38 protein-coding genes and 2 pseudogenes (1 of these 40 running past the window's edge) are annotated in these 57671 nt (G+C 75.6%); 27 read left to right on the top strand and 13 right to left on the bottom strand.

Annotated features, from left to right (window positions below; translation table 11 throughout):
* The 4 genes from ACFVHB_RS26300 to ACFVHB_RS26285 form a co-directional block, all read left to right on the top strand.
* Positions 1-207, top strand: the end of a protein-coding gene (locus tag ACFVHB_RS26300) for an alpha/beta hydrolase (protein ID WP_380327105.1). It extends 780 nt beyond the left edge of the window; 207 of the gene's 987 nt are visible here — the last part of the coding sequence; its start codon lies off the left edge, out of view; it ends in the stop codon at positions 205-207.
* A 99-nt stretch (positions 208-306) separates the two neighbouring features.
* Positions 307-1419, top strand: coding sequence for a helix-turn-helix domain-containing protein (locus tag ACFVHB_RS26295; protein ID WP_380327102.1), 1113 nt, complete (start codon positions 307-309; stop codon positions 1417-1419).
* On the top strand, positions 1416-2456 hold the full coding sequence (locus tag ACFVHB_RS26290; protein WP_380327099.1) for a helix-turn-helix domain-containing protein: 1041 nt from the start codon (positions 1416-1418) through the stop codon (positions 2454-2456). The genes ACFVHB_RS26295 and ACFVHB_RS26290 overlap by 4 nt, the downstream gene beginning before the upstream one ends.
* A gap of 164 nt (positions 2457-2620) precedes the next feature.
* Positions 2621-3592 carry an alpha/beta hydrolase gene (locus tag ACFVHB_RS26285; protein ID WP_380327096.1) on the top strand — a complete coding sequence of 324 codons (972 nt, stop codon included), beginning with the start codon at positions 2621-2623 and terminating at the stop codon, positions 3590-3592.
* 281 nt (positions 3593-3873) lie between these two features.
* Here ACFVHB_RS26285 and ACFVHB_RS26280 read toward each other — a convergent pair whose 3' ends face one another.
* On the bottom strand, positions 3874-7212 hold the full coding sequence (locus ACFVHB_RS26280; RefSeq protein WP_380327093.1) for a bifunctional cytochrome P450/NADPH--P450 reductase: 3339 nt from the start codon (positions 7210-7212) through the stop codon (positions 3874-3876).
* Positions 7213-7432: 220 nt separating this feature from the next.
* Between ACFVHB_RS26280 and ACFVHB_RS26275 the strand changes: the two genes are divergently transcribed.
* The gene (locus ACFVHB_RS26275) at positions 7433-8185 is read left to right on the top strand and encodes a LuxR C-terminal-related transcriptional regulator (protein WP_380327090.1); all 753 of its coding nucleotides are present in this window, start codon (positions 7433-7435) and stop codon (positions 8183-8185) included.
* An 8-nt stretch (positions 8186-8193) separates the two neighbouring features.
* Here ACFVHB_RS26275 and ACFVHB_RS26270 read toward each other — a convergent pair whose 3' ends face one another.
* From ACFVHB_RS26270 to ACFVHB_RS26260, 3 genes are all read right to left on the bottom strand, one after another.
* Positions 8194-8955 carry a maleylpyruvate isomerase family mycothiol-dependent enzyme gene (locus tag ACFVHB_RS26270; RefSeq protein WP_380327087.1) on the bottom strand — a complete coding sequence of 254 codons (762 nt, stop codon included), beginning with the start codon at positions 8953-8955 and terminating at the stop codon, positions 8194-8196.
* A gap of 117 nt (positions 8956-9072) precedes the next feature.
* Complete coding sequence (locus ACFVHB_RS26265) at positions 9073-10404, bottom strand: aldehyde dehydrogenase family protein (protein ID WP_380327084.1); 1332 nt, start codon at positions 10402-10404, stop codon at positions 9073-9075.
* A 258-nt stretch (positions 10405-10662) separates the two neighbouring features.
* Complete coding sequence (locus ACFVHB_RS26260) at positions 10663-11805, bottom strand: DUF1152 domain-containing protein (RefSeq protein ID WP_380327081.1); 1143 nt, start codon at positions 11803-11805, stop codon at positions 10663-10665.
* Positions 11806-12401: 596 nt separating this feature from the next.
* On the opposite strand from ACFVHB_RS26260, the gene ACFVHB_RS26255 reads away from it, so the two are divergent.
* From ACFVHB_RS26255 to ACFVHB_RS26230, 6 genes are all read left to right on the top strand, one after another.
* Positions 12402-16091, top strand: coding sequence for a DUF4132 domain-containing protein (locus ACFVHB_RS26255; RefSeq protein ID WP_380327078.1), 3690 nt, complete (start codon positions 12402-12404; stop codon positions 16089-16091).
* The gene (locus tag ACFVHB_RS26250; protein WP_380327075.1) at positions 16088-17203 is read left to right on the top strand and encodes an AAA family ATPase; all 1116 of its coding nucleotides are present in this window, start codon (positions 16088-16090) and stop codon (positions 17201-17203) included. The genes ACFVHB_RS26255 and ACFVHB_RS26250 overlap by 4 nt, the downstream gene beginning before the upstream one ends.
* Entirely contained in the window at positions 17203-19776 is a 2574-nt protein-coding gene (locus ACFVHB_RS26245; protein WP_380327072.1) for a DUF5682 family protein, read from the top strand. The genes ACFVHB_RS26250 and ACFVHB_RS26245 overlap by 1 nt, the downstream gene beginning before the upstream one ends.
* Positions 19773-20987: a VWA domain-containing protein gene (locus tag ACFVHB_RS26240; protein WP_380327069.1), complete on the top strand. Its 1215-nt coding sequence runs from the start codon at positions 19773-19775 to the stop codon at positions 20985-20987. The genes ACFVHB_RS26245 and ACFVHB_RS26240 overlap by 4 nt, the downstream gene beginning before the upstream one ends.
* Positions 20984-23059: a hypothetical protein gene (locus ACFVHB_RS26235; RefSeq protein WP_380327066.1), complete on the top strand. Its 2076-nt coding sequence runs from the start codon at positions 20984-20986 to the stop codon at positions 23057-23059. Before ACFVHB_RS26240 ends, ACFVHB_RS26235 begins: the two co-directional genes overlap by 4 nt.
* Positions 23060-23216: 157 nt before the next feature.
* Complete coding sequence (locus ACFVHB_RS26230; RefSeq protein ID WP_380327063.1) at positions 23217-25178, top strand: glycoside hydrolase family 5 protein; 1962 nt, start codon at positions 23217-23219, stop codon at positions 25176-25178.
* Positions 25179-25263: 85 nt separating this feature from the next.
* Here ACFVHB_RS26230 and ACFVHB_RS26225 read toward each other — a convergent pair whose 3' ends face one another.
* Positions 25264-26256, bottom strand: coding sequence for a GlxA family transcriptional regulator (locus tag ACFVHB_RS26225; RefSeq protein ID WP_380327060.1), 993 nt, complete (start codon positions 26254-26256; stop codon positions 25264-25266).
* 210 nt (positions 26257-26466) lie between these two features.
* Between ACFVHB_RS26225 and ACFVHB_RS26220 the strand changes: the two genes are divergently transcribed.
* The 4 genes and pseudogenes from ACFVHB_RS26220 (at position 26467) to ACFVHB_RS26205 (ending at position 30302) form a co-directional block, all read left to right on the top strand.
* Positions 26467-27057, top strand: a complete 591-nt coding sequence (locus tag ACFVHB_RS26220) for an isochorismatase family protein (RefSeq protein ID WP_380327057.1) — start codon at positions 26467-26469, stop codon at positions 27055-27057.
* A gap of 381 nt (positions 27058-27438) precedes the next feature.
* A pseudogene (locus tag ACFVHB_RS26215) lies at positions 27439-28491 on the top strand (family 2 encapsulin nanocompartment cargo protein terpene cyclase); the annotation flags it as partial.
* A gap of 18 nt (positions 28492-28509) precedes the next feature.
* The gene (locus tag ACFVHB_RS26210; RefSeq protein ID WP_380327054.1) at positions 28510-29388 is read left to right on the top strand and encodes a geranyl diphosphate 2-C-methyltransferase; all 879 of its coding nucleotides are present in this window, start codon (positions 28510-28512) and stop codon (positions 29386-29388) included.
* A 203-nt stretch (positions 29389-29591) separates the two neighbouring features.
* A complete protein-coding gene (locus tag ACFVHB_RS26205) occupies positions 29592-30302 on the top strand; it encodes a DUF4232 domain-containing protein (RefSeq protein ID WP_380327052.1) in 711 nt (236 codons plus the stop codon).
* 71 nt (positions 30303-30373) lie between these two features.
* On the opposite strand, the gene ACFVHB_RS26200 is transcribed toward ACFVHB_RS26205, so the two are convergent.
* On the bottom strand, positions 30374-32074 hold the full coding sequence (locus ACFVHB_RS26200; protein ID WP_380327049.1) for a histidine decarboxylase: 1701 nt from the start codon (positions 32072-32074) through the stop codon (positions 30374-30376).
* 181 nt (positions 32075-32255) lie between these two features.
* On the opposite strand from ACFVHB_RS26200, the gene ACFVHB_RS26195 reads away from it, so the two are divergent.
* The 8 genes and pseudogenes from ACFVHB_RS26195 (at position 32256) to ACFVHB_RS26160 (ending at position 39750) form a co-directional block, all read left to right on the top strand.
* Positions 32256-32747, top strand: a complete 492-nt coding sequence (locus ACFVHB_RS26195) for an Lrp/AsnC family transcriptional regulator (protein ID WP_380327046.1) — start codon at positions 32256-32258, stop codon at positions 32745-32747.
* 113 nt (positions 32748-32860) lie between these two features.
* A complete protein-coding gene (locus ACFVHB_RS26190; RefSeq protein ID WP_380327043.1) occupies positions 32861-33310 on the top strand; it encodes a YbhB/YbcL family Raf kinase inhibitor-like protein in 450 nt (149 codons plus the stop codon).
* Positions 33294-33428, top strand: a pseudogene (locus ACFVHB_RS26185) (hypothetical protein); the annotation flags it as partial. The gene ACFVHB_RS26190 and the pseudogene ACFVHB_RS26185, both read left to right, overlap by 17 nt.
* A gap of 1104 nt (positions 33429-34532) precedes the next feature.
* Entirely contained in the window at positions 34533-35297 is a 765-nt protein-coding gene (locus ACFVHB_RS26180) for an amino acid ABC transporter ATP-binding protein (RefSeq protein WP_380327040.1), read from the top strand.
* A 31-nt stretch (positions 35298-35328) separates the two neighbouring features.
* Positions 35329-36219 (top strand): glutamate ABC transporter substrate-binding protein, encoded by an 891-nt coding sequence (locus tag ACFVHB_RS26175; protein ID WP_380327037.1) that lies wholly within the window; start codon positions 35329-35331, stop codon positions 36217-36219.
* Between the two features lie 23 nt (positions 36220-36242).
* A complete protein-coding gene (locus ACFVHB_RS26170) occupies positions 36243-36908 on the top strand; it encodes an amino acid ABC transporter permease (protein ID WP_380327034.1) in 666 nt (221 codons plus the stop codon).
* Positions 36905-37831: an amino acid ABC transporter permease gene (locus ACFVHB_RS26165; RefSeq protein WP_380327031.1), complete on the top strand. Its 927-nt coding sequence runs from the start codon at positions 36905-36907 to the stop codon at positions 37829-37831. The genes ACFVHB_RS26170 and ACFVHB_RS26165 overlap by 4 nt, the downstream gene beginning before the upstream one ends.
* Before the next feature lie 341 nt (positions 37832-38172).
* Positions 38173-39750: a phytoene desaturase family protein gene (locus tag ACFVHB_RS26160; RefSeq protein ID WP_380327028.1), complete on the top strand. Its 1578-nt coding sequence runs from the start codon at positions 38173-38175 to the stop codon at positions 39748-39750.
* Between the two features lie 39 nt (positions 39751-39789).
* Here the strand turns inward: ACFVHB_RS26160 and ACFVHB_RS26155 are convergent, their stop codons facing one another.
* Positions 39790-41430 (bottom strand): CocE/NonD family hydrolase, encoded by a 1641-nt coding sequence (locus ACFVHB_RS26155; protein ID WP_380327025.1) that lies wholly within the window; start codon positions 41428-41430, stop codon positions 39790-39792.
* Between the two features lie 321 nt (positions 41431-41751).
* On the opposite strand from ACFVHB_RS26155, the gene ACFVHB_RS26150 reads away from it, so the two are divergent.
* Positions 41752-42363 (top strand): TIGR03086 family metal-binding protein, encoded by a 612-nt coding sequence (locus ACFVHB_RS26150; RefSeq protein WP_380327022.1) that lies wholly within the window; start codon positions 41752-41754, stop codon positions 42361-42363.
* A 509-nt stretch (positions 42364-42872) separates the two neighbouring features.
* Positions 42873-43262: a transglycosylase family protein gene (locus tag ACFVHB_RS26145; RefSeq protein ID WP_380315886.1), complete on the top strand. Its 390-nt coding sequence runs from the start codon at positions 42873-42875 to the stop codon at positions 43260-43262.
* Positions 43263-43295: 33 nt separating this feature from the next.
* Here ACFVHB_RS26145 and ACFVHB_RS26140 read toward each other — a convergent pair whose 3' ends face one another.
* From ACFVHB_RS26140 to ACFVHB_RS26125, 4 genes are all read right to left on the bottom strand, one after another.
* The gene (locus ACFVHB_RS26140) at positions 43296-44729 is read right to left on the bottom strand and encodes a DUF2252 domain-containing protein (RefSeq protein ID WP_380327019.1); all 1434 of its coding nucleotides are present in this window, start codon (positions 44727-44729) and stop codon (positions 43296-43298) included.
* 161 nt (positions 44730-44890) lie between these two features.
* Positions 44891-45829 carry a polyphosphate kinase 2 family protein gene (locus ACFVHB_RS26135; protein WP_380327016.1) on the bottom strand — a complete coding sequence of 313 codons (939 nt, stop codon included), beginning with the start codon at positions 45827-45829 and terminating at the stop codon, positions 44891-44893.
* A gap of 138 nt (positions 45830-45967) precedes the next feature.
* Entirely contained in the window at positions 45968-47704 is a 1737-nt protein-coding gene (gene sulP / locus ACFVHB_RS26130; RefSeq protein ID WP_380327013.1) for a sulfate permease, read from the bottom strand.
* 468 nt (positions 47705-48172) lie between these two features.
* A complete protein-coding gene (locus ACFVHB_RS26125) occupies positions 48173-48664 on the bottom strand; it encodes a hypothetical protein (RefSeq protein ID WP_380327010.1) in 492 nt (163 codons plus the stop codon).
* A gap of 313 nt (positions 48665-48977) precedes the next feature.
* On the opposite strand from ACFVHB_RS26125, the gene ACFVHB_RS26120 reads away from it, so the two are divergent.
* Complete coding sequence (locus tag ACFVHB_RS26120) at positions 48978-49274, top strand: hypothetical protein (RefSeq protein ID WP_380327007.1); 297 nt, start codon at positions 48978-48980, stop codon at positions 49272-49274.
* A 217-nt stretch (positions 49275-49491) separates the two neighbouring features.
* Here ACFVHB_RS26120 and ACFVHB_RS26115 read toward each other — a convergent pair whose 3' ends face one another.
* On the bottom strand, positions 49492-51321 hold the full coding sequence (locus tag ACFVHB_RS26115; protein ID WP_380327004.1) for a BTAD domain-containing putative transcriptional regulator: 1830 nt from the start codon (positions 51319-51321) through the stop codon (positions 49492-49494).
* A 285-nt stretch (positions 51322-51606) separates the two neighbouring features.
* Between ACFVHB_RS26115 and ACFVHB_RS26110 the strand changes: the two genes are divergently transcribed.
* The gene (locus tag ACFVHB_RS26110) at positions 51607-54438 is read left to right on the top strand and encodes a BTAD domain-containing putative transcriptional regulator (protein ID WP_380327001.1); all 2832 of its coding nucleotides are present in this window, start codon (positions 51607-51609) and stop codon (positions 54436-54438) included.
* On the opposite strand, the gene ACFVHB_RS26105 is transcribed toward ACFVHB_RS26110, so the two are convergent.
* Positions 54435-57383, bottom strand: a complete 2949-nt coding sequence (locus ACFVHB_RS26105; RefSeq protein ID WP_380326998.1) for an ATP-binding protein — start codon at positions 57381-57383, stop codon at positions 54435-54437. The two genes, ACFVHB_RS26110 and ACFVHB_RS26105, sit on opposite strands and share 4 nt — an antisense overlap.
* Between the last annotated feature and the right edge of the window lie 288 nt (positions 57384-57671).

Here is a 57671-nt window from a genome sequence, read left to right as displayed (position 1 = left end):
CTGATCGTCACCGCCGAGGCCGACGTGGCCCGGGACGAGGGCGAGCAGTACGCCGAGCGCCTGCGCGCCGCCGGGGTCGACGCGACGGCGGCGCGCTTCCTCGGTACCGTGCACGACTTCGTCTCGCTGAACGCGCTGCGCGACAGCCCCCCGACGCGGGCGGCGGTGCGGCAGGGGTGCGCGTTCCTGCGCGCCAGGCTGGCCTGACCACGACGGCGCGCCCGGCCGACGCGCGACCGCGGGCCGGATCGCAGACCAGTCGACCGACGCATGCGCGGCGGGGCGGTCTCGCGGAAGTCTGACGGTATGCCAGCAACCACCCTCACCCCCGGCCGAGCCCCGGGCCGAGCCCCCGGCCAGGGCCCCGACCGAGCCCCCATCGGAATCCCCGTCGAACTCCCCGTCGAGGACGGCGGCGCTCCGCCCGCCTCCGCCCCGAACCCACGCGGCCTCGTGGTCTCCACCCGGTCGGTGCCGGCACGCGAGAGCCTGGACTTCTGGCGCGACGCCGTCCTCGCCACGCTCGTCGGCATGGACATCAGCACCGAGGACGGCACGTACGACGCCACCATGCGCAGCGACCGGCTCGGCGAGCTGCAGATCACCACCATCGAGGCCGACGCCGGCGACGTCCACCGCTCCCCGCAGTTCATCGCGCGCGGCGACGGGGAGCACGTCTACCTCACCGTGCAGTGCGCCGGGATCGGCCGGGTCGAGCAGGACGGCCGCCGGGCCGAACTACGGCCCGGCGACCTCGCGTTCTACGAGACGATCCGCCCGTACCGCACCTGCTTCCCCGAGCGCCTCCGGTTGAAGATCTTCGCCGTACCGCGCCGTCTGCTCGGCCGGAGCGAGGACGACCTGCGCCGGATCACCGGCAGGGCGCTGCGCCCCCGGGCCGGGCTCGCGGCCCTGGCCTCGCCGTTCATGGCCCAACTGGCCGACACCTCCGCGACGTTCGGCGCTCCGGTTGCCGAACGGCTGGCCCGGGGCGCCGTCGACCTGATGGCCGCGCTGGCGGCCGAGCAGCTCGGCGAGGACGTCTCGGGCCTGCCCGGGGCGGACCGGACGCTGCTGCTGCGGGTCCGGACGTTCATCCGCTGGAACCTGTCCGACCCCGGCCTCACGCCCCAGGTCATCGCCGGCGCCCACGGCATCTCGGTGCGCTACCTGCACAAGCTGTTCGAGCGGGAGGGCACCACCGTGTGCCGGTGGATCCGCGAGCAGCGGCTGCGGGAGTGCCGCGGCCAGCTCGTCGCGGCCGCCGGCGACGCGCTGAGCGTGGGGCGGATCGCCCGGCGCTGGGGGTTCACCAGCGGCTCCCACTTCAGCCGGGCGTTCCGCGGCCGCTACGGCGTCTCCCCCACGGACTGGCTCCGGCGCGAGCAGGCCCGGCGCGCCTCCGGCGAGGCGCCGTGACCGGGGGGCCGCCGACGGGCGCCGCGCGGGCGGGCGGCACGCCGCCCGCTGCGCGGGCCACGGTCTTCACCACCCGCGCGGTCGCCCCCGGGGATCGCGCGGCCCACTGGCAGCGCGCGCTGTCCCGGGTCTTCGCGGACGTCGAGGTGTCCGTGCGGGACGCCGCCGACTGGTCGGCCTCGCTCACCGCCGACCGGCTCGGGGCCGTGCAGACCGCCACCGAGGCCTCCGGCGCCGCGACGGTCCTGCGCGGCCCGGCCGCCGTCGCCGCGGACCCGCGCAGGCACGTCCTCGCCCGCCTCCAGCTGGACGGGGGCGCGCGGCTGCACCAGGACGGCCGCACCGCGCGCCTCGGCCCCGGGGAGCTGGCCTTCCTCGACGCGGGCCGGCCGTTCACGCTCACCTTCGCGCAGCCGCAGCGCGCCCTGGTGCTGATGGTCCCGCGGGCGCTGCTCTGGCTCGACGAGCGGGCGCTGGGCCGGATCACGGCGACCACCGTGGCCGGCGCCGACGGCGGCACGGGCGCGCTGCTGCTGCCGCTGCTGTCCGGGCTGGCCCCGCAGATCGCGGGCGCGCCCGCCGTCGTGCGCGAGCGGCTCGGCCGGTCCGCCGCCGAGCTCCTCGCCGCGCTGGCCGCGGACCTGGCCGGCCGTGCGGCGGCCGGTCCCGGGCAGTCGGCGCAGACCCTGCTGGACCGGATCATGGCCTCCGCCGACGCCCGCCTCGGTGACCCCGACCTCACCCCGCAGGACCTCGCCGACCGGCACGGCATCTCGCTCCGCTACCTGCACAAGCTGTTCCAGCGGCAGGGCACCACCGTCAACGGGTGGGTGCGCGGCCGCCGGCTGGCGGCCGCGCACCGGGAGCTGGCCGAGCCCGGGGCGTCCCGCCGGGCGATCGCCGCGGTCGGAGCACGCTGGGGCTTCACCAGCTCCTCCCACTTCAGCCGCTCCTTCCGCGACGCGTACGGGATGTCACCGGTCCAGTGGCGCGCCCGGGCCCGGTCCGCCGGCGGCGGTCCGGGAGAGCGGGCCTGACACCGCCGGGGACGGTGCGTGGAGCGGCCTCGCCCGAGGCGCGGAGGGACAAGGAGCCCCCGCCCGGCGCGCCTAGCGTGACGCTCACGGCGCGGCAGGCGACGCTCGGACCACCCGGGGCGGCTCCGCCCGAGCAGATCCATCGCACTTCTGGGAGAGATGACATGACGGACACGTACCTGCCGGCCCGGCCGGTCCTGGAGCCGGCCGCAGCGGCGTTCGCGCAGGCCACGGCCGAGCCGCCCTACCTGTTCGAGCTGACGCCGGCCGAGGGCCGCAAGGCCGTCGACGAGGTCCAGTCGGGCGGGACCGCCCTGCCGGCGGTCGACGAGGAGTGGATCACCGTCCAGGGCGGGCCGACCGGCAGCGTCCGGGCCCGGATCGTGAGGCCGGCCGGCGCCGGGGGGACCCTTCCGGTGATCCTCTACATCCACGGCGCCGGCTGGGTGTTCGGCAACGCCCACACCCACGACCGGCTGGTGCGGGAGCTGGCCGTCGGCGCGGGTGCCGCGGTGGTGTTCCCCGAGTACGACCTGTCGCCCGAGGCCCGCTACCCGGTCGCCATCGAACAGAACTACGCCGTCGCCCGGTGGATCGTCGAGCAGGGCGGGGGCAAGGGCCTCGACGGCGCGCGGCTGGCCGTCGCGGGCGACTCGGTCGGCGGGAACATGAGCGCCGCGCTGACGCTGATGGCGAAGGAGCGCGGCGACGTGCCCCTGACCCACCAGGTCCTCTTCTACCCGGTGACCGACGCGAACTTCGACACCGGCTCCTACCACGAGTTCGCCACCGGCTACTTCCTGCGCCGCGACGGCATGCAGTGGTTCTGGGACCAGTACACGACCGATCCCGCCCAGCGTGCCGAGATCACCGCCTCCCCGCTGCGCGCCACCACCGAGCAGCTCACCGGCCTGCCGCCGGCCCTGGTCATCACCGGCGAGGCGGACGTCCTGCGCGACGAGGGCGAGGCCTACGCCGACAAGCTCCGCGCGGCCGGAGTCCCCGTCACCGCCGTGCGCTTCCAGGGCATCATCCACGACTTCGTGATGCTCAACGCCCTGCGCGGGACGCACGCCGCGGAGGCCGCCATCGGCCTGGCCGTCCGCACCCTGCGCGACGCGCTGCACGCCGCCTGACGGACGGACGCACCCGCGACCCACGCGCCGGTCCGCGCCGCCGTCCCGCGCCCTGACGGTGTTCCATCGGCCCTGTTCCGCGGGTCCGGTGCCGCACCGTCGGGGCGCGCCTCCGGCACGGCGGCCCGGGTACGCCCCCTGGCACAGCGGCCCGGGCGCGGCAGCCCTCCGGCACGGCAGCCCGGGTACGCCCCCTGGCACGGCCGCCCGGCACGGCGGCCCGGGTACGGCCGCCCCCCGCTGCCGGCCGGGCACCCCGGGTGGGTACCCGGCCGTGCGGGTCAGCCGCCGTAGACGTCCTCGACGTAGCGGCCCTCGGCGATCAGCCGGTCCAGCCAGGCCTCGGCGTCCTCGGGCCCGGCGCCGGGGGCGTGCCGCCGGTGGACGGCGCGGAAGGCGGCGCGGACGCCGGGGGCCATCCGGGCGCCGTCGCCGCAGACGTAGACCTCGGCGCCGGCCTCCAGCAGCGACCACACCTCGGCCGCCTCGGCCGTGATCCGGTCCTGGACGAACCGGCGGCCCCGCTCGGGGGCCTCGCTGAAGGCGGGGCGCAGCGAGACCGCTCCGGCCCGCTCGGCCCGGCGCAGCTCGTCGGCGTGCAGGAAGTCCGCGTCCGGGGCGTCGCAGCCGAAGTAGCACAGGGCCGGGGCGAGCCGGGCGCCGTCGGCGAGCAGGGTGCGACGGTCGGCGACGGCGCCCCGGAACGGGGCCAGCCCGGTGCCGGCGGCGACCATGATGACCGGGGTGGTCCCGTCGTGGGCGATCCGGAAGCCCTCGCGGCAGGGCTGGACCCGGGCGAGGACGGTGTCGCCGGGCCGCAGGCGGCTCAGGTGGCCGGAGCCGGTGCCCCGGTAGGTGCCGCGGCCGGAGCGGGCGGGGGCCTCCAGCAGCGAGACCATCAGGTCCACGTGGTGCGGGTCGACGGCGGGCGAGGACGAGATCGAGTAGTGCCGGGGGCGGCGCACCGGCAGCAGGTCGAGGAGGACGGGCCAGGTCAGCCTGCCGTGCAGGGCGGGGTGGTCCTCGATGACGTCCAGCAGGGTGCGCGGGTCGGCTGCCACCTCCGCCGGGGCACCGGCCTCCGCCGCGGCCGCGGCGTCGGCGAGCGCGCGCAGGGCGGCCCGCTCGGGCGGGCAGGGGTTGAGCCCGGCCAGGACGGCCAGCCGGGCGGCGGTCGGCCGGTCCTGCAGTTCGACGTGGTGGGTGAGCAACTCCCGTACGGTGACCGGCCGGTCCACGGCGAGGCCGTCGCGGCGCGGCCGGGTCGGGGTGATGCTCAGGACGGCGTCGAGGTCCGACTGCAGCAGCTTGGCGGCGCGTTCGACCAGCTCCTGGTCGTTGGCCGGGAGGACGGTGAGGTGGTCGGCGGTCCGGTAGGAGGTGCCCTCGGGGAGGGCGAGGCGGACCAGGCGCTTGACCCGCGGGTAGTCGGGGCGGCTGAGGTGGGCGGTCTCGGTGACGGTCATCGCCGTCATGCCGTGGCGCGCGGCCAGCCGGTCGAGGGCGGTGCCGGTGAGTTCCGTGACGGTGTAGCCGGGGGCGTCCTGCCCGATCGCCTCCGCCGCGGCACCGCCCGGGGCGCCGGTGCTGTCCGGGTCGCCGTGGTGCTCCAGCAGTGCGGTGCGCAGGGCCGCGGTGAACCGGTCGACGGCGCCGTTCAGGTCGCCGGACGCGTCGGCCTCGGCGCGCGGCAGCACCCGGGTGGCGCCGAGGGCGGCGAGGCGGGCGTCGACGAGGGTGGGGATGCGCTGGTAGGTGGCGGACCAGTTGCGGTCCCCGACGCCGAGCACGGCGTACCGGACGCCGTCCGCGCTGCCGGGCCCGGCCTGCTCCAGCCACCGGACGAACGCGGCCGCGTCGTCGGTGGGCTGGCCGTTGTAGGAGGCGGTGGCGACGACGACCAGCCGGTCCGTGGGCAGCCCGTCGGCGTGGGCGTCGAGCGGGGCGACGGTGGTGTCGCAGCCGAGTGCGGCGGCGGCGTCGCCGAGCCGGGCGGCGAAGTCGCGGCAGGTGCCGTAGTTGGAGCCGTGCAGCAGCAGGACCCCGGTACCCGGCCGGACCCGGGTCGGCCCGCCGGCGGCCCCGTCCCGTCCGGCGGCCCCGTCCCGTCCGGCGGCCGACCCGCCGACCGTGCCCGCGCCCGCGCCGCCGGCGCCCCGGGCCACCGCGTCGGCGTCCCGCGTGACCGCGCCGGGCAGCGCCGCGCCGTTCGCCGCGCGGTCGGCCGGGGTGCGCGGGACGACGGTGAGGGTGAAACCGTCCGGCTTGATGGTCAGGCTCTGCTTGACCGCCAGCCGGTAGTCGGCGTGGTCGACCAGCCGGTACCGGTGGACCAGCATGGCGAGCAGCATGGTCGCCTCGTGCAGCGCGAACTGCCGCCCGATGCAAGCCCGTTCACCGGTGCCGAAGGGCTTGAAGGCGTGCGGCGAGCGGCCCGCCTCGGCGGCGGGGGCGAAGCGGAACGGGTCGAAGGCCTCCGGGTTGTCGCCCCAGGCCGCGTCCCGGTGCAGGATCGGGACGACCACCCGCACGTCCTGGCCGGCCCGCAGCCGGATCCGCCCGCCGAGCAGGGTGTCCTGCCGGGGCGCCCGGGTGAAGGCGGGGGCGGTCGGCCACAGGCGCAGCGACTCGTTGAGGACCTGGCGGGTCAGCCGCAGCCGGCCGACGTCCTCGAAGGTCGGCTCCGGGTCGGCCTCGTCCCCCCAGAGCGCGTCCACCTCCCGCTGGACCAGGCGCAGCACGGCCGGGTGCTTGGCCAGGTGGTACAGGGCGAAGGCGAGCGCGCCGGAGGTGGTCTCGTGACCGGCGATCAGGAAGGTGATCACCTGGTTGCGGATGTTCTCCGTGTCCAGCGTGGCGCCGTCGGCCGGGTGGACGGCCTCCAGCATGAGCGCCAGCAGGTCGGTGTGTTCGGGCCGCGCCCCGCCGGCGGTCCGCGCCGCGATCACCTCGTCGACGACGGCGGCGAGGTAGCCGGCGTCGGCCCGCATCGCCTCGTCGGCCTCGCGGTAGTCGCCTCCGGGCACCCGGCCCAGGTGGTGCATCGCCCAGTTCAGGCAACGCACCATCGCGTCCACGAACGGGTGGGGCTCGGCGCGTTCGAAGGAGCCGAAGTCGAACCCGAAGCCGGCCAGGCCGATGGTGTCCAGGGTCATCCGGGTCATGTCGTCCGCCACGGCCACCGGGGTGCCGTCGGCGGCGTGGCGGTCCCAGGAGTCGAGGAGCCGGCGGGCGACCTTCAGCATCACCGGGTGGTAGGTGCGCATCGAGCCGAGGGCGAAGGCCGGCATCAGGATGTCGTGCGCCTTGGCCCAGTTGGGTTCGTCGTTGTACGCGGTGAACAGGCCGTCACCGGTGAACTCGCGCACGTTCACCAGGGCCGGGCCGACCGCCTTGGTGAACCGCTGCTCGTCGGCGAGTTCGGTGACCAGCTCCAGGCCGCTGACGAACAGCGTGTCCCGGCCGTGCAGGCGCTGCACGAAGGCCGGACCGTGGCGTCTGGCGAGCTCCATCAGCTGCAGCAGGGGCACCGCACCCGGGCCGATCGCGGAGACGTCGATCACGGGAACGCCATCGACGGTGCCGCTCGCGGGCGGCAGGTCGGACGGGGTCTCGGCCATGGGTGGACTGCCCTTCGGGGTGGGTGTCAGCACGGTTACCGCCGGTACGGGCGGCTGTTCCAACCCTTCCGCCGACGGTCCGCCAGGAATCCCCGGGGTGCTACAACTTCTTGTAGGGGAAGCGGGGGCGCGGGGATTGCCGTCATCGGCGTCCTCGGCTAGGGAACCGCCGCACCGGGTACCGGACGGCCCGGATATCGAACAGGGGGAGCCGCAGCCGATGCCCGACACCCGGCCGCCGACCGACGACCACCGCTGCGCCCGGCCCCCGGAGCCGCCCGAGCCCTCCGCGTCCGGATCCCCGGCCACGCCGCTGGACGAGCAGGCGGTGTTCTGGCGCAACCGGGCCGCGCTGCTGTTCGACCGGATCCCGCTGCCGCTCGCCTTCTGCAGTGCGGGCGGCACCATCCTCGCCGCCAACCACGCCCTGGCCACGCAGTGGGACACGCTCCCCGGCCGGCTCGTCCGGCGCAACGCCCTGGAGCTGTTCCGGCCCACCACCGCCGGACGGCTGCACCCGCTCGCCGAGGCCGTGCGGCTGCGCCGCCGCTCGCGCTACCCGGTCGAGGTCTCCTGGACCACCGCCGCCGGCGCCGTCCGGGTGGGCGAGGCGACCGTCCACGTGATCGGCGACGCGCCGGACGCCCCGCTGAACCTGCTGCTGGTCGTGCACGTCCACGACGAGCCGGCCGGCGGGCCCGCCGGTGGCCCGGCCGGCCCCGCCCGGGCCACCGCGCTGGAGGCGCGGATCCTGGCGCTGGCCGCCGCGGGCAACACCAGCGCCCGCATCGCCGGCGAGGTCGGCCTGACCGCGGACGGCGTCAACTACCACCTCACCCGGCTGTCCCGCCGCTGGGGCGCGCCCAACCGCACCGCCCTGATCGCCCGCGCCTACGTCAACGGCGTGCTGGCCCCGGGCACCTGGCCCCCGGCCCCGGCCGCCGCTCGGCCGGGGCCGGGTCATGCCGGGTGACGCCCCTCTCAGAAGGCGGAGTTGGCGAACCAGTGGGCCAGCAGCTGCTCGTCGCCGTGCACGTCGAAGCGGTCGGCGGAGCGGTCGAGGCGGCCGTAGAGGAGCAGCAGCAGGTCGGCCGCGGCACCCCGGACCGTGGCGTCGGCGGTCACGTCCGTCCCGTCCGGGTCGAGCCCGAAGCCGTCCGGCCGCAGCCGGACCAGCCAGTCGCCGGCCCCGTCGGTGCGGGTGAACCGGATGGTGCGGTCGGCGCCGCGCAGCTCGGCGGTGCGCGGGGCGAACACGGCGGCGAACGGCAGGTTGACCAGGAACTCCGCGACGCCGTCGGCGGCCAGCGCCGGGTCGATCTCCGGGCGCCGGCCGAGTGCCAGCTCCGCGTCGACGCGGTGCACCAGGGTCTCGAACAGCATCCGGCGGACCCAGAACCGGGCGTGCTGGTCGGCACCCCAGGCCCACATCGGCGCGTCGAGGTCGGCCGCGGCGAACGCCTCGGCGGCCTCGGCCGCGGATCCGGCCAGCCAGTCGGGGTAGCCGTCCGGCCCGGCCGGCAGGCTCAGGTCGACCTCGCGGCTGCGCGGCGGCTGCTGGATCCGCTGCCGCAGCAGGACGGTGAACCAGCGCTGCACGCTGCCGGCGTGCCGCACCAGGTCGGTCAGCGTCCAGCCCGGACAGGTGGGCACGACGGTGGACGGGTCGGCGTCCCGGACGGCGGCGACGAAGCCGGCCGTCTCGGCGGCCACGGCGGCGCCGTGGTCGATGGTGGTGGTCACGGGGTTCCTTCTCCGGGGTGGTTCGGGGCGGCCGGTCGGCCGACCGGCGGCGCCCTGACGGCTGCGGCAGGTTTGCTGCGGCGGGTCGGCCGCGGCAGGTCGGCCGCGGCCGTGTGGTCAGTCGGTCAGCGGCTTGTCGACGACGGCCTTGGTGTGGCTGAACGTGTCGATGGAGTACTCGCCGTGGTAGCGGCCCATCCCGCTCTCCCCCACGCCGCCGAACGGCAGCTCGGGCATGGCCAGGTGGGAGACCGGCAGACCGAAGGTGAGCGCGCCGGAGGAGGTCTCCTCGGTCAGCCGCCGCTTGGTCCGCTCCGACTCGGTGAAGGCGTACAGGGCGAGCGGCTTGTCCCGCTCGTTGATGAAGGCGATCGCCGCGTCGAGGTCGGGCACGGCGACGATCGGCAGGATCGGGCCGAAGATCTCCGCCCGCATCACGGCGGCCTCCGGGTCGACGTCCGCGAGCACGGTCGGGGCGAGGTAGCGCGCGTCGCGGTCGTGCCCGCCGCCGGTGACGAGCCGTCCGTCCGCCAGCAGTGCGGTCAGCCGGTCGAAGTGGCGCTCGTTGACGATCCGCCCGTACGCGGGGCTGGCGGCCGGGTCGTCCCCGTACATCTCCCGGACGGCGGCGGCGAGTTGCTCCTCCAGCGCGGCGGCCGTCGGGCCGATGGCGAGGACGTAGTCGGGGGCGACGCAGGTCTGGCCGGCGTTGAGGAACTTGCCCCGGGCGATCCGCCGCGCGGTGAGCGCCAGGTCCGCACCGGGCTCCACCACGACCGGGCTCTTGCCGCCGAGCTCCAGGGTGACCGGCGTGAGGTGCTTGGCGGCCGCCGTCATCACGATCCGCCCGACCGTGCCGTTGCCGGTGTAGAAGATGTGGTCGAAGCGCTGCTCCAGCAGGGCGGTGGTCTCCGGGACACCGCCCTCGACCACGGCCACGGCCTCCGGGTCGAGGTAGCGCGGCAGCAGCCGGGCCATCGCCGCGGAGGTCGCGGGGGCCAGCTCGCTCGGCTTGAGGACCGCGGTGTTGCCGGCCGCCAGGGCGCCCACCAGCGGGGCCAGCGCGAGCTGCAGCGGGTAGTTCCACGGCGCGATGATCAGCACCACGCCGAGCGGGTCGCGGACCACCCGGGCCTCGGCCGGCCGGAAGGGCTCCGGCACTCCCGCGGGCTTCGGCCGCAGCCACTCCTCCAGGTGGGCCACGGTGTGGTCGAGCTCGTTGATCGTGAACCCGATCTCGGTGCGGTACGCCTCCGCCGCGCTCTTGCCGAGGTCCTCGGCCAGCGCCTGCTGGAACACCTCCGCCTGCTCGGTGAGCAGCGCGCGCAGGGCCGCCAGCTGGCCGAGGCGCCGGTCGAGCGGCTTGGAGCGGCCGGTGGTGAAGGTGGCGCGCAGGCGGGCGACGAGGGCGGGGACGTCCGTCGCGGCGGGGGTCGGGGTGTGCGTCATGGGGGTCTCGCGGTTCTTCCGGGGGGCGGCTTGCGGCTCTTCCGAGGCGTGAAGCCTGAATGGTTTATGCCTTCAAGTAATTTGACCGTAGACCTCAATGGTTGAGTATGTCAAGCAATCTCCCGGCGGTGGAGGCCGGCCTCACACCCCCAAGCCTGCACCCACGACCGGCCGCGCCCACCCCGGCCGGCGCACCTCAGGACGGCTCCCACTCGGGCCCGCGCCCGATCGGGCAGCCTCCCGCTCGGGCCCTCCCGCTCAGGCCGGGGTGTCCAGGCGCCAGAGCGGGGTCGCGTCCTGGGCCGGGTCGGCGGCGAGGCGGGCGTGCAGCCGGCGGGCCTCCGCGGCGTCCAGTGCGAGCTCCTCGATGACCCGCCGCCGGGTCGCCAGCGTGAGCCCCTGCCGCGCCAGCCCGGCCCGCCAGCGGGCGTAGCGCTCGACGGGGCCGGGTCCGCCGGCCGGGGCCGCGGCGGAAGCGGCGGCGGGCGCGAGCCCGGTGGACGGCGCGCCCCCGCCGGCGCGCGCGAGCCCGATCGCACGGGCCCGGTCGCGCTCGCGGGCGAGCTCGGAGAAGCCGCACACCGCCAGAGCGGCCCGCTCGGCCTCGTCGAGCGTCGCGCAGTCGGCGAGCCGCCCGGCCAGCGGGTTGAGGGCCAGGGCCTGGCCGAGCGCCAGCCGGTGCACGCCCGCGCTGCGCCCGTCCAGCCGGACGGGATCCGCCACGTCGCGGATGCCGCAGAGGCCCCGCACGCCTCGGGCGGCGGCGGCCAGCATGGCGCCGGCCTCCGAGGGGTGCCAGCCGAAGACCCGGCGGACCGGGCGGACGTGCGCGTCGGTGAGCGCGAACGCCGGCTCCGGCAGGCGGGCGAACAGCTCGGCCTCGGGCAGTTCGCGGTCGAGCGCGGGGCCGGCGATCCACACGTCCGCGGCCAGGCCGGTGCGCGCGCAGGCCGCGAGGACGAGCGCGTCGCCGAGGGGGCTGCGCAGCGTGGGCTCGTCGCCGGTGGCCAGGATGCCGCCGCCGACGTCGACCACGTCGACGTGGCCCGCGCCGCAGTACTCGGCGGCGGCCCGGATCGTCCGGGCGAGGCCGACCGCGCCCTCGGCGGGGTCGAGCAGGCCGAGCGCGGTGCCGAGGTCGGCGGCGAGCCGGGGCAGCGAGGAGCCGGCCGCGCCGACGAGGGTGGTGGAGCCGGTCACCAGCTCCAGGTGGGGGCGGGGCGATTCCAGGCCCGCGAAGTCGGCGCGGCCGCGGGGGCCGGGCAGCGGGTCGACGGTCAGCCGCTCCCACGCGTAGGTGAGCACGAGCACCGGCTCGACGGACCCGTAGAGCGCGGCGCCGACCATGGCCGCCGCGATGGGATCGCCGCCCCCGCCCGCGGCGATGACGATTCGCTTCATGAAGAGAACGGTTACCGCATGTGCACCGTCAAACGCCAGTCCCTCATAAGCAATTGACTGGTCTACATATTCTTCCGCGCGAACCTCCCACCCCCCCCGGCCCGCCGGAGCCCGCCCCTCGGGGGTTCAGCCGCATGACCGGCGCGGCCCGCCCGACCTAGCGCCGTCCCGCCGGTCTTTACCGGAACTTGACCACGGCGACAGGAAGTCGTGCCGATGAGCAGCTCCCCACCTGTGCGGATCGCCCGGCGCCCCGCGGACGTCCGGCCTCCGGCGTGACGGGCGGAGGGAGCGCGCCTGACGGGGACGGGTCGGCGGGCCCATGGGGAATGCCCTCGCACCCGGGCCGCCGGGCGCCCGGTGCACCGGATCTTCCGACGACGCCCCGGCCGCGCCGGTGCGGGCCGGGCGGCTCCGGGGAGCGCCCCGGCCGGTGCCCCGGGTGCTCCGGGCCGCCTCGCCGGGCCCGGCCGGGAAGGCTGTGACCAGGGTGGACGCCGCCGCGTCCGTTGTCGGAGGGGGTCGCTAGGGTTTCGCTCACTGATCACCGGATGGTCGCTGCACCCGGTGGCTGGCCACGGCATGGAGGAGGAGCTGTGCGGCGCTGGGAGCTCGTCGGTGACGGGTCTGCGAAGTTCTGGGAGGCCGCGGTCGAGGGCGCGTCGGTGCACGTGCGCTACGGCCGGATCGGCACCACCGGCCGTGCGCAGGTGAAGGAGCTGGACTCGGCCGCGGCGGCGCAGGCGCACTTCGGCAAGCTCGTGGCGGAGAAGGCGCGCAAGGGCTACACCGAGGTCGGCGCCACGCCCACGAGCACGGTCGCGCCCGCGAGCCCCGCCGCGCCCACGGCCGCCGCCGCCGTCGAGCCGCAGCCGGACGCCCCGGCCGCGGAGGCCGCCCCGCCCGGCGGGCTGCCGGACGAGGACACCTTCGTGCTGCCCGCCGCCTGGCACCGGTTCGTCCTGCCGCGCCGCGGCGGCACGGCGCGGGCCGTGACCCGGCCCGGGCCGCAGGCGGTGGAGGCGGCCGAGGCGCGGATCGCGGCCGAGCGGGTGTCGATCGAGCAGGCGCTGGCGTCCTCGTACTCCGACGCCACGCTGGTGTCCGCCGCCCAGGCCTACCTGGCCGGGGACCCGGACCCGCTCGGGGCCGCCGCCGTGGCGAGCCTGGTGCCGCCGGCCTGGCAGTCCACCGGCTACGAGCAGCTGCCGTTCGCCGACGCCTGGGTCGCGGCGCACGGGCCGGTCTTCGCTGCCCGGGCCGTGGTGGAGCTGTTCGGGATCGCGTCCGACGCGCGGCACACCGCCGTCCGGCGGTCCGACGCCGTGCTCCGGTACCTCGGCCCGACGGACCACGTCCCGCTGCAGGTCGTCCGGCCGTCGGCGGACCGGGTGCGGGCACTGCTCGCCGCCGCCGAGGAGACGGTGTACCAGGAGGCGGTGGCCGCGCTCGCGGAGTGCCGCACCACGCCCCGGCGCCGGCTCGCCGCCGCGTACCTCGCTCCGGGCGTGCCCGGCTGGGCCGACGACTGCATCGCCGACGAGCCCGGCTACGGCGCCGGCGGGCCGGTGCTGCGCGCGCTGCTGCTCTGCGCGCTGGACGACCCGAAGCAGGTCGAACGCCTCGGCACGACGCCGAACCTGATCTGGAACGGCTGGTCGGTGGGGCTGATCGCCACGCTCGCCGACGGCGTCGGCACGGCCTGCGTGCCCTTCCTCGGCCATGCGGTCGAGCAGGCCTACGGCTCCGACCGGGTGCGCAGCCTCGCCTCGGCGGTGGCGCAGTTCCCGGACGACGACGCCTTCCGGCTGCTGCTCGCCCGCCTGGACGACAAGCACACCCGGCCCGCCGTCCAGGAGGCCATGCAGCGGTACCCGGTCCGGGCCGTGCGGCTGCTCGCCGCGGCGGTGCTGCACGGCGGCAAGAACGCGCCGGCCGCGCGCCAGCTCCTCAACACCCATCTGGCCCTGCACCGCGCCCTCCTGCCCGAGATCCTGCCGCGGCTCGGCGCGGGCGCGGCCGAGCTGGTCCGCTCGCTGGACGGCGCCCGCGAGCGCCTCGCCGAGGCGGCACCGGCGGAGCTGCCAGCGCTGCTGGTCTCCCCGCCGTGGTCGCGCAGGCGCACCCCCCGCAAGCCGCGCGTGCTCGACCTGCCGCAGGCGGACGACGCGCCGCGCCTGCTGTGGCGGGAGGGCGAGCGGGAGCGCTGGGCGAGGCCGGGATCCGAGGGGTGGGACTACCCGGAGTCGACGCCCTGGGAGGCGGAGGCCCGCCGGGTCGTCACGCACGACTCCGGCCTCTGGTACGCGGCCCGGCTGCTCGCGCAGGGGCCCGCCGAGCTGCTCACCCCCTACGTGGAGGCGTGGCGTCCCACGGACCTGTGGCACGGGGTGGAGCTGCTGCGCCCCGTCGTCGCCAAGTACGGCACGGCGGCGGTGCCGATGGCGGTGCACGCCGCGCGGACCCAGCCGGCCAACCTGGCACCGCTGCTGCTGCCGGTCCTCGACGCCGGCGCCGCGCGGGTGCTGGCGGACGGCCTGGTCCGGCTCAAGTCGGTGCAGCCGACCGCCCGTTCCTGGTTCGCCCGGCACGGGATCCCGGCCGGCCTGCTGCTGGTCCCCGACGCGGTCGGGCCCGCCGGGGCGGCCCGGCGGGCGGCCGAGCAGGCACTGCGCCTGGTCGCGGCCGACGAGGGCGCCGACGCCGTGCTGGCCGCGGTGACCGCCCGGCACGGCGAGGAGGCGGCGGGGATCGTCGCCGAGGCGCTGGCCACCGACCCGCTGGAGAACGCGCTGCCGGCCAAGCTGCCGGTGCTGCCCGCCTGGCTGCAGCCCGCCGTGCTGCCGCAGGTCCGGCTCGCCTCGGGTGCGGCACTCCCGGAGACCGCCGTCCGGCACCTGCTGACCATGCTCGCGCTGTCCACGCCGGCCGACCCGTACCCCGGGCTCGCCGTGGTCGTCGAGGCCTGCCGGGCCGACGCGCTGGCCGCCTTCGCCTGGGCGCTGTTCGAGGAGTGGCGGCAGGCCGGCATGCCCGCCAAGGAGAGCTGGATCCTGCACGCGCTCGGCACCCTCGGCGACGACGAGACGGTCCGCCGGCTCACCCCGATCGTGCGGGACTGGCCCGGGGAGGGCGCGCACCACCGCGCGGTCGAGGGCCTGAACGTGCTGGCCGGGATCGGCAGCGACGTCGCCCTGCTGCACCTGCACGGCATCGCCCAGCGGGTGAAGTTCAAGGCGCTCAAGGCCCGCGCCCAGGAGAAGATCTCCGAGGTCGCGGAGGGCCTGGGCCTGACCGGCGAGCAGCTGTCGGACCGGCTCGTCCCCGACTTCGGCCTGGACGCGGACGGCACCACGGTGGTCGACTACGGCCCGCGCCGCTTCACGGTGGGCTTCGACGAGCAGCTGCGCCCCTTCGTGCTGGACGCGGACGGCAAGCGCCGCAAGGACCTGCCCGCCCCCGGCGTCAAGGACGACCAGGAGCTCGCCCCGGCCGAGCGCAAGCGCTTCGTCGCGCTGAAGAAGGACGTCCGCACCGTCTCGGCCGACCAGATACGCCGGCTGGAGGCCGCCATGGTCGCCGGGCGCGGCTGGACGGCCACGGAGTTCCGCGAGCTCTTCGTCCGGCACCCGCTGGTCTGGCACCTGGTGCGCCGCCTGGTCTGGCTCGCCGACGAGACGAACGACGCGGGCGGCGCGAACGGCGCGAACGGCGCGAACGGCACCACGACGACCGCCTTCCGGGTCGCCGAGGACCGCAGCTTCGCGAACGTCGAGGACGACGCCTTCACCCTCGCCGAGGACGCGACCGTCCGCCTCGCCCACCCGCTGCACCTGGGCGACGACCTGGCGGCGTGGTCGGAGCTGTTCGCCGACTACGAGATCCTGCAGCCCTTCCCGCAGCTCGGCCGGCCCGTCCACCGGGTGACGGCCGAGGAGGCGGCCGCCGACCGGCTGCACCGCTTCGAGGGCCGCACGATGCCGGTGGGCCGCGTGCTCGGCCTGACCAAGCGCGGCTGGGAGCGCGGCGCACCCCAGGACGCCGGGGTGGAGTGCTGGATCTCCAAGCGGCTCGGCGAGGCCTGCTACCTGGTCGCCGAGCTGCAGGAGGGCATCGCGGTCGGCGCGCTCGACGTGTTCCCCGACCAGACCTTCGAGACCGTCCGGCTGAACGTGACGCCGGACCACTACGGGCACCACCGCGACCACGGGCTGCGCTTCGGCGAGCTGGACCAGGTCGTCGTCTCCGAGCTGCTCGCCGACCTGGAGGAGGTGACGGCCCGGTGACCACCGTCGACATGACGCCCCTCGACGGCCCCGGCGCCGGGGAGGACGCCCTCCAGCGCCCGCCCGCCGAGGTCCGGTACGCGGAGGAGCTGGCCGCGCTGCGGGCCGCGGACGACGATCCGCGGCCGCCGGGCTGGCGGCTCAGCCTGCGGGCGGCGCGCCGGTTCATCGTCGGCGACGCCGGGGCCGGGATCAGCCGCAAGTTCGTCGGCGACACCGCGCTGGTCGAACGGGCCCTCGTGACGCTGGCGACCAACCGCGGCCTGATGCTGGTCGGCGAGCCGGGCACGGCCAAGTCGCTGCTGTCCGAGCTGATCGCGGCGGCCGTCAGCGGCACCTCGACGCTCACCGTCCAGGGCGGCGCGGCCACCACCGAGGACCAGATCAAGTACTCCTGGAACTACGCGCTGCTGGTCTCCGAGGGGCCGTCACCGCGCTCCCTGGTACCGGCGCCGATGCTGCGCGGCATGGCCGAGGGCCGGCTCGTCCGCTTCGAGGAGATCACCCGCTGCCCGCTCGAGGTGCAGGACTGCCTGCTTTCGCTGCTCTCCGAACGGGTGCTCGCCGTGCCGGAGTTGGACGGGCCGGAGGGGATGGTCTTCGCCCGCGCCGGCTTCAACGTGATCGCCACCGCCAACACCCGCGACCGGGGCGTCAACGAGATGAGCGCCGCGCTCAAGCGCCGGTTCAACTTCGAGACGGTCTTCCCCATCCCGGACTTCGCGACGGAGCTCGCGCTGGTCGAGGCCGAGGCGGCCGCGCTGCTGCGCCGCTCCGGGGTCGAGGCCGCGCCGGACCGCGAGGTGCTGGAGGTGCTGGTGGGGACGTTCCGCGAGCTGCGCGGCCACCAGGCCCCGGGCGAGCGGCTGTCCGCCGTGATGAGCACCGCGGAGGCGGTGTCGGTCGCGCACGCCGTCGGCGTGCGCGGGTGGTTCCTGCGCCGGGAGGCCGGCAACGCCGCCGACGTGGTCACCTGCCTGGCCGGCACGGCGGCCAAGGACAGCCCGGAGGACCTCGCCCGGTTGCGCCGCTTCCTGGAGCAGCAGGCGGCCCGCCGCGGCGGCGCCCAGTGGCAGGCCCTCCACGAGGCGCGACACCTGCTGGCCGGCTGATGACCCCGGCACCGGCACCCGAAGCCGCACCCGGGCCCGCACCGGCACTGCCCACGGCCGGCGGCCCCCGCACGGCGGAGGCCGTGTTCATCGGCGTGCGCCACCACTCGCCGGCCTGCGCCCGGCTGGTGGCCCGCACGATCGAGGCGCTCCGCCCGGCGTACGTGCTGGTGGAGGGCCCGGCGGACATGAACGCGCGGCTGGACGAGCTGCTGCTCGGCCACGAGCTGCCGGTCGCCGTGTTCAGCCACCACCGTGACGGGCAGCGCACCGCGACGTCCTGGACGCCGCTGTGCGACTACTCGCCGGAGTGGGTCGCGCTCTCGCACGGCCGCGCCGCCGGTGCGCGGGTGCGGTTCATCGACCTGCCCGCCTGGCACCCGGCCCTCACCGAGCGGGCCGAGCCGACGGCCAACCGCTTCGCCGACGCCGAGGCCAGGTACGCGGAGGCCACCGGGCGGCTCTGCGAGCGCTTCGGCACCGACTCGGTGGACACCCTGTGGGACGGGCTGTTCGAGGTGGCCGACCCGGCCGGGCTGGCGGAGCGGCTCGACGCCTACTTCGAGCTGGTCCGCGGCGACGCCCTGGCCGACCCGGGCGACCGGGCGCGCGAGGCCTACATGGCCCGCTGGATCCGGGCGGCGCTCGCGCGGGCCGGGGGGCGGCCGGTACTCGTGGTGACCGGTGGCTTCCACACGCCGGCGCTGCGGGCCCTGGCCCGCGGGGGTGAGGAGAGCGCCGCTCCGCAGACCGGCGACGGGACCGCCGAGGCCCGGGCGTCCGTGCCCTGGCCGGCCGTCCCGGAGCCGCCGGCCGGGACGCTGGGCGGCAGCTTCCTGGTGCCGTACTCCTTCCACCGGCTGGACGCCTTCGCCGGCTACCAGTCCGGCATGCCCTCACCCGGCTACTACCAACTGCTGTGGGAGCGCGGCCCCGCCGCCGCCGCGGACGGCCTGCTGGAGCAGGTCGTCCGCCGGCTGCGCGGCCGGCGCCTCGCCGTCTCGACCGCCGACCTGATCTCCGCCCGGAGCCTCGCCGAGGGCCTCGCGGCGATGCGCGGCCACCCGGTGCGGGCGCGCACCGACGTCCTCGACGGTCTCGCGAGCGCGCTGATCAGCGAGGCCCTGGACCAGCCGCTGCCGTGGAACGGGCGCGGCACGCTGACCGCCGGCACCGATCCCGCCGTGGTCGAGATGGTGGCCGCGAGCACCGGGGACCGGGTCGGCCGGCTGCACCCGGCCACCCCCGCCCCGCCGCTGGTGCACGACGTCGCCGCGCAACTGGAGCGGTGCGGGGTCGAGCCCGGCCGCGCGGTCACCACCGACCTCACCGACCCGGCAGGCCTGCGGCGCAGTCAGGTCCTGCACCGGCTGAGGGTGCTCGGCATCCCCGGCCACGTCCGCACCTGCGGCCCGACGGCCGGGGCGGACCCGGTCTTCACCGAACACTGGGAGCCACAGCCGGCGCCGGGGCGCGACGCGGCGCTGGTCGAGGCGGGCGCGTACGGGGCGCGGCTGGACGAGGCCGCCGCCGTCGCGCTCGCGGAGCGGGTCCGCGCGGCGCCCGCCCCGCCCGGTGCCTCCGCCGGGCCGGCCGCGCCCGGTGCCGCGTCCACGGCGGCGTCCCCCGGTCCGTCCGGCGGTGCGTCACCGGACGCGGAGGCGGGCGCCCTGTCCGGCGTGCTCTTCGACGCCGTGCTGTGCGGGGCGGACGCGCTCTCGGCCGAGGTGCTGGCCGCACTCGCCGCCCGGGTGGGCGCGGTCGCCGAACTCGGCCCGGCGGGCGAGGTGCTGGCGACCGCCCTGCACCTGTGGCGGCACGACCGGGTGTACGGCACGGCCGGTGACCCGCTGCTGGCCGCTGTCGTGGACGAGGCGGCCGGCCGGATCCTCTGGCTCGCCGAGGGACTGCACGGCGGCAGCGGCGTCGACCCGGCACGGCTGCGGGCGCTCGCCGTCACCCGTGACGCGCTGCGCCACGCGGCGGGGGTGCTGACGCTCCCCCGGGCGGCGGCGCTCGACACCGCCGCCCGGATCGCGGTCGACCCGGCGGCGCCCGCCGACCTGCGCGGGGCCGCGCTCGGACTGCGCTGGTCGCTCGGCGCCGGGGGTGCCGAGGCGGTCGACCGGGCGCGGTCGCTGGCCGGCGCGGATCCCCAGCGGCTCGGCGACTGGCTGGCCGGCCTGTTCGCCCTGGCCCGCGACGAACTGACGGGCGAGAGCACCCCCACCGGCCCGGGCGAGAGCACGCCCACCGGCCCGGGCGACGCCGAGGCCGGCGCCCCCGGCCGCTCCCTGCTCGACGCCCTGGACGACATCGTCACCACCCTGACCGAAGGCGACTTCCTGACCGGTCTGCCCGCCCTGCGCCAGGCCTTCGCCTACTTCCCGCCCCGCGAGCGCGAGCGCGTCGCGGAGCGCCTGCTCGAACGGCGCGGCCGGCGCGGCTCGGCCCGCTCGCTGCTGCGCACCTCGGCCGACCCGCTGGACCTGGCCCGCGCCCGCACCCTGGAGGAGAACGTGCACCGACTGCTCGACCGGTACGGCCTGCGGACCGGACCGGGCACGCCGTGACCGGCACCGACCGCACCCCCCGCGTCGACCGCGTCGACCGCGTCGACCGCGTCGACCGCCCCGTTGTGCCCGACGCCGGGCTGGAACGCTGGCGGCTGATCCTGGGCGCCCCGGCCGAGCGCGCCACCGGCCCGCTCGGCGCGGAGGCCGCCGCCCGGGACGCGGCGCTCGAGTGGCTCTACGGCCGGGACGCCGACCTCGAACGGCGCGGCGTCCGGCGCGGCCCGGCCGGCGGCCCGGCGAACGGACGGACCGGCGGCGACGGCGCCTCCGCGCTCACCCCGGTGGACTGGCTGGACGACGTCCACCGGCTCTTCCCCAAGGAGACCGTCGAGCGGCTGGAGCGGGACGCCGTCGAGCGGTACGAGATCACCGAGATCGTCACCGACCCGGAGGTGCTCGCCAGGGTCGAGCCGAACACCACCCTGCTCCGCGCCGTGCTGCGCACCAAGCACCTGATGAACCCCCAGGTGCTCGCCCTCGCCCGGCGGATCGTCGAGGCGGTGGTCCGCGAGCTGCTGGACCGGCTCCGGCCGGAGCTGCGCCGCGCCTTCACCGGCGCCCGCTCGCGCCGCCCCAGCCGGCTGCCGCTGGCCCGCGACTTCGACTTCCGGGGGACGGTCCGGGCCAACCTGGCGCACTACCAGCCGGAGCGGCGCCGGGTGCTGATCGAGCGACCGCGCTTCCACGCGCGCACCCGGCGGCACCTGGAGCAGTGGCAGCTGATCCTGCTGGTGGACCAGTCGGGTTCGATGGCCGGCTCGGTGATCCACTCCGCCGTCACCGCCGCCTGCCTGTGGAACCTGCCGGGGCTGCGCACCCACCTGATCGCCTTCGACACCGCGGTGGTGGACCTCACCGCCGACGTGACCGACCCGGTCGAGCTGCTGATGCGGGTCCAGCTCGGCGGCGGCACCGACATCGCCCGCGCCGTCGACTACGCGGCCGGCCTGGTGGACAACCCGCGCCGCAGCATCGTCGCGGTCGTCTCCGACTTCTACGAGGGCGGCGACCCGTACCGGCTGGTCCGCACCGTCCGCGGCCTGGTCGAACAGGGTGCCACCGTGCTCGGCCTGGCCGCCCTGGACGAGGAGGCCGACCCGGTCTACGACCGCGCCCTCGCCGGCCGGCTGGCCGAGGCGGGCGTCCACGTCGGCGCGATGACGCCCGGCCGGCTCGCCGAGTTCGTCGCGGAGAAGGTGGGCCGGTGAGCACACCCGCCGACCCACCGCCGCGGGCGGACCTGCTCGCCCTCACCCCGGACACGCTCGCCGCGCTCGCCAACCGCGGCCTGGTCAAGCGCGCCGCCAAGGAGGTGGACTCCGGCGCCGGGCCGCGGGTCGACCGCGCGGCCGACGGAGGCGTCCTCGGCGTCCACCCGGACGGCAGCCGGCCGCGGCTGCCGGTCGGTGCGGGCCTGGACGCGGCCGAGTGCAGCTGCGCCGCCACCGGCGTGTGCCGGCACCTGATCGGCCTGGTGCTGGCCTACCAGCGGCTGCACGCGGCGGCCGGACCATCCGCCCCGCCGGTGACCGACTGGTCCCCGGGCGCGTTCGACGACGCGCGGCTGGAGGCCGCGTTCGGCCGGACGGCGCTGGCCGCCGCGCGCCGCACGCTCGACCGCGGCTACGCGGCGACGGTGCACCGCGCCGACGCCGCGCAGCCCGTCCCTTGGGTGGAGCTGGCGACCTGCACCGTACGGTTCCCCGTCCCGCACGAGCTCGGCTACGCGCTGACCGACGCCGCGGCGCCGCTGCGCGGGGAGACGATCGCGCTCGCCGTCTGGGCCTTCCGCGCCGCCGACGCGGTCGAAGGCGCCGACGCCGCCGACCCGGCCGACGCCAGGGCCGGCACCCGCGCGACCGTGCAGGTCACGGTCGGCGGCCCCGCGCCCACCCGGCCGAGCCGGGACACCGGCCCCGCCGCGGGCCCGGACGCGGCCCCGGCGGCCCCGGACCAGCTGGCCGAGGCCGCGGCCCTCGCGGACGAGCTGCTGCTGGACGGCGTCGCGCACACCACCCCGGTCTTCGCCGCACAGCTGGACCGCGCGGGTGCGGCCCTGTCCCGGGCCGCCCTGCACTGGCCGGCCGCGCTGCTCACCGAGCTGCGCGGGCAGGTCGACGCCCACGCGGCGCGCGACGCCCGGTACGAGGCCGCGCGGGCCGCCGCCCTGATCGCCGAGCTGCACGCCCGCCGCCGGGCCGGCGCGGTCGACCGGCCGGGCGTGCTCGGCACCCGCGAGCCGGCCGACACCCCGCTGCGCCGGGTCCGGCTGGTCGCCCTCGGCTGCCGGATCTCCGGCCGGACGACCGCGGACGGCTCGACGGAACGCTCGGCCGAGGTGTACCTCGCGCAGCCCGACGCCGGGATCGCCCTGGTGCTGCGCAAGCGCTGGGAGGTGACGGAGGGCCGGCCCGCCACCGGTGCCGGGCTCGCGACGCGGCGCCTGCTCGGCTCCCCGCTGCGGGCACTGGCCGGCGCCAACGTCGTCAGCGAGCACATCTCCCGCAGCCCCGGCCGTACCGTGACCATCGGTCGCGGGCGGGTGGCCGCCACGAGCATCACCCCGGTCGGCTCCGCCTGGGCCGACCTGCCCGCGCCGCTGCTGGTGCGCGACCTCACCGCGCAGCTGCGCGCCTGGGACGACCGGCCGCCCCGGCTGGTCCGGCCCCGGGTGGAGGCCGACACCGCCCGGGTGCTGGCGGTCGCCGCCGTCGAGTCCGTCGGCTACGACCCGGGCCGGCAGCGGTTCGAGGCGGTCGTCCGGGACCGGGCCGGCACGACCGCGCTGGTCCGCGCCGAGCACGACCCGGTCTGCCCGGGCCGGCTGGACGCGCTGGCCGAGGCGCTCGACGGCGGGCGGGTCCGCTTCGTCAGCGGCCTGCTGCGCCGGGAGGGCGGGCACCCGGTGCTCGACCCGCTGGCCGTCCTCACCACGGACGGGCTGGTCGTCCCCGACCTGGCGGCGGGCGACGGGACGGGCGCACTCGCCCCGGCCGTACCGCGCACCCCGGATCCGATCACCCACGCCCTCGAAGCGGGCCTCGCCGCCCTCGCCGAGCTCGCCCACACCGGGCTGCGCGGCCACCACCACGCGGCGCGCGACCACCTCGCCGCGGCGGCCGACGGACTGCGGCGCGCGGGCCTGCACAGCGGCGCGGCGCTGGTGCGGGCGGTCGCGACGGCTCTGGCCACCGGGCCCGCCGACGCGGCGGTGGGCCCGTGGACGGAGGCCGCGATCCACCTGCTGGTCGCCCTCGAACTCCACCAGGAGGCGTCCTGAAGCCGGCGCGGCGAACCCGAACCGCCGTACGACGCAGGGGGATCGGGGTCTCCCGGTCGGCCTGATGGTGTGCCAGGATCCCGGGTGACCGTGTACATGCGGGCCGGCGCCCGGCGGGGGCGGCCGGCGTCCACCCCCTCACCAGTTCGGGACCACCATGAGAAGACTCGCACTGCGCGTGCTGTCCGCGGCGACGGCCCTCTCGGCCCTGCTCGCGCTGCCGTCCGGGACCGCCACGGCGACCACCGGAGCCACCCCCGACACGACCGCCGCCGCACCCGCCGCCGCCCCCGTACCGCTCACCGGCGCCCAGTTGGCCGCCTCCTGGACGGGACCGCTGAGCACCCGCGGGCGCTACATCGTCGACGCGGCCGGCGACCGGTTCAAGCTCAGGGCGGGCAACTGGTCGGGCGCCCAGGGCACCTGGCAGGGCAGCGGCACCACCACGGACCCGGCGAACAACCAGGCCGGCCAGGTCTCGTACAACCTGCCGCTCGGCCTCGACCGGGCCCCGCTGTCCGAGATCCTGGCCGGCTTCCACAGCCTCGGCCTGAACAGCGTCCGGCTGCCGTTCGCGGACGCGATGGTCCGGGACACCTCGGTCGTCCCGGACGCCGCCGTCGCCGCCAACCCGCAACTGCGCGGCAGCACCCCGCTCCAGGTGTTCGACGCCGTGGTGGCGGCCCTCACCGCCGACGGCTTCGCCGTGATCCTGAACAACCACACCACCGGCTACCGGTTCTGCTGCGGCCTGGACGGCAACGAGCGCTGGAACAGCGGCCAGTCCACGGCGCAGTGGGAGGAGGACTGGCTGTTCATGGCGAACCGGTACCGGGCGAACAAGCGCGTGGTCGGCGCCGACCTGCGCAACGAGGTCCGCCGCGACACCTGGGACGACCCCAACTGGGGCATGGGCGACAGCCACGACGAGTACGCCGCCTTCGAGGAGGCCGGCAACCGGATCCTCCGGGCCGCGCCCGACCTGCTGATCGTCATGGAGGGCATCAACTGGCAGGGCGTCCCGCTGGCCGGCCTCTACCACGGCCGCCCGCAGCTCAAGCCGGTCGCCACGCTCTCGCACACCCTGATCGACTCCGGCAAGCTGGTCTACTCGGCTCACTTCTACGGCTACACCGGCCCGGCCAACACCGGTGCCGGCAGCGGACCCGGCGCCACCGGTGACCCGCGCTACCAGGACTTCACGCCCGAGCAGCTGGCCGCGGTGGTCGACGAGGAGGCGCTCTTCGTCACCCGCACCGGGCAGCACTTCACCGCCCCGGTCTGGATCAGCGAGTTCGGCGCGGGCGGACGCGGCTCGACCGACGCCAAGGAACACGCCTGGTTCGACCGGTTCACCGCGATCCTCGCCGCCCACGACACCGACTTCGCCGTCTGGCCGCTGGTCGGCTGGCACAACGATGGTGTCCCGCAGGACAGTTGGGCGCTGCTCCACTACGACCGCGGCGGCCGCCGGCTGAGCGTCGAGGACCAGGGCGACTGGCGCGCCGACGCCTGGAACCGGCTGGTCGCCGCCCCCTCGTACACCGGCCCGGTCCCGGTGGTGCCGCGCTGGAACGTGCTCGACCTGGACCACGCCGACCAGAACGTGTCCCGGCGCATGCTGGCCCTGCCCGACTGGAGCAGCGGCAACCGCAAGGGCAACTGCCCGGACGGCCAACGGCTGGTGGGCCTGGGCCGCAGCGACAGCCGCGGCCTCTGCACCGACGCCGCCCAGCCCGCCACCGCACCGGGCGACTGGGTCACCGTGACCGACCAGCGCTACGTCACCGACGGCGACTGGGCCTCCGGCTACGACAAGCTCCAGTGCCCGACCGGCCACCTCGCCGTCGGCTACAGCGTCCGCGGCAACGCGATGGCCGCGCTGCTCTGCGCGCCCGCGGGCACGGCGCTGTCCACGACGAACCGCGTCCTCTGGTTCGACCACGGCGACAACCGGCCGCCGGCCTCCCCCGACGCCGACTCCACGGCGAGCGACTGGGCCCCGGGGTACTACAAGGGCCAGTGCGGCTCCGGCGAGTACGTCGCGGGCGTGGCGATGACCTGGCGCTGGCTGCACGCCGGCGTCCCGGACGCCCTGCTCTGCCGCCCGCTCCGCTGAGTCCCCGGAAGGCCGAGTCCCGGGGGGGCGAGGCAACGGGAGGCGTCGGCCCCGGCCGGCGCCTCCCCCTCGCCGTCGGCGCGGCTCAGCCCGGGACGGTGCGGAAGCGGAGGCGGTACTCCGTCGGCGTCGTGTCGAGCTGCCGGCGGAACGCCCGCACGAGGGTGTCCGTGGTGCCGAAGCCGCAGGTGGCGGCGATCCGGTCGAGGGTCAGGTCGGTGGACTCCAGCTGGTGGCGCGCCCGTTCCACCCGGGCCGACTCGACGTAGACGCTCGGGGTGGTGCCGAGCTCGGCCTTGAAGATCCGGGTGAGCTGCCGCTCGCTGACGTGCGCGTGCGCGGCGAGGTCCGCGACGCCGAGGGGTCCGTCCAGGTTGCGCAGGATGTGGAGGCGCAGGTCCTCGATCCGCCGGGTGGCGGAGACGGGTTCGAGCGGCACGCTGAACTGGCTCTGCCCGCCCGGGCGTTTGAGGTACATCACCAGTTGCCGGGCGACGCGCAGCGCGAGGGCCTCGCCGAAATCGTCGGCGACCAGGGCGAGGGCCAGGTCGAGGCAGGCGCTGATCCCGGCGCCGGTCCACACGTCGCCCTCGCGGATGAAGATCGGGTCGGCGTCGACCTCGACCGCCGGGTGGTCGGCGGCGAGTTGGCGCGCGGTCGACCAATGGGTGGTGGCGCGCTTGCCGTCGAGCAGCCCGGCGGCGGCGAGGAGGTGCGCGCCGACGCAGACGGAGGTGACCCGCCGGGCCCGGCCGGCGAGGCGCTTCACCCACTCGACGACGACGGGGTCGGTGAGCGCGTGGACGCGGCGCCGGGCGTCGATCTCCACCGAACCGGGCACCAGCAGGGTGTCGATGCTCCGGGCGGCCGCCTCCGCGAAGGTGAGGTCGGGGAGGACGCGCACACCGGCGGAGGTGGTGACCGGGTCGGTCCGCTCGGCGGCGAGCACGACGCGGTAGCCGGTCGCGTCGTCGGTCTCGCGCCGCACGAGGGAGAACACCTCGGGCGGTCCGGTGACGTCGAGCAGGTCGACGCCCTCGAAGAGGACGATGACGACGAGTCGTTCCACGGTGCTCACGCGGCCTCTGGTCTCCCGCCCCCGGACTCCCGTCCCCGGTCTCCGGTCCCCCGCCGGGCCGGCCGGCCCGATGTCTGTTTCTGCATGTTAGTCGACATTGCCGACATGCGGCGGCCGGCCATAGCGTTCCGGAGGCGGCTCACCGCGGGTCCGGGAAGCGGAGCGGGAGCGGCCCGACGAACCCGAACCAGCACCGGAAGTGGGACTCCCATGCCGACGACGACCCTGCGCGAACTCAACGGCCTCGACGAGACGCCGGCCTCGCTCGCCGAGGCGACGCTGATCCTGATCGACTACCAGAACACCTACACCCGCGGCGTGATGGAGCTGGCCGGCTGGCAGGCCGCGCTCGACTCCGCCGCCGCCCTGCTGGCCCGGGCCCGGGCGGCGGGCGCGAAGGTCGTCCACGTCGTCAACGACGGCGGCGAGGGCACCCCGTACGACATCCGGGCGGAGATCGGCCGGATCCACCCGAGCGTGGCGCCGGCCGAGGGCGAGCCGGTCGTGGTCAAGCGGACCCCGGACGCGTTCCACGGGACCGACCTGGACCGGCACGTGGACGCCGCCGGGCACGAGGACGTCATCGTCGCCGGGTTCATGACCCACATGTGCGTCGCGTTCACCGCGGCGGGGGCCTTCCTGCGCGGCAACCGCCCCACCGTGGTCGCCGACGCCTGCGCGACCCGGCCGCTGCGGGCGGCGGGCACCGAGCTGTCGGCCGAGCACGTCCACCACGGCGCCCTCGCGACCATCGCCGACCTGTACGGGGTCGTCGTGGCGACCGGGGAATCCCTGCGCTGAGCCGGTCCGGCACCGGCTCCCGCGACAACCGGAACACACCGCGCGAGCGCGGCCTCTCCACCGAGGCCGCGCTCGTTCGCGTTCCACCCCGGAAATGCCTGACCGTCGGGCGCTCCAAACCCGGTATGCCCGAACGTTCACTCTATCGGGTACAGAGATCGCTTCGGAGTGCGTCCGGGCGCACCGCCCCACCTAACGTTGATCAGCGGGCGACAAGGGGATCCGTGCCGAGCTCCCCTTCGTGGCACATCGGATGACGATCCGTCATGACGATCACCAGTCCTTTTCACAAGAGGGAGGCTCTGCCATGTCCGTGGACACCCGACCGGAGAACCACGTGGGCACCGCGGCGGTACGGCCATGAGCCGGAGGGCCATGGACCGGATCATCAGTGGTCCGAGCGGCCTGGGAACGGCGGGCCTGCGCCTGGGGCGGCGCGAGGGCGCGCCGAAGCCCGGCGACCCCATCCCCGGCCTGTACTTCCACCCGATCGCCGAGCCCGATCCGGTGCGCTCCGCGGAGCTCAGCGAGCGGATCAAGGCCTGGGCGCTGGACGAGGTCGAGCTCTACCCGCCCGAGTGGGAGGACCAGTTCGACGGGTTCTCGGTGGCCCGGTACATGGTGGGCTGCCATCCCGACGCCCCGTCCACCGACCACCTGATGCTCGCCGCCCGGCTGATGGTCGCCGAGAACGCGGTCGACGACTGCTACTGCGAGGACCACGGCGGCTCGCCCGTCGGTCTCGGCGGGCGGCTGCTGATGGCGCACACCGCGCTCGACCCGCTGCACACCACCCCGGAGTACCAGCCGGCCTGGGAGGAGTCGCTCCACGCGGACGCCCCGCGCCGGTCGTACCGCTCCGCCATGGAGTACTTCGTCAACGCGGCGAGCCCGTCCCAGGCGGACCGGTTCCGGCACGACATGGCCCGCCTGCACCTCGGCTACCTCGCCGAGGCCGCCTGGGCCGAGACGGACCACGTCCCCGCGGTGTGGGAGTACCTGGCGATGCGCCAGTTCAACAACTTCCGCCCGTGCCCGACCATCACGGACACCGTCGGCGGCTACGAACTGCCCGCGGACCTGCACGCCCTGCCGGCCCTGCAACGCGTCATCTCGCTCGCCTCCAACGCGACGACGATCGTGAACGACCTCTACTCGTACACCAAGGAACTGGCCGGCCCCGGCCGGCACCTGAACCTGCCCGTGGTGATCGCCGAGCAGGAGGACCTCAGCGACCGCGACGCCTACCTGAAGGCGGTCGAGGTCCACAACGACCTCATGCGCGCCTTCGAGGCCGAGGCCGCCGCGCTGGCCGCGGCCTGCCCGGCCCCGACGCTGGTGCGCTTCCTGCGCGGCGTGGCCGTCTGGGTCGACGGCAACCACCACTGGCACCGGACCAACACCTACCGCTACAGCCTGCCCGATTTCTGGTAACCCGAGGAGCTGACCACCATGACCACTACCGACCTCCCCGCCCCGACCACCTCCACCATCCCCGGCCCGGCAACGCCCTACCAGGACGACATCGCGCGCTACTGGGACCACGAGGCCCGCCCGGTCAACCTGCGCCTGGGCGACGTGGACGGCCTCTACCACCACCACTACGGGATCGGCGACGTCGACCACGCCGCGCTGGGCGACCCGGACGACAGCGAGCGCGAGAAGAAGGTGATCACCGAGCTGCACCGGCTGGAGTCCGCCCAGGCCGACCTGCTGCTGGACCACCTGGGCCCGATCCGGCCCGAGGACACCCTGGTCGACGCCGGCTGCGGCCGCGGCGGCTCCAGCGTGATGGCCCACCAGCGCTTCGGCTGCAAGGTCGAGGGCGTCACCCTGTCCGCCAAGCAGGCCGAGTTCGGCAACCGGCGGGCCAAGGAGCTCGGCATCGAGGGCTCGGTCCGCGCGCAGGTCTGCAACATGCTCGACATGCCGTTCGCGACCGGCTCGATCGCGGGCTCGTGGAACAACGAGTCCAGCATGTACGTCGACCTGCACGACCTCTTCGCCGAGCACTCCCGCGTGCTCGCCGTCGGCGGCCGGTACGTGACGATCACCGGCTGCTGGAACCCCGCCTACGGGCAGCCGTCGAAGTGGGTCTCCCAGATCAACGCGCACTTCGAGTGCAACATCCACTCCCGCCGCGAGTACCTGCGCGCCATGGCCGACAACCGGCTGGTGCCGCAGGCCGTCATCGACCTCACGCCGGCGACCCTGCCCTACTGGGAGCTGCGCGCCACCTCCTCCCTCGTCACCGGCATCGAGGAGGCGTTCATCTCCTCCTACAAGGACGGCTCGTTCCAGTACGTCCTGATCGCCGCCGACCGGGTCTGACCCGCTCCCCCGACCGGGCCGCGGCGGGCGCCCCCACCGCCTGCCGCGGCCGGCCCGTTCCGTGCGCCACTGGGCGGGTTCGTCCCGGTCTCGTCACCGTCGTGTCACACCCGGCCGACCGCGGAACCGGGGCCCGGACGCCGGTGTGTAAGGGGCTGGTGCCGGCGCAGGGCCGGCACCTCTCCATCCTCTCGGGGGGCGCCATGCAGTCGACGCAGTACACGCAGAACGGGAAGAAGGCCCGCAGAGCCGCGGTGGCCGTGGTCGCGGCGGCCACGGCCACCCTGGTGGTCACGGCCTGCGGGCCCGGGGACGACGGGCCCGGAACGACCGGGGCCCCGTCGGCGGCGGTGACCGCCTCGACCGTGCCGGGCGCCACGGCGCCGGTCAGCGCGCCCCCGGCAGCCACGGCCAAGCCCAGCACGCCGCCCGCCGCCCCGGCCACCGGCCCCGCCTCCGCGAGCGCCGCGGCGCCGGCCTGCACGGCGGGCGAACTGAAGGTGGACGCGCACCAGGCGAAGCAGCGGCCCGACGGCACCGGGACGGGTGCGGCGATCGTCGGCTTCACCAACACGTCCGGACACCCGTGCACCCTCCAGGGCTTCCCGACGGTGGCCGGAGCGGCCAACGGCTCCCCGGACCGCAACGCCCCGCTGACGGTGACCCACACCGGCTCCGCCGCCCCGGTCCGGCTGGCGCCGGGCGGCAAGGCCTGGGTGAAGCTCACCTTCGTCCAGGTCCAGGGCGAGGCCGACGGCTACTGCGTCTCCGGGACCACGCCGGTCGTCTACCCCACCCTCGTGCTGGGCCTGCCGGGCGCGGGTGCCCACCAGGTCGCCCTGGACGACGGCTCGATCGCCGAGTGCGACAACAAGGTGACCACCACCCCGGTGCTGGCGACCCGTCCGTCCTGACCGCTCCGACCGCCCCGCTCCGACCGCCCCGCCCTGACCGCGCCCGGGGGTCCGTCGGTCGGCCCCGCCCGTCAGGACCGCCGGGCGGGCCCGCCCAGGATGGCCGGGTCCTCGGCGAGTTCGGCCAGCAGGGCGTCCAGCTTGGTCCGGTCCACCGAGGGCATCACGAAGACGTGCACGTAGCTGCGCCGGGTGGACTCGTCACCGGGGACCATCAGCACGTCCTGCGAGGAGAGCGACCACTTCGCCACCAGCTCCGGGCTGGGCTTGCGGAAGCGCACGGTGACGGCGCCCGGGGTGCGGGCCGGCCACAGCTCGACGCCCGTCTCCCGCTCGATCTCGCGCAGCCGGCGCTCCAGGTAGCCGGCCAGCTCCTGGGCGGTGCGGATCCGGTCCACCTGGTCCTGGTAGGAGTGCCGGGACAGGTGGTCCCAGATCACCAGCGGGGAGAACCCGTTGCGGGAGCCGGCGAAGGTGGTGTCCGGCGCGCCGATGTAGTCCGGCTGCGACGGCGGCGAGATCTGGTACTTCACCTTCGTCATGTAGATGCCGCACGGCCACGGGGCGCCGGCCCACTTGTGGCCGCTCATGGCTATCGAGGAGACCATGTCGACCTCGCCGGACTCCCGGGTGGGCAGCCGGAGGCCGAAGTCGAACTCCGGCAGCTCCGCCTCCGGGGTCCAGCCGTACGCCGGGTCCTGCGAGGCCATCCGCAGGAAGGGCGCGTAGCCCGCGCCGAGGGCGCCGTCCACGTGGATCCAGAAGCCGCGGCGCACGTCGACCAGCGGCTCGCCGGTCCGCGGGTCGGTGCCGTGGACCACCTCGCGCCGGACCAGCCCGTGCCGCTCGAAGATCGGCAGCAGGCGCTCGCAGACCTTCCGGACGTCGTCGTGGGCGCCCTTGAAGGTGCTGCCCAGGTTGAGGTTGACGAAGACCGGGTGGCCGTGCGCGGCGAAGAACTCGACCAGCACCGCCAGCGCGTCGACGTCGACCTCACCGGGGCCGTCCCAGGACAGGCCGGAGGGGCCGGCGGCGGAGGGCACCTCGGTGGGCCACTCGCGGCGCCCGGTGACCGGGTCGGTGAGCGGGCACTCGTCCGGGTACAGCTCCTGGCCGACGGCGTGGAAGGTCTCGACGCCCAGCACCCGCACGGCCTTGGCGAAGGAGTAGTGGGTGTCCTCGGAGTAGAACGCGACCGGGCGGTGGGCGTTCGGGTTCTGCCGGTCGGGCGTGGCCCGGACGTACCGCAGGGCGTCGAACGGGGCGGTCGGCGGCTGGATCAGCGCCTTGCCGCTCAGGTAGTCCCGGGCGTTCCAGAGCGCGTACATGTTGCCCTCGGTCGAGCCCATGGACAGCATGTAGCCCCAGTAGGACTCCGGGTCGGCGGGGTCGTGCGGCCGCTCGGCGTGCCACAGCTTCGCGTAGTAGTCGAGCACCGCGCGCTCGACGACCTTGGTGTTCGGCTTGTAGCCGCCGCTCTGGAACGGGTCGCCGAGGTTGTTGATGTTGTTCGGCATGAACCGGGCCAGGTCCAGGGCGCAGCCCTGCATCTCCTGGGTGGCCTGGTAGCCGACCAGGTGCTTGCGCTTGCGCGTGAGGTACTCGTCGACCGTGTCGAGGGCGCGCAGGCGCCGGGCGTCGTCCAGCCCGGCCGCGGGGAGCGCGAAGTCGGCGTCGTCCAGCTCCGGCCCGGGATCGACGGCGGGCACCGGCTCGACGACGGACACCGGGTCGACGGCGGTCGCGGCGGCGAAGGTGGCGGTCGGGCTCATGGGCGCGGCACTCCGGGGTCGCTGGTCGGCCGGTCCGCGAGCGGGAACGGCGGGAGGGGCGTTCGCCGCTCGCGGCCAGGATGGAACTTTTCGATGCCGGACGGAAGGTCTCCCGAACAAGATTCGGAAGATGATCACTTTGCCTTGCGGATCGACGGAAACGGCTGGAATCCTGGGCGGCATGCCGAACAATCCGCAGGCCCGCCGCGCGCCCGTCGACGACGTGGACCGCGCGATCATCCGCGCGCTCGCGGACAACGCCCGGATGCCGAACAACGCCCTGGCCGAGGCGGTGGGCATCGCCCCCTCGACCTGCCTGGCCCGCGTGCGGGCCCTCCAGGAACGCGGGGTCATCCGCGGCTTCCGGGCCGAGGTCGACCCCGCCGCGATCGGGCTGCCGCTGCAGGCGATGATCTCGGTCCGGCTCCGGGCGCACACCCGCGAGCAGAACGAGAGCTTCCGCTCCACCGCCCCCGACCTGCCCGGCGTCCTGGCGGTGTTCCACATGGCCGGGTCCGACGACTACCTGCTCCACGTCGGCGTGGCCGGCCCCGAGGGCCTGCGCGACTTCGTCGTGGACCACCTCACCACCCACCCGGCGGTGGCCCAGACCCGGACCAACCTGATCTTCGAGCAGATACCGGGCCGCCGGTACCTCGCACCGGAGTGGTGACGGCGGCACGGCCTCCGTGGGCGCTGCCCCGGCCCGGCGTCGCGGTCGGCCGAGCGGGTGGCGAGCGGGCGGGAGGCGTGGCGTCCGGGACGGTTGCGGGTACGGCGGTGCGCATGACCGGAATCACGCTCACGAGCACGGCCTTCGCCGACCACTCCGCCATCCCCCGCCGCCACAGCATGGAGGGCGACAACGTCTCGCCCCCGCTGAGCTGGTCGGGGGTGCCGGACGGCGCGACGGAGCTGGTGCTGCTCTGCGAGGACCCCGACGCGCCCGGCGGCACCTTCCTGCACTGGCTGGTCACCGGCATCGACCCGGCCAGTTCCGGCGTGCCGGAGGGCGCGGCCCCACGGGGCGGGCACCAGTGGCCGAACGGCTTCGGCCGGGTCGGCTGGGGCGGCCCCATGCCGCCGCCCGGCCGCCCGCACCACTACGTCTTCCGCCTGTCCGCCCTCTCCGAGCCGCTCCCCCTGCACGGCCGCCCGACGTCCGAGGCGGTGCACCGGGCGTTGAAGGACAGGGAGCTGGCCGGCGGCAAGCTCACCGGCACCTACCGGCGCTGATCCGGGCGCACGGGTCAACGCCCGAGCGTCGGAACGGCCTAGGCGAACGCCTTGGCCTGCCAGTAGCCGAACGGCCGGAGCGGGTCGTCGCCGTCGAGCGTCCACGGCCAGGCGGTGACCGTGTCGCCGATCAGCTCGAAGGCGCCGGTGCTCTCCCGCGCGCGGCCGGCCTGGACCAGCGCGAAGGCGAGCAGGTTGAGGTCGGCCAGGGCGGCCGCGTGCCGGAGGTGGCCGGCCCGGGGCCATTCGGCCACCGCGGTGCCCAGCACCCGGGTGGCCCGGGCGCTCGCCCACTGGCGGCGGACCAGCAGGGCCTCGACGCCGCCCTGCGCGGTGGTGCGGGCGTACTCGTCGACCAGCGCGGTGAGTTCCACACCCACGGCCGGTGCGTTCGACGGGACTCCCGCGCGGACCGACTCCACGAAGTCCAGCTGGCTGCTGCGCGAGCCGCGCTCCTCCGGGGACAGGTAGCGCAGCATCTGCAGGTGCGCCTCGCGGTTCCACGGGTCGCGCGCGGTCACCTCGTGCCAGACGGCGAACGTGTCGCGCGACTCGGCGCGGATCAGGCGCAGGATGCCGAGCAGCACCACCCAGGGAGTGGGGTCGTCGGGGGCGGCGTCGGCGGCGCGGTAGCAGTTGTCGGCGGCGGCCCGGGCGTCCTCCATCCGTCCGGCCTGCCGGCCGCGGCACAGCTCGACCCACGCCTCGAACACCAGCGGGTCGACGCCGTTGCTCCGGCGCAACCGCCAGGACCGGGCGAGCCCCGAGGGCGCGGCGGCCTCGGCGAGCACGGCGAGGCGGTGCGTCCGACGGTCCCAGTCCGTACCGGTCTCCCGCAGGAGCCGCTCGATCTGGTCGATCTGAATGCCGCCCTGTCCAGGAATTCCGGGGCCATTCAGCTGCCGTCGGACCCGCCCGAGTTCGGCGTCGTCGAGTTCCGGCCGAATGCGCGGGCCGGAGGCGCGGAATCTTCGAAGGATCGACACGCGCCGCAGCCTAGGCCTCCACCCGAATGTCGGACACCCCCCGAAGGGGAATTGTTATTTCCCGGTGCTTTCCGGCCCCGACGCTTCCGGGGCGACTTCGGTGAACCTACGCTTCCGTACCGCGACCGGTAGGGGCTTTCGTGACGAATATGAGTGTGCCTCAGAAATTCCGTTCCGCCGTCGGGGTGCGCCTTCCCGCCGGAGGACGGAGCATGTAGCCGACGAGCGGAGCAGCCATGAGCAACGAGGGTCCCGCCCCGGGTACGGGCGAGCTGGTCGTGCTGAGCAACGTCAACAAGCACTTCGGTGAGCTCCACGTGCTCCAGGACATCGACCTGACCATCGCCCGCGGCGAGGTGGTGGTGATCATCGGGCCGTCCGGCGGCGGGAAGTCCACGCTGTGCCGCGCGATCAACCGGCTGGAGACCATCGACTCCGGCGAGATCGTCATCGACGGCCGGCCGCTGCCCGCCGAGGGCCGCGAGCTCGCCGCGCTGCGGGCCGACGTGGGCATGGTGTTCCAGTCCTTCAACCTGTTCGCGCACATGACCGTGCTGCGCAACGTGACGCTCGGCCAGATCAAGGTCCGCGGGAAGGACCGCAAGGCCGCCGAGGAGCGGGCACGCCGGCTGCTGGAGCGGGTGGGGGTCGCCTCCCAGGCGGACAAGTACCCGGCGCAGCTCTCCGGAGGTCAGCAGCAGCGCGTCGCGATCGCCCGGGCGCTGGCCATGGAACCGAAGATCATGCTCTTCGACGAGCCGACCTCCGCGCTCGACCCGGAGATGATCAACGAGGTGCTGGAGGTGATGCGCCAGCTCGCCCGGGACGGGATGACCATGGTCGTCGTCACCCACGAGATGGGGTTCGCCCGTTCGGCCGCCAATCGCGTGGTGTTCATGGCGGATGGCCGGATCGTGGAGGAGACGACACCCGACCGGTTCTTCAGCGACCCGCGCAGCGAGCGGGCCAAGGACTTCCTCTCGAAGATCCTCCACCACTGACCGGGACCATTGAGCACGAGGAATGATCACCATGAAGCTTCACCAGGTCACGGTCGCGGCCGCCGCCGCGCTCGTGCTGTCGCTGACCGCCGCCGGCTGCGGGTCCGACGGCGGTGGCGGGACGGGCGGCGGGACGAGCGGCGCCACGGGCGCTGCCACGAGCGGCGCCACGGGCGGTGCGACGGGCGGCGGCAAGAAGATCACCGTCGGGATCAAGTTCGACCAGCCGGGCATCGGCCTGAAGACCCCCGACGGCAAGTACACGGGCTTCGACGTGGACGTGGCCACGTACGTCGCCAAGCAGCTCGGCCACAACCCCGAGGACATCGTCTGGAAGGAGGCGAAGAGCGCCGACCGCGAGACGCTGCTCCAGCGCGGCGACGTCGACTTCATCGCCGCCTCGTACTCGATCACCCCCGCGCGCTCGGAGAAGGTCGACTTCGCCGGCCCCTACCTGCTGGCGCACCAGGACGTGCTGATCCGGGCGGACGACGACTCCATCAAGACGCCCGCGGACCTGAACAACAAGAAGCTCTGCTCGGTCACCGGCTCCACCTCGGCGCAGAACGTCAAGACGAAGATCGCGCCCAACGCCCAGCTCCAGGAGTACGGCGGCTACTCGGAGTGCCTGACCGGCCTGGAGAACAAGGTCATCGACGCCCTGACCACCGACGACTCGATCCTCGCCGGCTACGCCGCGCAGCCCCAGTTCAAGGGCAAGTTCAAGCTCGGCGGCTTCAAGATGAGCAACGAGAACTACGGCATCGGCGTCCAGAAGGGCAGCGAGCTCAAGGCGCAGATCAACACCGCCCTGGAGAAGATGGTCCAGGACGGCTCCTGGGACGCGGCCGTGAAGAAGAACTTCGGCCCCGCCGACTACCACAACGAGCCCGCACCGCAGATCGGCGTCATCGTCAGCTGAGGCGGAGCGCCGGGAGGTACGCCGTGTTCGACTTTCTCGAGGGCTACAACCTGCTGGGCGCCTTCTGGGTGACGGTGCAGCTCACCTTCTACTCCGCCGTCGGGTCGCTGATCTGGGGCACCGTGCTGGCCGCCATGCGGGTCAGCCCGGTGCCGCTGATGCGGGGCTTCGGCACCGGCTACGTCAACGTGGTCCGGAACATCCCGCTCACGGTGATCATCGTCTTCACCTCGCTGGGCCTGTTCCAGACCCTCGGCGTCACGCTCGGCGCGAACGACTTCAAGACGATCGACTTCCGGCTCGCCGTGCTCGGTCTGATCGCCTACACCTCGGCGTTCGTCTGCGAGGCGCTGCGGTCCGGCATCAACACGGTGCCGATCGGCCAGACCGAGGCGGCGCGGGCGATCGGCCTGCGGTTCCCGCAGGTGCTGATGCTCATCGTCCTGCCGCAGGCCTTCCGTTCGGTGGTGGGCCCGCTCGCCAACGTGCTGATCGCCCTGACCAAGAACACCACGGTGGCGGCGGCGATCGGTGTCGCCGAGGCCGCGGCGCTGATGCGGGTGATGATCGAGAACGAGGCCCAGCTCATCCTCATCTCGGCCATCTTCGCGTTCGGCTTCATCTGCCTCACCCTCCCGGCCGGGCTGTTCCTCGGCTGGGTCGGCCGGAAGGTCTCGGTGAAGCGGTGAAGGAGTCGACCGTCCTGTACGACGTGCCGGGGCCGCGGGCCAAGCGGCAGAACGTGCTCTACACGGCGCTGTTCCTGGTCGCCCTCGCCGCGCTGCTCTGGTGGGTGGTGCAGAGCCTCGCCCACAAGAACCAGCTGGAATGGGTCAAGTGGCGGCCCTTCTTCACCGACTCCCGGGCCTGGGAGACGTACCTGCTGCCCGGGCTCAAGAACACCCTGATCGCCGCCTCGCTCGCGATGGTGATCGCGCTGCCGCTCGGCGCGCTGTTCGGCATCGCCCGGCTCTCCGACCACCGGTGGATGCGCGGCGCGGCCGGCACCGTCGTGGAGTTCTTCCGCGCCATCCCGGTGCTGATCCTGATGCTCTTCGCGAACGCGGCCTACGCCAAGTTCACCGACGTCAGCCCCGACAGCCGGCCGCTGTACGCCGTGGTCACCGGTCTCGTCCTCTACAACGCCTCGGTGCTCGCGGAGATCGTCCGGGCCGGGATCCTGGCGCTCCCCCGGGGCCAGACCGACGCCGCCAAGGCGATCGGCCTGCGCAAGGGCCAGGTGATGCGCCACGTGCTGCTGCCGCAGGCGGTCGCCGCGATGATGCCGGCGATCGTCAGCCAACTGGTCGTCATCGTGAAGGACACCGCGCTGGGCGGCGCGCTGCTCGGGTTCTCCGAACTCCTGGCCTCGGTACGCCCGATGAGCGCGAACTACGGGGCGAACACCATCGCCTGCTTCACCGTCGTCGCCGTGATCTTCGTCGTCCTGAACATCGCGCTCACCTCGTTGGCGAACTGGCTGGAGGGCCGGCTCCGGCGCGGCAAGCGGTCCACCGGCGCGGTGGTCGGCGCGGGCACGGTCGAGGAGCTGGCCACCCCGGGCGAGCACGTCGGCCGTGAGGACCTCGGAGGGGCCGGCGAGTCCTCCTGAGCCCGGCGCCGGCGGGTTCGGGCTCCTCCGCGCCCGCCGGGGTCAGGGGGCGGCGGGCGGGACCGGCGCCGTCCGCGGCGCCGCCGACTCGGCGATCCCGGTCACCACCGCGCCCCCTCGCGCTCGGCACGCCGTCCTTCGTCGCCGCCGTCCTGCCGCAGGGCCTCTCCCGACTGCCCCCCGCCGCCGAACGACGGGGGCGGGCCGCGACGACCCGCGGTCCGGCCCCGGGCCTCCTCGCCGGCACCGGTCGCGGAAGGCCGGCTTCCGGCCAGGGGCGGCGCCGCCGGTTCGTCGCGCGGGCTGTTCCGCGTTCCCGCCGGGTGCCGTAGCGTGACGGCATGAACACGGACCCGGGCGCCCGGCACGACGTCGTGATCGTCGGCGGCGGACACAACGGACTGGTGGCGGCGGCGTACCTCGCGCGGGCCGGGTACCGGGTGCTGGTGCTGGAGCGGCTGCCGCGGGTCGGCGGGGCGGCCGTGTCGGCCCGGGCGTTCGCGGGCGTGGACGCCCGGCTGTCGCGGTACTCGTACCTGGTCAGCCTGCTGCCCCGGCAGGTCGTGCGCGACCTCGGGCTACGGCTGGACCTGCGGCGCCGCCGGATCGCCTCCTACACCCCCACCGTCCGGGACGGGAAGCCCACCGGGCTGCTGGTGGACGCGGCCGACCCCGGCCGCACCCGCGACTCGTTCCGGGCACTGACCGGTGGAGAGCGGGAGTGGGAGACCTGGCAGCGCTTCTACGCGACCACCGGGGAGCTCGCCCGGCGGGTGTTCCCGACGCTCACCGAGCCGCTGCCCTCCCGCGCCGAACTGCGCCGGCGGATCGCGGACGAGGCCGCCTGGGAGGCCCTGTTCGAACGGCCGCTCGGCGAGACGATCGAGCGGACCTTCGCCGACGACCTGGTGCGCGGAGTGGTCCTCACGGACGCGCTGATCGGCACCTTCACCCACGCCCACGACCCCTCGCTGCTCCAGAACCGCTGCTTCCTCTACCACGTGATCGGCAACGGGACCGGCGACTGGGACGTCCCGGTCGGCGGGATGGGCGCGGTGACCGGCGCCCTGGCCGAGGCCGCGCTGGCGGCCGACGCCGAGATCCGGACCGGCTGCGAGGTCACCGCCATCGCCACCGACGGCGGCGGCGAAGCCGAGGTGTCGTACCGCCACCGGGACGGGGAGGCGACGGCGGTGGGCCGCCGGGTGCTCGTGAACGCCGCCCCGGCGGTCCTGGACCGGCTGCTGGGCGAGGAGCCCGGGCCCGCGCCGGAGGGCGCCCAGCTGAAGGTCAACATGGTGCTGCGCCGGCTCCCCCGGCTCCGGGAGGCCGGCGCGGATCCGCGGGACGCCTTCGCGGGCACCTTCCACATCGCCGAGGGCTACCGGCAGCTGGAGACGGCCTACGCCGAGGCCGCGGCGGGCCGGCTGCCCTCGGCGCCGCCGTCCGAGATCTACTGCCACACCCTCACCGACTCGTCGATCCTCGGGCCCGAGGCGGTCCGGCAGGGCCTGCACACCCTCACCCTGTTCGGACTGCACCTGCCCGCGCGGCTGTTCACCGACCCGGCGGCCAAGGAGCGCGCGCTGGCGGCGGCCCTGGCGCAGCTCGACGAGGTGCTCGCCGAGCCGATCGCCGACTGCCTGGCGACGGACGCCGCCGGGGCGCCCTGCCTGGAGGCCAAGACGCCGTTGGACCTGGAGCGGGAGGTCGGCCTGCCGGGCGGGCACATCTTCCACCGCGACCTCGCGTTCCCCTTCGCCACCGAGGAGCCGGACGGCGCCGCCGCCCGCTGGGGCGTGGCGACGGCGCACCGCGAGGTCCTGCTGTGCGGCGCGGGCGCGATCCGCGGCGGCGGCGTCAGCGGCATCCCGGGCCACAACGCGGCCCGGGCCGTCCTGGAGGACCTGGGCCGCTAGCGCGGAGCCCGCGGTCGTCCCGTCGCGCGGGCGGCGGGGTCAGCGGACCGGCAGGTCCAGGGCGGACGGGTCGGCGGCGGTGGAGCCGAAGGTCACCGTGCTGCCCGACGGGGTGAGACCGCCGTACAGGGCGTCCCGGGTGCCGAGCACCAGGGCGAGCCGGTGGCCGGCGGGCAGGTCGTAGGCGGTCGCGAAGAGCGTGACGTCCAGCGGGAACGGCTGCCCCGGCGTCCGCCCGGACCAGCTCTGCGGCGCGTGCGAGATCAGCCGGCCGACGCCGAGCGCGTTCACGTCGTACAGGTAGGCGACGACCGTGCCCTGCGCGGCGGACGCGGTGACCGTGGTGTGCACCCGGGCGGCGCCGCGCACGGAGAGGCCCTGCGGGTACGGCGACGACTGCCGGACGGCGGCGGCGGAGCGGTCGAGCAGCGGGACGACCACGGTCGGCGGCCGGCGCAGCGCCTGGTCGAGCATCCCGGAGACCAGGGCGATGCCGCCGCGGGCGCCGGAGGCGGTGTCGCCGAGCACGGTCGTCCGCCAGTCACCGGTGGCCGCCCCGCCGAGGGTGTCGGCGCCGATCGCCAGGCGGTCGGTGCGGGAGCTGACGGACCGCCAGTCCGGGTGGCTCTCGTGCCCGCCGCCGGGGCGGACCTCCAGGTCAACGGGCTGCCGCTGCCCGCCGGGGGCTCCGGCGCCGCCCCCGAGGTGCTCGTCCAGCCAGGACCGGGCGCTGTCCCAGGCGGCGTTGGAGAGGCCGAGCAGGCCGGTGAACTCCTGGCTCGCGTGGTCGCCCGGGCGCAGTTCGAGGCGCTTGGGCACGGTCAGCCGCTGGTAGAAGTCGGTGATCTGGCCGGGGTTGAAGAAGCTGTCGCCCCAGGCGTTGGCCAGCAGGACGGCGGTGCCGTTGGCGTTGATCCGGTCCAGGTAGCGCGCCGGGGAGCGGGTGTCCGCCCAGCGGATGACGTCGGGCAGGTCGCGGTTCGCGGCGAGGTCGTCCAGCATCCGGCTGAACTCGGGACTCCGGCGGCCGGTCGGGGCCTGGATCCCGGCGAGCACGGCGGCCGCCTGGAGGTGCCGGGTCTGCCCGCTGTACAGCGAGTCGGTCAGATCGGCCCAGCCGCTCAGCGAGGCGACGGCCTTGATCCGCGGGTCGAAGGCCGCGCCGAGCAGGGTCAGGCCGCCGCCCAGCGAGAGCCCCACCATGCCGACCCGCTGCGGGTCCGCCGGCGTGTGCGCGAGCGCCCAGTCGATCACCGTGGAGATGTCGGCCACGTCCTTCGGCCCGGCGACGTCGACCTCGCCCCCGGAGCCCCAGAAGCCCCGCACGGTGTAGGTGACGACGACGTACCCGGCGGCGGCCAGCGCGCGCCCCTGGGCGACGTACTCCAGGTCGTTCTGCCCCCAGCTGGCCGGTTGCACCACCAACGGGTACCGCCCCTGCGGGTCGGCCCCCGGCGTGCCGGGAGCCGGGGTGAACACGTCGGCCTTGAGCACGACGCCGTCCTTCGCCGGGACGTCGGCCAGCCGGAACGACCCGACGCCGAACGCCGAGGCGGCCGCGGCGGGCGGGGAGTCCGCGGCCGCGGCGGGCTGCGCGACGGCGGCCCCGCCGAGGGCGAGCGCCGCCGCGACCACGGCGCTCGCCGTCCGGCGTGCACGGCTGGGGCGGGGTCGTTCCATCACTGCTCTCCATCTGCTCGCGGACCGCTCGGCAGCCCGTTCCGGGCCCGCGCGGGGGACCACTCGGGCCGCTCCGACCACTCGGGCCACTCCGACCACGTGACCCACTCGGAGCACTCGACTGCCGGGAGCCAGCAGCCTAACGAGCTGACGGACGTTCAGAGGAGCGGCCGGTCAGCCAAATTACTGGCCGGTAATGCACCCTCGGTGACACCCGGGCCACCGCCCGGCCACGCCGCCGGCGCCGACCACCCCACCTGGCGCGTCACGCCCCGTAGCGGTTTACTGGGAGTGAGCAGGGCAGGAGACGGAGGCCCGGCGATGGAATGTCCCCACGAACCCGGATTCCACGCTGAGGTCCGCGAGCGCTACGCCGTCGCGGGGGCGGAGATCGCCCGACTGCTGCGCGCCGCGCCCGAGGACCAGTGGAACGCACCCACTCCCTGCCGGGACTGGGACGTGCGCACCCTGGTGAACCACCTTGCCGCCCAGCACCTCTGGGTGTGCCAGGCGGTCGCGGGCTACACCCCGGCGCAGATCGGCCACCGCTTCGAGGGCGACGTCCTCGGCCGCAACCCCCGCGGCGTGTGGGCGATGGCCGTGGAGAGCGCCGTGCGCGCCCTCAACGTCGCCGGCGCCATCGACCTGCTGGTCCACGTCCCCTACGGGATGCGCGACGTCGGCGGCTACGCCCGCGAGCTCACCGCCGAGACCGTCGTGCACGGCTGGGACCTCGCCCGCGCCCTCGGCGAGAGCGGCCGCATGCCCCCGGGTGCCGCCCGCTACGCGCTCGCGGAGTTCCGGAGCTACCGCGACCTCGCCGGCACCGGCCGCTTCGACCCCCCGCTCCCCACGCCGCCGGGCGCCGACGCCCAGGACCTCCTCCTCACCCTCACCGGCCGCGACCCCCTCTGGTCCACCGAGCGCCTCTGAGGCCCCCACCGACTCCCCCGCCCGGACGCACCGCCGTCCGGGCCTCCTTTCGCCCTCCGGCGGTCACGCGGTGTCGATACCCGGCGGGCGCTGCGTGAGGGCTGTGGTGCGGGCCACCGCGAGGCCGTCCGCCACCCCACCCTTCCCGCACGCGCCGCCGACCGACCGTCACCCGCCGTCGACGATGTGCCCGGCCTCACAGCGGCAATGCTGTGGCGCGGGCCACTTCCCCACCGTCTTCGATCTTGAAAAAACGGGCATTTGCCTTCAAAACCGCCCATTTCCTTGATCCTTACAGCCGGTAACACCACCCTGACGTGCCCAAACCTGCGAATCCTTGAAACCCCCACCACCACCCCCGTACCTTCGAACCCGTTGCACCGAGCACACCACCCCGGCCACACCGCCCAGGGCAGGAAGTGCCCGACCACACCAGCGACGCACCCCCGAAACCCACGGCCCCCCACGGCCTGGTTCCGCGCGCCCGCATCCCCTCCGAAAGGACCCCCATGACCTTCCGTCACGAGACCACCACCGCCACCACCGCCACCAAGCGCCGCAACCGCGTCCGCATGGCACTCATGGCCGGGGCCCTCACCGCCCTGCCGGTGGCCGGCCTCGTCACGGCCAACGCCGCCTCCGCCGCCCCCGCCACCGTCTGGGACAAGGTCGCCCAGTGCGAGGCCACCGGCAACTGGGCCATCAACTCCGGCAACGGCTTCTACGGCGGCCTCCAGTTCACCTCCAGCACCTGGGCCGCCTTCGGCGGCACCGCCTACGCCCCCCAGGCCCACCAGGCCACCAAGGCCCAGCAGATCGCCATCGGCGAGAAGGTCCTCGCCGCCCAGGGCCCCGGCGCCTGGCCCGTCTGCTCCGTCAAGGCCGGCCTCACCAAGTAACACCCCCGGCTCCGAGCAGCCACCCCCGGCCGGTCAACGGGAGGCCTCCACCTCCTCGGCCGGCAGCCGGCCGGAGCGGACCGCGGCGAGCAGGGCCCGGTGGTCCCGCTCGTTCTGGTCGGCGTACGACTCGGCGAACACCGCCAGCGCGCGGTCGAACGACTCCCCGCGGCCGAGGTAGGCGGCGATGGCGATCCGGTCACCCGACCTGGCGTGCGCGCGGGCCAGGGTGGCGCCGCACAGCTCGCCGAACGCCCGCATGCCCTCCGGCACCATGTCCTCCGCGACGGCGATGCCCTTCCAGTCGCGCAGCTGGCGGACGTAGAAGTCGCGGCGCCGGCCGTCGATCCCCTCGACCCGCTCCCAGCCGAGGAAGATGTCGCTGGTGGCCTGCATCAACCGTTGGCCGGAGACCACCCGCTCACCCTGGTTGGCGTACGGCCCGGCTCCGACGTGGGGGGCCAGCACCGACGTGTCGGCCTCCTTGGCCTGCAGGAACAACGGGTCGCCGCCGTCCCGGCCGAGCAGCAGGAAGATCCAGCAGCGGGTGCCGACACTGCCGACGCCGACCACCTTGCGGGCCACGTCCACCAGCCGGTAGTCCGCCAGCAGCGTGCCCCGGTCCGAGGACAGGGTGCGGGCGTAGCGCTCGATCAGGTCGCGGAACGTGCGTTCCAGCGCGCCGCGGGTGACGTCCGGCAGCAGGTCGGAGAGCGGTACGAGCAGCGGCGGGTCGGCGGCGATCCGGACCTCGCCGTCCACCGTCTCGGTGAGCTTCTCGAAGACCTGCAGGCTGTCGCGGGTGCGGGCCTTGGCCATGGCCCGGGCGAGGCGCTTCCGCCCGCGGTCCCGGACCCGGCCGACGGCCAGCTCCTGGAGGCGGTCCGCGTCCATCGAGGTGTACCAGACGTCGAGGTTGCGCAGGCCGGCGAACCGGCGCATCGCCTCCCGGTACGAGCGCACCGTGGACCGCACGATGTCCGAGCGCACGGCCGCGTCGAAGTCGTTGGCCCGCCCGGCGATGACCAGGCTGGCCGCCAGCCGTTTGACGTCCCATTCCCACGGGCCCGGCAGGGTCTCGTCGAAGTCGTTGATGTCGAACAGCAGGCGCCGCTCCGGCGAGGCCAGCAGCCGGAAGTTCAGCATGTGGGCGTCACCGCACAGTTGGGCCCTGATCCCGGAGTCCGGCGAACCCGCCAGGTCGGAGGCCATGATCGCGGCGGCGCCCCGGTAGAAGCGGAACGGGGACTCGATCATCCGGCCGTAGCGGATCGGCACCAGCTCGGGGACCCGGCGGGCCGACTGGGCCGCCAGGATGCCCAGGGGATCGGGCCGGCGCTTCGCGGGCTCCCACCCGGCGTGGCTCGACCGGGGCGCGCGGCGGCGGGCGTTCCTGCCGAGCGCCGCCCGTTCCTCGGGCGTGGCGTGCCGCACCGCGCGCATCGCCGTCGCGGACTCCTCGGGCATCGCAGGCCTCCTGACCGGGAGGTGACCACGGGGGTTGTTCGGCCGGGGGGCGGCACGGCCGCACCGTCGCGGCGGCGCCCCGGATCTGCGGGGCCGAGCGCATCTCCACCCTACGCCGCCGCCCCGAAAGCGCTCGCCGGCCGGCCTCAGGCGGTGGCCGGCTAGGAGCGGTGCCGCGCGGCGTACGGGTCGGCCGGCTCCCCCTCGGGTGCCTCCGCCTCCAGTTCGCGCCTGGCGGCCAGCAGTTCCCGGCGGACCTCGTCGCCGACCACCGGGAACTGGGGGTCGATCTTGATCAGCGCGTGGGCGAGCACCGCCGCGGCGCAGATGCGGGCGAACCACTTCCGGTCGGCCGGCACGACGTACCACGGCGCCCAGGGCGTGCTGGTGGCCGAGAGCATCTCGGAGAACGCCTCCTGGTAGTCGTCCCAGAAGCGGCGCTCCCGGACGTCGGCCGCGGAGAACTTCCAGTTCTTCTCGGGGAGGTCGATCCGCTTCAGGAAACGGGCGCGCTGCTCCTCCTTGGAGAGGTTCAGGAAGATCTTCACCACGGTGAACCCGTTGTCGGTGAGGTAGCGCTCCCAGTCGTTGATCTCCCGGTAGCGCCGCTCCCAGACGCCGGGCCCGCGGGCGGACTCCGGCAGCCGCTGCCGCTCCAGGAGTTCCGGGTGCACCCGCACCACGAGGACCTCCTCGTAGTGCGAGCGGTTGAAGATCGCGATCTCGCCGCGTGCGGGGAGCCGGTCGGCGTAGCGCCACAGGTAGTCGTGGTCCAGCTCCTCGGCGGAAGGCACCTTGAAGCTGCTGACCCGGACGCCCTGCGGATTGACGCCGCTCATGACGTGGCGGATGGTGCCGTCCTTGCCCCCGGCGTCGAGCGCCTGCAGGCAGAGCAGCACGCCGTGGGTGTTCTGGGCGGCCAGTCGCGGCTGGTACTCGGCCAGCAACGACACGCCGGCCTCCAGCAGTCGGGCGCCGTCGCGCTTCCGCATCCCCGCCTTGTACCGGGGGTCGAGATCGCGCAGGTCCACGCGCGTCCCCGGCTTCACCCGCAGCGGCTTGATGAACTTCGCGATGCGCCTGGCCCGCTTGTCCGCCATCCGAACCGGCCTCCTCCGCCCGCCCGTCCCGGCGGGCCTGGTTCCGAGGCTGGGCGGCCGGGCCCGATGCCGCAACCCCGCCTCGGCGCGCCGTACGCCGATCGGCGTAGGGCGGACGCGGCACCCGGCGGCGGGCCGTCAGCCCTCCGCGTTCCCGGTGTTCCCGGCGCTCCAGGACCGGTACGCCGCCACCGCCGCCGGCAGCGTGGGGAACACCCGGTCCGCCCCGATGGACTCGATGAGCCCGTACGCGTCGAGCTCCTGACGCAGGTCCTGCTTGACGCGCGCCAGGGCGAGGACGGTGCCGCGTCCGGCCAGCTCCTCGCGCAGCGCCTCCAACGAGTCCAGCGCGGTGATGTCCACCTCGACGTTGGCCTCGGTGTTGAGCACGAACCAGCGCACCGGGGCCGGCTGCCCGGCGACGGCGGCCAGCGCCCGCCGCCGGAAGTCCTCGGCGTTGGCGAAGAAGAGCGGCGAGTCGTAGCGGTAGACGAGCAGTCCGGGGATGGTGCGGGCGTCCGGGTAGTCGTCGACGTCGTGCATCCCGGCCACCCCGGGCACCAGGCCGAGCACCGCGTCGTGCGGCCGCGCCACCCGGGACAGCAGCTCGGCCACCGACAGCCCCACGGCCACCAGGACGCCGTAGAGGATGTCCAGGGCCAGGACGCCGACCAGGCACCCGAGCCCGAGCAGCAGTTCCCGGCGGCGGAACGCGGCCAGCCGCCGGAAGCCCGCGACGTCGATCATCCTGACCGCCGCGAAGACCACCAGGCAGCCCAGCACGGCCGACGGCGTGTGGGCGAGCGCCGGACCGAGGAACAGCAGCACGCCGACCACGACCACGCCCACCGCCAGTCCGTACAGCTGGCAGTGCGCGCCCGCGGACTTCGCCAGGGTGGTGCGGCTGGCGCTGCTGCTGACCGGGAACCCGTGCAGCACGCCGGTGCCCAGGTTCACCGCGCCCAGCGCCAGGAGCTCCTGGTTGGCGTCCAGGCGCTCGCCACCGCCGCGGGACTCGAAGGCACGCGCCGTCAGGATCACGTCGGTGTAGCCGACCAGGAGCACGCCGACCGCGGGCAGCACCAGGTCCTCGAAGGCGCTGAGGGACGGGAACTCGAAGCGCGGCAGCCCGGTGGGGATCTCACCGATCACCGCGATGCCGTGGTCGTCCAACCGGAACGCGGCCACCACCGCCGTGCCCAGGACCAGGGCCAGCAGCGGAACCGGTACGGCCCGCGGCAGGTACGCCGCGGCGAGGAACAGGAAGAGCAGCGTCACCGTGCTGAAGAGCACCGTGGCGGGATCGGCCTCGGAGACGTTCCGGAGGAAGGAGAACAGCTGCGGGAAGAAGTGCGAGCCCTCGGTCTCGACGCCGGTGAGCTTGGTCAGCTGGTCCACCATCATGATCAGCGCGACCCCGGCGAGGTAGCCGATCAGGACGGGCTGCGAGAGCAGGTCCGCGACGAAGCCCAGCCGGGCCGCCCAGGCGAGCACGAACATCATCCCGACCACGACCGCGAGCGCCGCCGCGAGCACCGCGTAGCGCTCGGGGTTCCCCGCCGCCAGCGGTCCCACCACGCTCGCCGTCATCAGCGCGGTCGTCGACTCGGGCCCGACCGACAGCAGCCGCGACGAGCCGAGGACGGCGTAGACGACGACGGCGGGCAGGACGGCCCAGAGCCCGGCCACCGGGTCCAGGCCCGCGACGGTCGCGTTCGCCATGACCTGCGGCACCGCGTAGGCGGCGACCGTGACACCGGCCACCAGGTCCGTGCGCAACCACGCGCGCCGGTACGACCGGAGCACCCGGAGACCCGGGAGCAGCCGCGCGACCCGACGCCGACCGCCGGCGGCCGGGTCGGTCGACGTGGTCATCGGCTCCCCTTCCCTCGGGGCACGGCCCGGACGAGAGGTCCGTCACAGCCGCCCGCCGCTACATCGTCGTGGCTCACCGGGGCCGCCGCCACGGGCCGCGCCCGAAAGGGTGAGCGGCGGGCCCTCGGCGGCCGCCGCGCCCCGCACACCGTCGGAGCGCGGCTCGGAGCCCGGCACGTGGTTGCCGTTCGACCCGGCGCCCGTGCCGGTGGCCTGGTTCGATCCACCGCCGGAGACGAGACCACTGGTGCGGTGGGCACCGGTCGAGAGCGAGGAGTTCACGCTCGCGTGGGGGTGGCCCGGGGGGTGCGGACCGTGACGCCCACGGTGTCGGCGTACGCGGTTCCGGGAGCGGCCGGCACCAGCAGGGCTCCCACGACCCCGCAGGGGGTGATCGGACCGGGGACACCCCCGCGGCGGAGCCCCTCCCCCACGCCGCTGATCCCGCGGGAGGGACCGGCGGTGACGTCACCTCACCACTGCGGCGATCGCCGCCAGCCCCAGCGGCAGGGCGGCGCCGAGCATGACGAGCCCGTCGTACTCGGCCGGCTCGCCCGACCGGGCGGAGGCGAGCAGCCAGACGGCCGTGAGCACGCCGGGGGAGGCCACGGCGCAGGCGATCAGGATCACGGCCGCCGCTTCGCGGGCGGAGGTCTCGTACGCCTCGCCCCACGCGAGCCGCACCGGGACGGTGGTGCCCCGCGGATACCTGGCCCGCGCGTCCGCGAGCACGATCGGGCGCTCCGCCCCGGTGGCCGGGGCGAAGGTGCCCGCGCACTCGTAGCCCGTCTTGCGGCCGTCGCCGTCGTCCCCGTCGTGGCACTCGGTCACCCGGACGACGCCTTCGGCCGGGCCCACGCCCGCGGTCGCCCGTACGCCGTCGCCCAGCAGCCACCAGGCGAACCAGCCGCTCGCGGCCAGCACCAGTGCGGCTCCGACGACCGCCAGAACACGCGTCAACTGTCTGAGCACTCCACCCCCCTCGATCCCCCGGCTCGGCCTTACCCGGGCGGGTGGCCGGACATGCCCCGGGCGGTTGGTCGTCGGGAGTGGCCGGCCGAGGGGCTCCGGGGGTCGCACGGCGCGCGCACCTCGCGCGTAGCCCGCGCGGACCGGGAGCCCCCGCCGATCGGCAGGGGGGCCGACCCGCCGAGTGTCCGGAATGCGGGGACCGATGCGGGATCAGCGGGCATGGTCTCTTACGCTACTGATCGGTCATCAGTTCGACGGATGGCCGACCAGCAAGTGAACCATCGAAGAACCAGGGGGAACCATGCGTCGACGCATGTCCGCGCTGACCGTCTCGGCCGTCCTCGCGGGTGGCCTGCTCCTCGCCGCCGCGCCCGCCCAGGCCGCTCCCGTCGAGGCCGCTCCGGCCGCCGCCGCCCGGGGCTCCATCTCGGTCAACATCCCCGAGCTGCAGGCCCAGGCCGCCAAGCTGCGCCAGCAGGCCCAGCGCCTGCGCAGCCAGGGCCACTTCCGGGAGGCCAACGTCGTGGACGCCCGCGCGGCCGCCATCGAGGCGCAGATCCGCCGCTACCTCGACTGCGAGCGCAGCCTCCACTGCTGACCCGCTCCCAGCGAACCCCCGCGGCACGGCGCTCCGGCGCCCGGCGCGGGGGTTCGCCGTTTCCCGGGCCCGGCCGAAATCGCTCCACCGGACCCGCGTGGCGGGACGCGACCGCGCGCCGGACGGGATCACGCGCCGGGACGGGATCGCGCGACCGCGTGGCACCGGAGGCACCGCGCACCCCGCGGTGCCTCCGGCACGCCCGGGGCCGCCCGCGTCAGGCCGCGGGGCCGGGCGTGGCGTGCAGGGCGAACAGCCGGACCAGGTCGTGGAAGGCGTAGCGGCCCCGGTCCGGGGAGTCCAGCATCCCCGCCTGGGCGAGCCGTTCGAGGATCAGGCCCGCGGCGGGCTCCGGGACGCCCAGGGCGGCGGCCGCCTCCGGCAGGGAGCGGACCGGGAGGGCGGCGAGCCGCGGGAGCGCCGCGGCGAGGTCGTCCGGCAGCAACCGGTGGCCGCGGCGGAGCTCGGCCTCGACGGCGAGCCCCCCGACGCGCAGCTCGGCGAGCCGGCGGCGCTCGTCCCGCAACCGGTCGGCGACGGCGGCGACGCTCCAGGCGGGCCGGGCCGCGAGCTTGGTGGCCGCGACGCGCAGGGCGAGCGGGAGCCGCCCGCAGGCCGCCGCGATGTCGGCGGCGGCCTGCGGCTCGGCGGCGATGCGGGAACGACCGGCCACGGCGGACAGGAACTCCACCGACTCCTCCGGCGTCAGGCGCCCCAGGTGCACGGCGGGCGACCCGGCGAGCCCGCTCAGCCGCCCGCGAGCCGTGACGAGGACGGCGGAGGCCGGGTCGCCCGGCAGGAGCCGGCGCACCTGCTCCTCGTCCCGGGCGTCGTCGAGCACGACCAGGACCCGCCGCCCGGCGAGGAGCGCCCGGTAGCGCTCCGCACGTTCCGCCGCCTGCCCCGGGATCTCCTCGGCGGGCACGCCGAGCGCGCGCAGGAAGCCCGCCAGTACGTCGGCGGGCGCGGCGGGTTCGCGCCCGGAGCCGCCCAGCTCCGCGTAGAGCTGGCCGTCGGCGAAGGCCCCGCGAACGGTCCGGGCGGCCCGGACGGCCAGGGTGGTCTTGCCGACTCCCACGCCACCCGACACCACCACGAACGCCGGGCCCGGCCGGCCGGCGTCGGCGAGGGCGTTCGCGATCAGTTCGATCTCGGCCGCGCGTCCCGTGAAGTCGCCGACGTCCGGCGGGAGTTGAGCCGGGATGGCCGGTGCGGCCGGAGGCACGGGCCGGGCCGCGGCCGTGGCCGGTGCGGCGGGCACGGGCGGCCCGGCGGGCACCGGCGGCGCGAGTCCGGGGTCGGCACACAGGATCTGCCGCTGCAGCCGCCGCAGGCCGGGCCCGGGCTCGGCACCCACCTCCTCCGCCAGCACCCGGCGGGCGTCGGCGAACACCTCCAGCGCCTCCGCCTGCCGGCCGGTCCGGTACAGGGCCGTCATCAGCAGCCCCCGCAGGCCCTCGCGCAGCGGATGCTCGGCGGCCAGCGCGGTCAGCTCCTCGACCAGCCGCCCGTGCCCGCCGAGGCCGAGTTCGAGCCGCAGGCGGTCCTCGAGAACGGCCAGCCGCCGCCCGGCGAGCCGCTCCCGCTGCCGTTCGGCGTCGGGCCCGGGCACGCCGGACAGCGCGCTGCCCGTCCACAGCGCCAGCGCCTCGCGGTACCGGTGGACGGCGTCCGCCGGTTCGCCGCGCTCCCGGTGGCGACCGGCCGCCTCCGCCAGCCGGTCGAACTCCGTGACGTCCAGGCCGTCGTCCGCGAGGTGCAGGACGTAGCCGCCGCCCGCGGACACCAGGACCGCCGCCGCGTCGCCCCCTGCCGCGCCGATGGCGGCCCGCAGCTTCGAGACGTGGTTGCGCACCACCGCGCCGACGGAGGCCGGCGCGCTCTCGCCCCAGACCAGGCCGACCAGTGCGTCGGCCGTCACGATCCGCCCGGCGCGCAGGGCCAGCGCGGCCAGCACCGCCTGACGCTGCCCGGACCCGGCCGGGACGTCCCGGCCGCCGTAGCGGACCCGCACCGGCCCCAGCACGGAGACCCGCAGCCCCGCCATGTCCCCCCGCTCGCCCCTTCGACCGACACCGCCGCCGGCCGACACCGCCGCCGATCGGCACCCGTCCGCCCGATCGGCGCGCCACGCGCCGCCGTGCGTGCCGCCGTCACCGCCCGGATCCGTCCGATACCGGCGGCTCCGGTGGGATTGTCCCATGCCCGCCGGGCACGCCGGTCCGCCACCGGGGAACGGTCCGCGCGTCGAAGAGCAGGTAGGTTGGCCCGTCTCGCCCCGGCCGTCCGGCCGCGGCGGGCGGAACAGGAACGACGAACGGACGGACGGCGCGTGACCGGCATTCGGATAACCCTCCTCGGACCCGTGCGGGCGTGGCGCGGCGACGCCGAGCTCCCGCTCGGCCCGGCCCAGCGGCGCGCGGTACTGGCCCTGCTCGCCGGAGCCGAGGGACATGCGGTCACCACCGAGGAGCTGATCGACGGCGTGTGGGGCGAGGCGCTGCCGAACCACGCCGTCGCCGCGATCCGCAACCACGTCTCGCAGCTGCGTTCCGTGCTGGAGGAGGACCGCACCGCGCCGCGGGTGCTGGTCTCGGCGGGCGGCGGCTACGCCCTGCGGCTCGGCCCCGACGGGACGGACCTCGCGGTCTTCCAGCGGCTGACGCACGAGGCCGCCCGGCTCCGGGCCGCGGGTGATCCCGCCGGAGCGGCCGGGCGGTTGCGCCGGGCGCTGGAGCTGCCGACCGGTACGCCGCTCGCCGACGTCCCCGGGGGCCACGCCGAGCGGCAGCGGGAGCGGCTCGCCCAGCTCCGCCTGGCCGTCCTGCACGAGCGCCTCGAACTCGACCTGGAGCTCGGCCGCCACGGCGAGGTGGTGGACGAACTCGCCCTCCTGGTCGGGGAGTTCCCGCTGCACGAGGGGTTCGCGGCGCTGCTGATGACGGCGCTGTACCGCTGCGGCCGGGCGGCCGGAGCCCTGGCGGTGTTCGCCGACACCTGCCGCGCCCTGGACACCGGGCTGGGGGTCGAACCGACCCTGCCGCTGCGCGAGTTGCACGAGCGGATCCGACAGGGCGACCCCCGGCTCCTCGCTCCGGCCGCACCGGCCGCACCGTCGCCGGCCGCACCGGCCGCACCGGCCGCCGCCGGCCGGCGGACCGGCCGCCCGTTGCCCGAACAACTGCCCACGGACGCCTCGGAGTTCACCGGCCGCCGGGAGCTGCTCCGGTCCCTGGTGGGGCTGGTGGAGAAGCCGCCGGCCTTCGCTCCCACCATCGTCGCCGTCGCCGGCATGGGTGGCGTCGGCAAGACCGCGCTCGCCGTCCACCTCGCCCGGCGGGTCCGCCGGCACTTCCCCGACGGGCAGCTGTACGTCAACCTGCGCGGCGCCCGCCCCGACCCGATGGAGCCCGGGGCGGTCCTGGTCCACTTCCTGCGGTCACTGGGCGTGCCCGCGAGCGCCGTCCCCGACCGGACCGAGGAGCGGTCGGCGCTGTTCCGCTCGCTGCTCGCCGAGCGGCGCGTCCTGCTCGTGCTGGACGACGCCCGCGACCTCGCCCAGCTGCGTCCGCTGCTGCCGGGCTCCGAGCACAGCGCCGTCCTCGTCACCAGCCGTTCGACCCTGCTGGGCCTGGCCCCCACCCGACAGGTGGACCTGGACGTCCTGGAGCCGGACGAGTCGCTCGAACTGTTCTCCCGGATCGCCGGCCGCGCACGGGTCGCCGCGGAGCCCGACGCCGCCCGTGAGCTGCTCGAAGCCTGCTGCCACCTCCCGCTGGCGATCCGGATCGTCGCCGCCCGCGGCGCGCTGCGCCCGGACTGGTCGCTCGCCGCGATCGGCGAGCGCCTGGCCGACCGGCGGCAGCGGCTGGCGGAGCTGAGTGTCCACGACCTGGCCGTCGAGGCGTGCTTCCAGCTCAGTTACGACCAGCTGCCCCCGACCGCCGCGCGCGCCTTCCGGCTGCTGGCCGTCCCGCAGACCGCCGACCTCTCCCTGCCGGCCGCCGCGGCGGCCCTGGAGCTCGGCGAGGACCGCGCCCTGGACGTCCTGGAGGACCTCGTCCACGCCGGCCTGCTGGAGTCCCCGGCCCCCGACCGCTACCGGTACCACGACCTGCTGCGCCTGTTCGCCCAGGCCCGGGCCGAGCAGCTCGACCCGGAGGCGGTACGCGCCGGTCTCGTCCTCCGGATGGTCGAGCAGGCCGTGGCGACGGCGGCCGACGCCTACCGCGCCGTGCGTCCCGGCCACGCCGTACCGGACGTCCTGGACTCCGCGTCGGTGCCCGCCCTGGCGGGGGCCGACCGCGCGGCCGGCCGCCGCTGGCTGGACGAGGAGGGCGGGAACCTCCTGTCCCTCTCCGAGCAGGCACTCGACATCGCCGGCGCCCACCGCCTCGTCGCCGACCTGCTGCTCGCCCTCGACCCGCACCTGGAGAACGGGTTCCGCTGGCGCGCGATCCTCGACGTCTGCCGCCGCACCATGCGGCAGGCCGCCGAGAAGGGCGACCCGCGGGCCGAAGGCCGGGCCGGCTACATGCTCGGCGGAGGGCTCATGCAGCTGGGCCTGCTGGACGAGGCCGAACCCGTCTCCGCCCGGGCGGCCGAGCAGGCCCGGGCCTGCCGGGACCTGCCCGTGCTGGCCGAAGTCCTCAACGTCTGCGCCATGATCGCCCACCTGCGGCGGCGCACCGACGAGTCGTTGGTCCTGCACGGCGAGACGGTCCGGCTGGCCGCCGACTGCGGCAGCACCTGGACCGAGGCCAACGCCCTGGCCACCAGCGTCGTCTGGCACCTGGCCCGCGGCGACGCCGGCGCGGCCGACCACGCGGCCCGGCGGAGCCTGGACCTGTTCCGGGCCGTCGACGACCCGTTCGGCGAGGTCTACGCGCTGCACTCGACCGGACGCGCGGCCCGCGTCCTCGGCGACACCGAGCGGGCGATCTCGCTGCACGAGCAGGGTCTGGCGCTCGCCGACGCCCACGGCTTCCTGGTCTTCGAGCCGATGGCCCTGGTGCACCTCGCCAACTGCCACCTGGACGCGGGCCGGCCGGCCGAGGCGGTGGAGCGGGCCGAGCAGGCCGTGACGGCCAGTCGGCGGCTGTACCGGCAGGACACCGAGACCATGGCGCTCGACCTGCTCGCCCGCAGCCGCGCCGCGGACTAACGGGATCCGTCCGCCGGTGCGAGTGCGGCGGCCAGGCCGGGGCGGCCGTCGATGCCGAGCTTGCCGTAGACGTGGGTCAGGTGGACCTCCACGGTGCGCAGGCCGACGAACAGGTGCTGGGCGATCTCCCGGTTGGTCATGCCCTTGGCCGCCAGGGCGGCCACCCGGTGCTCGGCCGGGGTGAGGGCCGCCGGCCCGTGGAAGGACCGGGTGCGGGGGCGGTCGCCGGCCGCGCGGAGCTCGTCCAGGGCGCGATCGGCCACCAGCGCGGCGCCGCAGCGGTGGGCCGCGGTGACCGCCTCCTGGAGGCACGCGCGGGCCTCCGCCACCCGCCCGGCGCGGCGCAGCTGGGCGCCGAGATCGCCCAGGGCCTGGGCGTGCCGGGCCCGGCCCGGGGAGCCGGCCAGCGTCCGCACCGCCTCGCGCAACAGGTCCAGCCCCTGCGGGCCTCCGGTGGCGAGGGCCAGCGCGCGCTGCGCGGCGCCGACGGTCTCGGGCACGCCCCACCGTCGGGCGAGCTCCAGCTCCTCCGCCGCCAGGGCCCGGGCCCGCTCGGACTCGCCGAGCGCCACGTGGGCGACGGCGGCCTCGGACCGCCAGGGGTAGACCCACGGGCAGCGCATGCCGCGGGCCTCGGTCCGCCGGCCGCACTCGCGGAAGTCGGTGAGCGCCTCCTCCGGCCGTCCCTGGGCTGCTCGCAACCTGCCCCGGACCAGGTGGACGTGGTCGTTGATCCAGTGGCCGGTCAGCTCGGCGGTCAGGCCGGCGCCCGCCAGGACCTCCTGCGCCTCGTCGAGCCGGCCCTGTAGGACGAGCGCGTCGGTCAGGGTGGCCGCCGCGAGGACGCTGTGGCTGTGGCGCGGGTCGACGCCGATCTGCCGGAGCGCCACCAGGGCGGCCTGCGCCTCGTCCTGGCAGTCCGGCACCCGGCCGAGCTGGCCGTAGACGGCCGCCCGGATGACGCGGCTGTGCGCGAGCGTGAAGACGGAGCCGCGGGTCCGGGCCCGCTCCACCGCCGCGTCGGCGTGGTCGAGGGCCAGCTCCGTCTCCCCGGTGGCACCGAGGAGGAGCACGGCGCCCGAGTAGACGAAGGACTCGTCGTCGGCCGGGTTCATCCCGTGGGTGAGCGCCTGCCGCACCAGGGTCACGGCCTCGGCCGGCGATTCGCCGCGCATGATGGCGCGCAGGCCCAGCAGCGCCGCCAGCGGCCGCTCGGCCGAGGTGCCGGCCGCGTCCGCGATCCGCAGGTCCATCAGCCGGGGCAGCACGCCGGGTGCCGACTCGACCTCGTGCAGTCCGGCGTAGACGTGGTCGATCTCCAGCCGCAGGGCGAGGGCCGGGTCGGTCCCGCGCAGCGAGGCGGCGGTGCGTTCGAGCACGGCCAGTCCGTCCGGGTAGCGGTCCACGGCGAACAGCGCGCCGGCCAGGCGGCGCGCCGCGGCGGCCCGCTCGACCGGATCGCGGGAGAGGTCCAGCCCCAGCCAGAGGTTGCGGACCGCCTCCGGGACGTCGAGGGCGAGGCCCGCCTCGCCCAGCCGGATCACCAGGGTGGCCCGTACCGCGTCCGCCAGCGGCTCGCGCAGCGCGCGGCGCAGCAGCTCGGCCGCGCGGCCGGCGGCGCCCGTGCGCAGCGCCTGCGCGGCGGCGCGCTCCAGCACCCCGGGCACCCAGGGGAGGCCCAGCGGCGCGTGGACGGCGTGGACGGCGGTCTGCTCCGGGGGCGCGCCCAGGGCGAGCATCAGCTCGGCGGCGCGGACGTGCACGTCCTGCCGGATGCTGGGCAGGACGTCGTCGGCGAGCGCGATCCCGATCATCGGGCAGGTGAAGGCGGCGGCGTGCCCGCTCCGGCGCATCAGTCCGGTCCGCTCCAGTGCGTGCACGGCGTCCAGGACCGCCGGCTCCGGCAGGCCGGTGGCGGCGGCGACCACGTCGAGGGCCGGGGTGCCGCCGAGCACGGCGACCGCCTCGGCGACGTCCCGGGTGTGCGGTCCCGCCGTCGTGACGAGCGGGTGGAGGGCCCGGCCCGCGTCGGCCGGGACGAACCGGGTGATCCGGGCCGCGGTCTCGGCGTCGGGTCCGCTCCCGGAGGCCTTGACCGTGCGCAGCAGGGTGTGCAGCAGGAACGGGTTGCCGCCGGTCGTGATCCGCACGACCTCGTGGAAGCGGTCGTCGCCGGGCTCGCCGAGCACCGTCTCGGTGGCGGCGGCGACCGACTCCGCGTCGAGGGCGGTCAGCGCGATCCGGTGCCGGAAGAGCGGGGCGAGCCGGCCGAGGACGTCCGGGTGGGCCGTCGCCGGTGCGGGGCCGACGGTGGCGATGACGACCACCGGCAGCTCGCCGGCCCGGCGGAGCAGGCGCTGGAGCCAGAGCAGCGAGGCCCGGTCGGCCCACTGCAGGTCGTCGATGCCGATGACGAGCCGGCCGCGGGCGGCGAGGTGCGCCGTCAGCCGGTGCAGCCCGGCCAGCGTGACGGCGGTCGGGCCGTCGGCGGTCGGGCCGTCGGCGGGTGTGGGCGGGGCCGCGGGGTCGTCGGGCCAGCGGAGTTCGGCGGCGGCGTGCGCCGCCGGCCCGGCGGGCGGGGCGCCGGTACCGCCGACGGCGCCGGGTGCCGGCTCGAAGAGCTGGCGGGCGACGCCGAGTTCCGCCCCCTGTTCGGACGCGTCCGCCCAGGCGGACAGGACGGTGCCGCCGTCGCGACGGGCCCACCCGAGCGCCTCGCGGAGCAGCGCGGTCCTGCCGGTGCCGAACTCGCCCTGGATCAGGACGGACGTGCCGTCCGCCGCTCCCTGCCGCAACAACCCGTCCAGCGCGTCGAGTTCGCGGTCCCGGCCGATCAGCAGCGGGTCGTCGGAGCGGCGGCGCGGCCTGGCGGCGACCGGGCCGGCGGCACGGGTGCGGAAGTGGGTCGGGGCGGGGGCCGGCTTCACGGCGGAGAGATCAGGCATCGGTGCTCAAGGGTGCTGGTCGGTGTTCCGGACCGGCCGGTGGCCGGCTGACCGGCCGGGCCGGGCGGGTCGTCGACGACCCGCCCGATCCGGCCGGACCTGCATCCTGTCGAGCACGTGTAACTGCCCGATAAGTCGTCCGTGCCCCGAGCAGTCACCACCCGGGGCACGATCGCGTCCTGGTGTCAGCCCCGGCTTCCGGTGGGCGGGAGCTGGGACTGGATCAGGTTCATCACGGTGCTGTCGGCCAGGGTGGTGGTGTCGCCGACCTCGCGGCCCTCGGCGATG

This window comes from Kitasatospora sp. NPDC127111, assembly GCF_042677465.1.
GTDB lineage: Bacteria > Actinomycetota > Actinomycetes > Streptomycetales > Streptomycetaceae > Kitasatospora.
The sequence above is the reverse complement of the archived record's forward strand: the minus strand, read 5'-3'. Positions and strand labels throughout refer to the sequence as shown.

Coding starts and splice junctions, on each gene's coding strand:
- ACFVHB_RS26295 (WP_380327102.1), top strand. CDS start 307: ATGCCAGCAACCACCCTCACCCCCGGCCGAGCCCCGGGCCGAGCCCCC.
- ACFVHB_RS26285 (WP_380327096.1), top strand. CDS start 2,621: ATGACGGACACGTACCTGCCGGCCCGGCCGGTCCTGGAGCCGGCCGCA.
- ACFVHB_RS26280 (WP_380327093.1), bottom strand. CDS start 7,212: ATGGCCGAGACCCCGTCCGACCTGCCGCCCGCGAGCGGCACCGTCGAT.
- ACFVHB_RS26275 (WP_380327090.1), top strand. CDS start 7,433: ATGCCCGACACCCGGCCGCCGACCGACGACCACCGCTGCGCCCGGCCC.
- ACFVHB_RS26265 (WP_380327084.1), bottom strand. CDS start 10,404: ATGACGCACACCCCGACCCCCGCCGCGACGGACGTCCCCGCCCTCGTC.
- ACFVHB_RS26260 (WP_380327081.1), bottom strand. CDS start 11,805: ATGAAGCGAATCGTCATCGCCGCGGGCGGGGGCGGCGATCCCATCGCG.
- ACFVHB_RS26245 (WP_380327072.1), top strand. CDS start 17,203: ATGACCCCGGCACCGGCACCCGAAGCCGCACCCGGGCCCGCACCGGCA.
- ACFVHB_RS26230 (WP_380327063.1), top strand. CDS start 23,217: ATGAGAAGACTCGCACTGCGCGTGCTGTCCGCGGCGACGGCCCTCTCG.
- ACFVHB_RS26220 (WP_380327057.1), top strand. CDS start 26,467: ATGCCGACGACGACCCTGCGCGAACTCAACGGCCTCGACGAGACGCCG.
- ACFVHB_RS26210 (WP_380327054.1), top strand. CDS start 28,510: ATGACCACTACCGACCTCCCCGCCCCGACCACCTCCACCATCCCCGGC.
- ACFVHB_RS26205 (WP_380327052.1), top strand. CDS start 29,592: ATGCAGTCGACGCAGTACACGCAGAACGGGAAGAAGGCCCGCAGAGCC.
- ACFVHB_RS26200 (WP_380327049.1), bottom strand. CDS start 32,074: ATGAGCCCGACCGCCACCTTCGCCGCCGCGACCGCCGTCGACCCGGTG.
- ACFVHB_RS26195 (WP_380327046.1), top strand. CDS start 32,256: ATGCCGAACAATCCGCAGGCCCGCCGCGCGCCCGTCGACGACGTGGAC.
- ACFVHB_RS26190 (WP_380327043.1), top strand. CDS start 32,861: ATGACCGGAATCACGCTCACGAGCACGGCCTTCGCCGACCACTCCGCC.
- ACFVHB_RS26180 (WP_380327040.1), top strand. CDS start 34,533: ATGAGCAACGAGGGTCCCGCCCCGGGTACGGGCGAGCTGGTCGTGCTG.
- ACFVHB_RS26175 (WP_380327037.1), top strand. CDS start 35,329: ATGAAGCTTCACCAGGTCACGGTCGCGGCCGCCGCCGCGCTCGTGCTG.
- ACFVHB_RS26160 (WP_380327028.1), top strand. CDS start 38,173: ATGAACACGGACCCGGGCGCCCGGCACGACGTCGTGATCGTCGGCGGC.
- ACFVHB_RS26155 (WP_380327025.1), bottom strand. CDS start 41,430: ATGGAACGACCCCGCCCCAGCCGTGCACGCCGGACGGCGAGCGCCGTG.
- ACFVHB_RS26150 (WP_380327022.1), top strand. CDS start 41,752: ATGGAATGTCCCCACGAACCCGGATTCCACGCTGAGGTCCGCGAGCGC.
- ACFVHB_RS26145 (WP_380315886.1), top strand. CDS start 42,873: ATGACCTTCCGTCACGAGACCACCACCGCCACCACCGCCACCAAGCGC.
- ACFVHB_RS26140 (WP_380327019.1), bottom strand. CDS start 44,729: ATGCCCGAGGAGTCCGCGACGGCGATGCGCGCGGTGCGGCACGCCACG.
- ACFVHB_RS26135 (WP_380327016.1), bottom strand. CDS start 45,829: ATGGCGGACAAGCGGGCCAGGCGCATCGCGAAGTTCATCAAGCCGCTG.
- sulP (WP_380327013.1), bottom strand. CDS start 47,704: ATGACCACGTCGACCGACCCGGCCGCCGGCGGTCGGCGTCGGGTCGCG.
- ACFVHB_RS26120 (WP_380327007.1), top strand. CDS start 48,978: ATGCGTCGACGCATGTCCGCGCTGACCGTCTCGGCCGTCCTCGCGGGT.
- ACFVHB_RS26115 (WP_380327004.1), bottom strand. CDS start 51,321: ATGGCGGGGCTGCGGGTCTCCGTGCTGGGGCCGGTGCGGGTCCGCTAC.
- ACFVHB_RS26105 (WP_380326998.1), bottom strand. CDS start 57,383: ATGCCTGATCTCTCCGCCGTGAAGCCGGCCCCCGCCCCGACCCACTTC.